Consider the following 55,475-nt stretch of genomic DNA (forward strand, 5'->3'; position numbering starts at 1 on the left):
CTCTCGGGCAGCTCGGCGCTGCGCGCCTGCCGCACCAGCGCGACATGGTTCACATAGGCCGAACCGTCGGCCCATTGGTAGGCGCGCGGCAGCGGCGCGGCGGCGTCATGCTCGTGGAAGCGCGCGCGCGGGATCGCCTCGTTGCGCAAGTCGGTGGCGAGCAGCTCGAGCGTGGGGGCGACGCGCTCCCAGTCGTCGAGCGCGGCCTGGAGCGTGGGACAGAGGTGCGCCGCGTCGGCGTACCAGGCGAGGTCGTCCGAGACCACGACGAGGCGACCGTCGCGCCCCTCTTTCAGGCTGGCGAGTTTCATGCGCTGCTCCTCTCCGCATCAGGCGTATCGCGGAAGCGCGCGGCGCGCCACCCTCGCGCCCGCGCCGATCACCCCGCCAGCAGCGCGCGCACCTTGCCCGCCAGTGCCTCCATCGCGAACGGCTTGGTGAGCAGCCCCATGTTGGGCGCGAGCTGCCCGCCGCCGATCACCGCATTCTCGGCGTAGCCGGTGATGAACAGCACCTTCAGCGCGGGCATCAGCGCCAGCGCGGCGTCGGCGACCTGGCGGCCGTTCATCTGGCCGGGCAGGCCGACGTCGGTCACCAGCAGGTCGGGCCGCGCGCCCGCGCCGAGCAGCCGCAGCGCCGCGGCGCCGTCGCCCGCCTCCAGCGTGGCATAGCCCAGCCCGGCAAGCACCTCGACCACCAGCATGCGGATCGTCGGCTCGTCGTCGACCACCAGCACCACCGGCGTGCCCTGCGCCGCCGGCGCCTGGTCGAGCGGCAGCGCCGCCTCCTCCTCGCCGCCGGCGTCGCCGTAATACCGCGGCAGATAGATGCACAGGGTCGTCCCCTGCCCGACCTCGCTGTAGATCCGCGCCTGCCCGCCCGACTGGCGCGCGAAGCCGTAGATCATCGACAGGCCCAGCCCGGTGCCCTCGCCCAGCGGCTTGGTGGTGTAGAAGGGGTCGAAGGCGCGCGCCTGCACCTCGGGCGTCATGCCCGTGCCGGTGTCGCTGACGCAGAGCGAGAGATACTGGCCGGGCGGCAGGTCGCGCTCACGTCCCCCTCTCTCGTCGAGCCAGCGGTTGGCGGTCTCGATCGTGATCCGCCCGCCCTCGGGCATCGCGTCGCGCGCGTTGATGCACAGGTTGAGCAGCGCGTTCTCGAGCTGGTTGGGGTCGACCAGCGCGTCCCACAGCCCGGCGGCGCCGACCACTTCCAGCGTGATCGCCGGCCCGACGGTGCGGCGGACCAGATCCTCCATGTCGCTGACCAGCCGGTTGACGTCGGTCGGGCGCGGGTCGAGCGTCTGGCGGCGCGAGAAAGCGAGCAGCCGGTGAGTCAGCGCCGCCGCGCGCCGCGTCGCGCCCTGCGCCGCGGTGACGTAGCGATCGAGCTCGGCGACGCGGCCCTGCGCCACGCGCACCTGGATCATCTCCAGCGCGCCCGAGATGCCGGTGAGCAGATTGTTGAAGTCGTGCGCCAGCCCGCCGGTGAGCTGGCCCACCGCCTCCATCTTCTGCGCCTGGCGCAGCTGCTCCTCGGCGCGCATCAGCTCGGAGGTGCGCGCCTCCACCTCCTGCTCGAGATGCGCGGTGAGATCGGCCAGCTCCCGCTCGGCGCGGCGGCGCTCGACCGCGTCGCGTGTGCGCTCGGCCACCTCGCGAACGAACGCCTGTTCCTCGTCGGTCCATCGACGCGGGTGCGCGTGGTTGAGGTACAACAGCGCGACGAAGCCGCCCTGCTCGGTCACCGGCATGTTGATGAACGACATGGCGGCGAGCTGGCGCAGCCCCTCCGCGGTGTCGCGCGTACGCGGGTCGAGCCGCACGTCCTCGATCGCGACGGTGACGCCGCGCTTCAGATCCTCGATGTACGAGCCATAGTCGCGGAAGTGCAGTACCGCGGGCAGCGGATCGATGCCCGGCCCGCAGAAGGCGCGTTCGGTGGTGATCGTCTCCGCCGCCGCGTCGACGACGCCATAGCCGGCGCGGCTGACGTCGAGGGCGCGGCCCAGCACCTTGGCGGCGGCGAGCGCGAGGTCGCCGGCGTCGCCGGGCTCGCGCAGCCGGTCGCCCAGCTCGACCAGCGCGGCGAGGCGCAGCTCGGCGCGCTTGCGCTGGTCGATGTCGAAGCTGACGCCGGGGAAGTGGACCGGCGCGCCCTCGGCATCGCGGTCGACTCGCCCCTGCGCCGCGACCCAGCGCGTCCGTCCGTCCGCGTCGACGAGGCGGTACTCGGCCTCGAACGGCGCACCGCTGGCGATGCTGTGATCGATCGCCTCACGCACGCGCGGCAGGTCGTCGGGATGGATGCCGCCGAAGAAGTCGGCGATCGGCGCGCCGTCGCGCGCCAGCTCGGGGGCGACGCCGTACAGCGCGGCGAAGCCGATATCGGAGGTGACGCGATCGGCGCGGATGTCCCAGTCCCAGCGCCCGATGCTGGGCGCCTCGGCGGGCGCGCGTGGGCGCGGCGTCGATACGGGTGGTTGGGTCATGTCAGAGAGGCTGCTCGGGGAAGGTCACCCCCGTCCAAACACCATCATGGGCCAGGGGTTCAACGCCGCGACCTTGACTTTTTGCTGCACCTGCGCCATCTGCGCCGCATCGAGACGTATGCAGCGTGATCGGGCCCTCGCGGGTTCAGGCTCCGTCCCGGTTGTTGTTTCAGGGCTTCCCAAGTCACGCGGGGCGTCATTCTCCCCCCGCCACCCGTGCGTCCCCGTGGCGCGCGGTGGGCCTGTTTCGCAGGATTCTCACATGTCATTCTCCCATCTCGGCCTGGCCGAGCCGCTCGTCCGCGCGCTCGAGGCCAAGGGCTATAGCGAGCCCACCCCCATTCAGCGCGACAGCATCCCGCTGCTGCTCGAGGGCAAGGACCTGCTCGGCATCGCGCAGACCGGCACCGGCAAGACCGCGGCGTTCGTGCTGCCGTCGATCCAGCGCCTGTCCGAGGCGAACAAGCGCGTGCTGCCGACGCACTGCCGCATGCTGGTGCTGGCGCCGACGCGCGAGCTCGCCAGCCAGATCGCCGAGTCGGCGCGCGGCTACGGCCAGTTCTCCAAGATGTCGGTGGCGACCGTGTTCGGCGGCACCAGCATCGCCAAGAACCGCAACGACGTCGCGCGCGGCGTCGATATCCTTGTCGCCACGCCGGGTCGCCTGATCGACGTGATCGAGCAGGGCTTCCTCAACCTGTCGATGCTCGAGATCCTGGTGCTCGACGAGGCCGACCAGATGCTCGACCTCGGCTTCATCCACGCGCTCAAGAAGATCGTGCGCATGCTGCCGCGCAAGCGCCAGTCGCTGTTCTTCTCGGCGACGATGCCGCCGTCGATCCGCCAGCTCGCCGACCAGTTCCTGACCGATCCGGCGACCGTCTCGGTGGTGCCGCAGTCGACCACCGCGGAGCGCGTCGACCAGTCGGTGATCTTCTGCAACCAGACCGAGAAGCAGGCGCTGCTCACCATCCTGTTGCGCGAGACCAAGATCGACCGCGCGCTGGTGTTCACGCGCACCAAGCACGGCGCCGACCGCGTCGTGAAGTTGCTCGCGGGCAACGGCATCGCCGCCAACGCGATCCACGGCAACAAGTCGCAGCCGCAGCGCGAGCGCGCTTTGGCGGCGTTCAAGGCGGGCGAGGTGCCGATCCTGGTCGCCACCGACATCGCCGCGCGCGGCATCGACGTCTCGGGGGTGAGCCATGTGTTCAACTTCGAGCTGCCCAACGTGCCCGAGCAGTATGTCCATCGCATCGGCCGCACCGCGCGCGCCGGGCGCAGCGGCGAGGCGATCGCCTTCTGCGCGGACGACGAGCGGCCCTACCTCAAGGACATCGAGAAGCTGACCCGCCAGAAGGTCACCCAGGCCGCGCTGCCCGAGGACTTCCTGCGCCGCGCCGAGCAGCTCAAGAGCGAGCGCGTAAAGGCGATCGGCGCGGACCCCGCGCCGCGCGAGGACCGTCCGCGCGGCGGGCGCCCGCCGGCGCGCCCCAAGGCGACGCATGCGCCGCGCCCGACCGCGGGTTCGCCGCAGGGCCGCAACTACGCCAACGCGAGCGCCGGTCCGGCGGGTGGCAACGGCGGCGGCAACCGCCGTCGTCGCGGCGGCCGCGGCCGGGGTGCCGGCGGCGGTGCGGGAGCGCCCGCGGGCCGGTGAGGCGAAAGTGACGTTCTGAGAGGTGAGTCGATCATCCCCTGCGAGGGGAGTGCGGGCTTTGGCTTGCCCCTCAGCAAGCCAAGATCGTGTCCGGGGGACACGATCTCGCCCGCACTGGCAGGCCGAACGCCTGACGAAGGAGCGATCCGGCCGGTGAACGTCGACGGACTCACCAGCGGCGATACCCCTCCGTCGCGCTACGCGCGCCACCTCCCCTTGCAGGGGAGGATTCATGAAGGTGCCCGCTCCCGCTATTTCGCCGCTTTGCGCAGCGCCAGCCGCACCAGCGCGTCGAGCCCGGCGCTCGCGCCCAGCTCCTCTTCCGCTGCGGCGACCGCGGCGCTCGCCTCGGCGGGGCGGAAGCCGAGGTTGAGCAGCGCCGACACCGCGTCGGCGCTCGCCCCCGCGGGCACCACCTGCGCCGCCGCGGCGGGGCCGAGCGCCACGCCGCCGACCTTGTCCTTGAGCTCGCGCACGATCCGCTCGGCCAATTTCGGGCCGACGCCGTTGGCGCGCGCGACCGTCGCTTTGTCCTGCGCCATCACCGCGCGGCTGAGATCGTTGGGCTCGAGCGCCGAGAGGATCGCCAGCGCGACGCGCGCGCCCACCCCCTGCACGCCGGTGAGCAGCCGGAACCAGTCGCGCTCGGCCGCGCTGGCGAAGCCGACCAGCCGCAGGAAATCCTCGCCCACCAGCAGCTCGGTGTGGACGAGGCAGGCCTCGCCCGCGGGCGGCAGCGCCGCGAGCGTCCGCGCCGAGGCGCCGACGAGATAGCCGACCCCCGCGACCTCGATCACCGCGTGGTCGATCCCGGTCGACGCGACCAGCCCCTTGAGATGCGCGATCATGCGCGCGGCGTTAGGCGATGCCGGGCCAGCCGTCGATGGGGGTGACGATCGACCGCTCCCTCGGTCGGCTCCAAGGGGCCGATCGCGCCCCACGTTCTCCCACCACCGTCATCCCGGACTTGGTCCGGGATCCACTCGTCCGCATGAGCGACGCCTCTTGCGTATGCGGCACGGTGGATCCCGGAACAGGTCCGGGACGACGGAGCGAGAGAGACGGTCGCCCCCCTCAGAAGCCCGCGGTGATGGTGGCGAACACCTGACGCGGCGCGACCGGGAAGAAATTGTACGTCCCGCTCGCGGCGCCGATGCTGATCGTGCTGGCGCCGCGCTGGTCGGTGATGTTGGTGACGTTGAGGCTCACCCCCAGCTTCTTCGCCAGCCCCTCGCCCGACAGCGGCATGTCGAAGCCGACGCGGCCGGACAGCGTGAAATAGCCCTTCACGCTCAAATCGTTGGTATAAGTGGCGTAGCGCTTGCCGATATAGTCGCCGATCAGCTGCAGCTCGACGCCGTCGGTGCGCAGCGTGGCCACCGTCTTGTTGAGCCACTCGGGCGAGCCCGGCACCTTCTTACCCGCGGTCGGCACCACCGTCTGCGCCGCGCCGACGGTGTAATCATTGTCGTAGCGCGAGTTGTTGTACGAGACCGCGTTGTACAGCGAGACCGTGTCGCCGAAGCGCAGCGTGCCGGCGACGTCGACGCCATCGGTGGTCACGCTGCCGACGTTGGCGAGGATGGTCGCGCCGCTCGCCACCGCGCTGATCGTCTGGGTCGGGCTGACGCCCAGCAGCCGGTTCGAGAAATCGACGTGATAATAGCTGATCTGGCCCTCGAAGCCGGTGATCGGGCCGAGAGCGAGCGCGCGGCGGGTGCGCACGCCGCCCTCGTAGGTCCAGCTCGTCTCGGGCTTGGTCTGATCCTTGAACGCTTCGAACAGCGTCTGGCTGCCCAGCGCGAAGGGCGACAGGCCCGCCGCCGCGCTCGTCTGGAACTGGCGGATGTTCTTCTGCGCGTTGACGAACACCTGCTCGCTCGCGGTGACGTCCCAGAGCACGCCCGCCTGGGGCAGGAACCATTCGTCGGTGTTGAGGCGACCGACCGGCAGTTCGCGCGAGCCGGTGAACGAGCCCGGGATCGGCTGCACCGGCACCGCCTGGCGCGCCTTCTGGAAGGTGCTCTTGAAGCCCGCCTGCACCAGCAATGTCGGCACGACCTGCCACGCGTCCTGGATATGCGTCTGGATCTCCTCGACGCGCACCTCGCTGCCGTACTGCGTGATCAGCGGGTCGGCGTAGCTGTTGGGACGGCGGTAGACCGAGCTGGGGTCGTTGATGTCGAAGGCGTACCAGCGGCGATAGCTCGATGAGCTCTGCCGCTCGTACCAGCCGCCCAGCTCGATCTGATGGTTGCCGAGCTCGATCTTGAGCGTCGACAGGCCGCCGTAGCGATCGATGCGATATTCGGTGGTGCGCGTCGCCAGCCCTGAATTGCCGAAGATCGTCGACAGCCGCGCGAGGTTGGTCGGCGAGGTCGGGCTGCTGCCGGCCGCGCCCGGGTAATAATAAGAGAACAGCAGCGGCAGGCCGGCGGCGGTGATCGGGCCCGCGATGATGCCGACGCCGTCATTGTGGTGGAAATACACCTGGTTCGACCAGGTCACCCGGTCGGTGGCGCGCCAGTCGTATTTGGCGTAGCCGAGATAGTCGGTGCGCAGCGCGCCGCCGTAATAGTTGCTGTAGTTGCTGCCCGCCGCGGCATAGCTGGGCGCGCCGTTATAGGCATATTGATTGTTGAAATACTTCAGCGTGTTGGCCAGGTCCGAGTAGAGGAACGGCCGGATATAGGGCTGGAACGCCTGGTTGGCCGCGACCACGGTGGCGTCTTCGTTGGGCTCGGTCTTGTCCGAATAAGCGAAATAGGCGGTCAGCTTGCCGTGGCTGTCGTCGTGCACCAGCTTGGCATTGCCCTGCCAGCCGTTCTGGTAACCGTTGAAGTCCCACGCCCGCGCGCGCTGGCGCACGCCCGAGACATAGAGCCGCGTGTTCTGCCCGATGTCGCCGCTGTCGAGGCGGAGATAGGAGCGTGTCGCCTGGTAGCTGCCGACGGTCTGCGCCGCGGTGAGGCCGAAGTCGGCGCGCGGGTCGCTCGAGAAGGTGTCAATCGTGCCGCCGAGATTGCTGGTCGAGGCAGTGCCGAGGTCACCCGCGCCCGAGGCCAGCGTGACGCGGCCGACGTTCTCCGAGATGATCGCGCGCTGCGGGCTCAGCCCGTTGTAATTGCCGTATTGCTGATCGCCGAGCGGGACGCCGTCGAGCGTGTAGCCGAGCTGCTGCGCGTTGAAGCCGTGGATGAAGAGCGAGATGTTCTGCTCGTTGTTGCCCCACGGATCGGCGGTCAGATAGGTGACGCCGGGCAGCGTCTGCAGCGCCTTGAGCGGGCTGATGCCGGGCAGGATCTTCTGGATCTCGACGTTGCCGATCTGCGTGACCGAGCGGGTCACCGCGCCGGTGACGACGACGTCGGTGGCGGCGTCGGTCGCCGCCTGGTCCGCTTCGGTACCGGGCGCCGGGTCCGCGGGCGCGGCGGCGGTCGCGGGCGCGACGCCCGTGCCGTCGCGCACGATCTGCGAGTCCTGCGCCGCGGCAGGCGCCACCGGAAGGGCAAGCGCGGCCGCGCCTGCGAGCAGCATGGTACGGTTCATGTGATCGTTCCCCAGCAGGCGCTGATCCGCCCGTCTGTGGCGCGCTGTGGGAGCGTCATCTTGCGGCGCGATGACGTTACTGGGTCAGTTCAATGACATGCGGGGGGAGGTGAGTGGGGCAATGGCTCTCTCTCGTCCCTAGCTCTTGGAGACGGTACGAAAGTGCGGGCTGGCCGCATCAAGATCCTCCCCTGCAAGGGGCGGTGGCAGGCCGCAGGCCTGACGGAGGGGTGACCCGGCCGGCGAGGGTCGCTGGAGTCACTACCGGGGACGCCCCTCCGTCAGCGATGCGCGCTGCCACCTCCCCTTCCAGGGGAGGATTGAGCCTCCCTCACACCGAAGCGGTGATCGCCTTCAGGTCGACGATCGGGCGCGCGCCGAAATGCTGGATCACCTCGGCGGCGCAGATCGCGCCCAGCGTCAGCGATGCCTCGAGCGACTTGCCGCGCGCCTGGCCGAACAGGAAGCCCGCCGCGAAAAGGTCGCCCGCGCCGGTGGTGTCGACCACCTTGTCGATCGGCTGCGCCGGCACCGTCACGCGCTCGTCGCCCGCGATCGCGGTGGCGCCGCGCTCGCTCAGCGTGACGACGACCAACGGCACCTTCTCCCTCACCGCCGCGATCGCCGCCTCGACGTCGCCCGTCTCGGTCAGCGACATGATCTCCGCCTCGTTCGCGAACAGCAGGTCGATCAGCCCGGCGTCGATCAGCTCGTGGAAGGCGGCGCGGTGGCGGTCGATCACGAACTCGGCGGAAAGGGTGAAGGCCACCTTGCGCCCCGCCGCGCGCGCGACGTCGATCGCGGCGCGCATCGCCGCGCGCGGCTCCTCCGGATCCCACAGATAGCCCTCGAGATAGAGGTAGCGCGCGTCCGCGATCAGCGCGCGGTCCAGCGCCGCCTCGGGCAAATAGTGCGAGGCGCCGAGGAAGGTGTTCATCGTGCGCTGCCCGTCGGGCGTGACGAAGATCAGGCAGCGGCCGGTGGTCGGCGCGCCGGCGCGCGCGGCGGTGTCGAAGCGGATGCCCGCGGCGCGGATGTCGTGCGCGAAGACGTCGCCGAGCTGGTCGTCGGCGACCTGGCCGATGAAGGCGCAGGACGCGCCCAGCGCCGCCATGCCTGCGATCGTGTTCGCCGCCGAGCCGCCCGACACTTCCTGCCCCGGCCCCATCTTGGCGTACAGCGAGTCCGCTTCCTCGGGCGAGAAGACCAGTGCCATCGCTCCCTTGGTCATGCCGTTCTCGGCGACGAAGGTGTCGCTCGCGGGCGAGAGGATGTCGACGATGGCGTTGCCGATCGCGACGACGTCGTAACGGGGTTCGGTCAAGGGGAAGATCCTGCTGTCCGGGAAAGCGCCCGCCTATCCGCCGCCCGCGGCTTGCGCAACCGCGGCGCAGGGCGCATCGCTGCGCGACGATGCTGCGCGCGCTGCTGCTCTCGATCGGTCAGCTCGGCGACCCGCCGGTGCTGCGCGTGCTGGCGCAGTCGCTGGCGGTGACGCTCGCGCTGTTCGCGGCGCTGGCGCTCGGCCTGTGGTGGCTGGTCGACGCCGCCTTGGCGGGTTGGGCCTATCACGGCGCGATGGCGGGGCTGGCAGCGGCGGTGGTGACAGCGCTGGCCTTCTGGCTGCTGTTCCGCGCGATCGCGATCCTGGTGGTCGGGCTGTTCGCCGACCGCATCGTCGCGGCGGTCGAGCGGCGCCACTATCCCGCGGCGGCGACGGAAGCGCGCGACGTGCCCCTGGCACGCGGGCTGACGATGGGCCTCGGCTCGGCGACGCGCTTCGTCCTGGTCAACCTGCTGCTGCTGCCGGTCTATCTCGCGCTGCTGGTCACCGGGATCGGCACCGCGGCGCTGTTCTTCCTGGTCAACGCGTGGCTGCTCGGGCGCGACCTCGGCGACATGGTGGCGGCGCGCCACCTGCCGCGCGCGGCGATGCGAGACTGGCGCGCGGCGACCGGCGGACGGCGCCTCGTGCTGGGGCTTGCCGGCACCACGCTGTTCGTGGTTCCGCTGCTCAACGTCCTCGCCCCCGTGCTCGGCGCGGCGATGGCGACGCACCTGTACCACGGAGCCCGTCGATGATCCCGTCCCGCCGTGTCGCCGCGCTGCTCCCCGCGCTCGCGATCGCCGGTTGTACCGCGACGGCGCCCGCCACCGCGCCGCGGCCGCAGCCGGTCGCGGCGGCGCTGCCCAGCGTGGGGCTGGAGAGCGTCATCGGGCAGGACGCCACCGCGCTGGTGCGCAGCTTCGGCCCGCCCGACGCCGACGTCCGTGAGGGCACCGCCCGCAAGCTGCAATTCTCCAGCGCGATCTGCATCCTCGACGCCTATCTCTACCCGCCCAGCGGGGGCAGCGGCGAGGCCAAGGTGACCTGGGTCGACTCGCGCCAGCGCGACGGCCGCTCGATCGACCGCGCCAGTTGCGTGGCGGCACTGGCGCGACGCGACGGGGGGAAATAGCGCGGGTCGGTCGTAGAGCGCGAGAGCTAGGGCTTACCTCACCCTTGCGGCGCAAGCAGATCCTCCCCGGTACGGGGGGTGGATCAGCCGCAGGCTGGTGGAGGGGGGCTTCAGCAGGCGCTGCGCTGCGGGGAGAGCCCCCTCCACCCCCGACCTTCGGCCGGCGCCCCCCTCCCCGCCAAGCGGGGAGGATCGGTCTGGAGCACGCACGCGCGCGAGCAGCCATCCCTTCCCCGCTGGCCCTGGCGCGCGCGCTCGCCTAGGCTCGGCCGCGACAAGGGGGCGTCGGGTGGCGGATAACGGGATCGCGGTCAGTGCCGAGGCGCTGGTGAAACGCTACGGCGCGCGGCGCGTGGTCGACGGCGTCGATCTGGTGGTACCCGAAGGCGCGATCTACGGCGTGCTCGGCCCGAACGGCGCGGGCAAGACCACGACGCTGCGCATGCTGCTCGGCATCATCGAGCCCGACTCAGGCCGGCGCCGCCTCCTTGGCAGCGACGCCCCGCGCGACGTCGGCGACCGAGTCGGCTACCTGCCCGAAGAGCGCGGGCTGTATCCCTCGATGACCGCGCGCGAGGCGATCGCCTTCATGGGCGCACTGCGCGGGTTGGAGTGGCGCACCGGCCGCGCGCGCGCCGCCGAGCTGCTCGAGGCGGCCGGGCTGGGCCACGCGATCGACGGCAAGATCCGCAAGCTCTCCAAGGGCATGGCGCAGCTGGTCCAGCTGCTCGGCGCGGTCGTGCACCGCCCTGACCTGCTCGTGCTCGACGAACCCTTCTCCGGGCTCGACCCGGTCAACCAGGAGCGGCTGGAAGCGCTGATCCGCGCCGAGCAGGCGCGCGGCGCGACCATCCTCTTCTCCACCCATGTCATGCAGCACGCGCAGCGGCTGTGCGACCGGCTCGCGATCATCGCGCGCGGGCAGCGCCGCTTCGAGGGCACGGTCGACGAGGCGCGCGCTTTGCTGCCGCAGCACGTCCATTACGTGCCGCACCGCGCCGACGCGGCGATCGCCGCGCTGCTCCCCGCCGACGCGCGCGGCGACGGCGAGGGCTGGCGCTTCCAGCTGCCTCCCGACGGGATCGAGGCGGTGCTCACCCGGCTGATCGCGGCCGGGCACGGCATCGCCGGCCTGTCGATCGAGCGCCCGGGGCTGCACGAGGCGTTCGTGCGGGTCGTCGGCGAGCAGGAGGCGCGCGCGTGACCCAGCTTCGTCGCCAGCTCCGCCAGACGCTGACGATCGCGCGCCGCGACTTCGTCGCCACCGTCTTCACCCCGATCTTCCTGCTGTTCCTGTTCGCGCCGCTGATCATGGCGTCGTTCGGCGCGGTTGGCGGCATGGGGGCGGCGAGTGCGTCGGACAGTTCGGCCGCGCGCACCCGGCTGGTGGTGCTGCTGCCCGCGACGGCGGCGCGGCGCGTGCTCGACGCCGACGCGCGCTGGCGACCGCTGCTCGCCGGCGACTCGCGCCAGCCACAGATCGAGGCGCGCGTCCCCGCCGCCGACGCCGCGCGCCAGGCCGCCGCGACGCTCGCCGCGGGCGCGCACGGCCGCGATACGGTCGACGTCGCCGCGGTGCTCTACGGTTCGCTCGACCGCCCCGCGGTGCTCTACGCCGCGGGCAACCGCGGCGGCGCGCGCTATCTCGCCGGCCTCGCGCGCGACGCCGCGCTGGCCGAGCGCGCCGGCACCGCGCCCGCGGCGGCGACGCTCACCGCGGTGCGGACCAGCGCGCCGTCGCAGGGCGTGCGCAAGGCGACCGGCTTCTTCGCGGTCTTCGGCATCTTCTTCCTCACGCTGTTCCTGTCCGGTCAGGTCGCCGGCACGATGGCGGAGGAGCGCAACAACAAGGTGATCGAGGTGCTCGCCGCCGCGGTGCCGCTGGAGAGCGTGTTCCTGGGCAAGCTCGTCGGCATGTTCGGCGTGGCGGTGCTGTTCGTCACCTTCTGGGGCGTGGTGATCAGCCAGCTCGGCGCGCTGTTGCCCGGCGACATCGGCGATTCGCTGCGCACGCTCGCACCCGCGGTGGGCGGCGGCATGTTCGCTCTGCTGTTCGGCGGCTATTTCACCATGGCCTATCTGCTGCTCGGCTCGGTCTTCCTCGGCGTCGGCGCGCAGGCGGCGACGATGCGCGAGATCCAGATGCTGTCGCTGCCGATCACGATCATCCAGGTGGCGATGTTCGCGCTCTCCTCGGCGGCGGTGTCGCATCCGGGCAGCTGGGTGGCGACGATCGCCGAGCTGTTCCCGCTGTCCTCGCCGTTCGCGATGGCCGGCCGCGCGGCGAGCGACTCGGCGCTGTGGCCGCACGCCGCCGCGCTGGCCTGGCAGGCCTTGTGGGTGGCGATCTTCATCACCGTCGGTGCGCGGCTGTTCCGTCGCGGCGTGCTCCAGTCGGGCAGCCCGACGCCGGCGTGGAAGCGGCTACTGCGACGGCGCTGAAACGGCCCGGCGGGAACCGTATACGGCATCCTCGCTGTCGCATTTATGCAACGCTCGGCGACAGTGTTGCAGCGCCGGACGAAAGCACTTTCCGCTGTCATGTAAGAGACATAATCGGAGGTCATCGGCGCGCCCAACGACGACGAATTCCGTCGCGCACCAGGCCATGCGCCATAGGGGACATCATCCGATGCGAAACAACCTTCTCGTAGGCGCGGCGCTGGTCGCACTCGTCGCGCCCGCCGCCGCCATGGCGCAGGAAACCACCTCGACGATCCGCGGCACCGTGACGGGCGACGGCGCCCCGGTGGCCGGCGCGACCGTCGAGGTCGTCAACGTTCCCTCGGGCACGCGCTCGACCACCACCACCGATTCCAAGGGCAGCTTCAACGCCACCGGCCTGCGTCCGGGCGGCCCCTATTCGATCACGGTTCGCGCCACTGGCTATGCCGACACCACCGTCACCGACGTGACCACGATCGTCGCGCAGACCTTCGACCTTCCGATTGAGCTGACCGCCGAGGGCACCGACATCGTCGTCACCGCGGCCTCGATCCCGAGCGCGCGTACCGTCAGCCAGGGCCCGGCCACCGTTCTCAACGCGGAGAAGATCGGCACCATCGCCTCGGTCAACCGCGACATCCGCGACCTGATGCGCCGCGACCCGCTCGCCCGCCTCGATGACACGCCCAGCGGCGGCCGTGCGGTCAGCTTCGCGGGCCAGAACGCGCGCTTCAACCGCTTCACCGTCGACGGCGTGCCGATCACCGACAATTTCGGCCTCAACCCGGACGGCCTACCGAGCCGCCGCTCGCCGATCCCACTCGACGCGATCGGCCAGTTCCAGACCAAGGTCGCGCCCTATGACGTGCGCGAGGGCAACTTTCAGGGCGGCGTCGTCAACGTCATCCTGAAGTCGGGCACCAACGAGTTCCACGGCACCGGCTTCTACTCCTATTCGGCGGACGAGCTGAGCGGCACCAAGACCAAGGCGGGCCCGGGTGTGCCCTCCGGCGAGGTGATCCTGCCCAACTACAAGTATGAGAATTACGGCGCCGAGCTCTCCGGCCCGATCATCAAGGACCGGTTGTTCTTCATGGTCGCGGGCGAGCGCCTGCGCGCGCCGCGCCCGATCGCCGAGGGTCCCAGCGACGCCAACGCCGGCACCACCATCCCCAACCTGTCACTCGCCGACATCAACAACGTCTCGGCGATCGCGCAGTCACGCTACGGCTATGACACCGGCGGCGTCGTGAGCAGCAACCAGGACAAGGACGACCGCCTCGTCGCGCGGATCGACGCCAACCTCTCGGACACGCAGCGGCTGGCGCTGACCTACAGCTACGCCGAGGACTCGATCGTCCTCACCAACAACACCAGCGCCAATCCCAGCTCGCCCAGCCTCGGGCTCGCGTCGAACGCCTATCTCCAGGGCAACAAGCTGCACACCGGCGTGATCCAGCTGAACTCGGACTGGTCGGACAGTTTCTCCACGGAGGCGCGCGGCTTCTACAAGAAGTACACGCGTATCCAGGACCCGCTGCAGGGCCGCGGCTTCGCCGAGATGCGCGTCTGCACCGCACCCACGTCGGACCGCGCCAACCCGGGTGCCGCGGGCGCCGGCGCCTCGCTCAACTGCGCGCCGGGCTACGCCACGGTCTCGTTCGGTCCAGACGTATCGCGTCAATTCAACGCGCTCAGCACCGAGACCTGGGGCGGCACGCTCCAGGCCCGCGTGACCCGCGAGGGCCATGACCTGCGCATCTTCACCGACATCCAGCATGTCGACGTGTTCAACGCCTTCCTCAGCTCATCCAACCCGCGCGCCGGCACCACCGGCTCCTACTATTTCGATTCGCTGGCGGACTTCCAGGCGGGCAACGCGCAGCGCTTCGGCTACACCAACGCGGTGCCGTCGCTCGATCCGAACAACGCCGCGGCGCAGTTCAACTATTGGCAATATGCCTTCGGCGTGCAGGACGTCTGGAGCATCACCCCGACGCTGAACTTCGCCTATGGCATGCGCTACGACCTGTACGGCAGCCACAGCCGACCGCCGCTGAACGCCACCTTTACCCAGCGCTACGGCTTCACCAACCAGGAATTCCTGTCCGGCCGCGGGCTGTTCCAGCCGCGCTTCGGGTTCGACTGGAAGCCGGTGCGTGAGATCAGCCTTCGCGGCGGCATCGGCATCTTCGGCGGCGGCGCGCCCGACGTCTACACGTCGAACAGCTTCTCCAACACGGGCATCGCGTCCAACGTGATCGACGTGCGCCAGATCAACAACGGCACGTACGAAGGTACCGGCCTGCCGTCGCAGGCGGTCGGCCAGGCGATCCTGAGCAATGTCAACGGTGGGACGATCCCGACCGCGGCCAACACCTATCTGGCCGGCGGCGTCTCGGCGGCGGCGACCAACGCGGTGGCGCCGAACTTCCGCCTGCCGTCGCAGTGGCGCGGCACGCTGTCGCTCGACTATACGCCGCAGTTCCTCGGCGGCGGCTGGACCTTCGGCGGCGACTTCTTCTGGTCGGACGTGCGCGACCAGGTGTTCTGGACCGACATCCGCTCGGTTCCGACCGCGGCGCGTACCCCGGACGGTCGCGTCCGCTACGCCTCGCTGACCACGCCGACGGACACGTTCAACGACATCCTGCTCACCAACACCGGTCGCGGCCGCAGCTACGTCGGCGTCGCGCGAATCAACAAGCAGTTCGACTTCGGTCTCTACCTGGGCGCGAGCTACACCTATCAGAACATCAAGGATCGCACCCCGGCGACCTCGTCGACCGCCGGCTCGAACTATGCCAACGGCGCCTTCCTCGACGCCAATGGCGCGGCCTATGGCACGTCGAACGACGAGGTGCGTCACAACTTCAAATATGACGTGACGTTCGATCACGCCTTCGTGGGCGACTACAAGACCCGCCTGTCGCTGTTCGGCGAGACCCGCATCGGTCGCCCGTACAGCTACACGATGCAGGACACGTCGAGCGGGCGCAGCGCGATTTTCGGCACCACCGGTTCGAACTCGCGCTACCTGATGTACGTGCCGACCGGGATCGACGATCCGCTGGTCTCGTACGACAGCCCGGCCACCGCGGCGACGCTCAACCAGTTCTTCGAGGACTCGGGGCTGGCCAAGTACCGCGGCAAGATCGCGCCGCGCAACGCGTTCAACTCCAAGTGGTTCACCCGGATCGACCTGCACGTCGGCCAGGAGATCCCGACCTTCGTGGGCAACTCGCGCTTCGAGGTGTTCGCGGATATCGAGAACTTCACCAACCTGCTCAACAAGAACTGGGGTCAGATCCGCGAGTATCAGTTCCCCTATACCGCGGTGGCGGCGCGGGTGAGCTGCGTGACGGTGGGCAGCAACACCTGCGCCCAGTATCGCTACTCGCTGCCGAACGCGACGCCGAGCGACACGATCTATGCGTCGCAGTCGCTCTACACGATCCGCGTCGGCGCCCGCTTCACCTTCTAAACGAGCCGCCCGATCGACCTACTCAGGCCGCCGCCCCAGCCCGGGGCGGCGGCCTTCCTTTTGCGCCAAGCGGTTCGCGGGTGTAGAGGAGGCCGCGATGGCGACCTCCGCGACCCACGCGCCCCCCGCGCCCACCGCCCACGTCCCGACCGCGACCAGCGTCGCCTCCCCGGCGCGCCAGCTGTTCGTGCGCCCTTTCTTCGAGGACAAGGCCGCCGCCTTCTGGAAGCTCCAGGCGGCGGGCTGGACCGGCTACATGCTGCTGCGCTCGGTCTCGTCGCTGTCGGTCAGCTTCACGCTGAAATCGATCGTGCCGGTGATCATCGAGTCGATCGTGGGCTATTGCATCACGCTGCTGCTCTCGACGTTGTACGGCTTCTACCGCCGGCTGCCGCGCGTGACGGGCATCATGCTGTCGATCTTCACGCTCTCGGCCGCGACCTTCCTGTACGCCACGCTCGACGCTTTCTCGTTCAGCCTGATCAAGCTCGCCGCGCCCGGCATCGACCTGTCGGTGCTGCTCGCCACCCTGTTCCTCAACTTCACCGTGCTGGCGGGCTGGTCGGCGCTGTATTTCGGCATCAACTTCTACCTGATCGTCGAGGACCAGATCGATCAGATGGAGCATCTCGAGAACCAGGCCTCGAGCGCGCAGCTGGCGATGCTGCGCTACCAGCTCAACCCGCATTTCCTGTTCAACACGCTCAACTCGATCTCGACGCTGGTGCTGCTCAAGCAGACCGAGCGCGCCAACGCGATGCTGTCGCGGCTGAGCTCGTTCCTGCGCTACACGCTCGCCAACGAGCCGACCGCGCACGTCACCGTCGCGCAGGAGATCGAGACGCTCAAGCTGTACCTCGAAATCGAGAAGATGCGCTTCGAGGAGCGGCTGCGCCCGAAATTCGAGGTCGATCCGGGCGTGGAGAAGGCGCGGCTGCCGTCGCTGCTGCTCCAGCCGCTGGTCGAGAATGCGATCAAATATGCGGTCACGCCGCAGGAGGACGGCGCGGAAATCTGCGTCACCGCGCGGCTCGTCGGCGACAGGGTGCTGCTCGGCGTATCCGACACCGGTCCGGGCTTGATGCCGACCAAATCGCGGCCAAGCCTTTCCACCGGCGTCGGCATCGCCAATATCAGGGAGCGGCTGGCACAGGCCTACGGGCCTGACCACCGCTTCGATGTGCGGGCCATGCCGACGGGCGGGTTCGGGGTCGAGATCGAGATCCCGTACCAGCGCGACGTACCGAATAGAGAGGTGTGATGAGCATTCGTACCATTCTCGTCGACGACGAGCCGCTCGCGATCCAGGGGCTCGAGCTCCGCCTCGCGGCGCACGACGACGTCGAGATCATCGCTAAGTGCCAGAACGGGCGCGAGGCGATCAGCGCGATCAAGACCCACAAGCCCGATCTCGTCTTTCTCGACATCCAGATGCCGGGCTTCGACGGATTCTCGGTGGTGCAGGGGCTGATGGACGTCGAGCCGCCCCTCTTCGTGTTCGTCACCGCCTATTCCGATCACGCGATCCGCGCCTTCGAGGCGCAGGCGACCGATTATCTGATGAAGCCGGTGGAGGAGGCGCGCCTCGCCGACACGCTCGACCGCGTGCGCCAGCGGCTGTCCGAGCGGCAGAGCGTCGGCGAGGCGGAAAAGCTCAAGGAGGTGCTCGCCGAGCACGCGCCGCAGGCGGCCGCCGAGATGGGCGACGGTGGCGGCGACGCGGTCAACGCCAGCCGCTTCGAGAAGATGATCAACATCAAGGATCGCGGCCAGATCTTCCGCGTCGACGTCGACACGATCGAGCGGATCGACGCCGCGGGCGATTACATGTGCATCTACACCGGCGACAACACCTTGATCCTGCGCGAGACGATGAAGGACCTCGAGAAGCGCCTCGACCCGCGGCGGTTCCAGCGCATCCACCGCTCGACCATCGTCAATCTCGACCTCGTCAAGCAGGTCAAGCCGCACACCAACGGCGAGTGCTTCCTGGTGCTCGACTCGGGCGCGAGCGTGAAGGTGAGCCGCAGCTACCGCGACGTGGTGGCGCGCTTCGTCCATTGAGCGACGCGCCCGTCCGCGTCGACGCGCTCTACCGCTTCGCGCGGCTCGACGACCCGCACGCGCTGCGTGGCCCGCTGCTGGAGCTCGCGCGCGCGGGCGGCGTGCGCGGCACGCTGCTGCTCGCGAGCGAGGGGGTGAACGGCACGGTGGCGGGCGCGCCCGAGGCGCTCGACCGGCTGCTCGCGCCGATCCGCGCGCTGCCGGGCGGGGCGCTGTCGCTCAAGCACAGCTGGGCCGACGCCTCGCCGTTCCACCGGCTCAAGGTCAAGGTGAAGCGCGAGATCGTGACGATGGGCGAGCCCGTCGATCCGCTCACCGAGGCCGGCCATCATGTCGCGCCGGCCGAGTGGAACGCGCTGATCGATGATCCCGCCACGCTCGTGATCGACACGCGCAACGCCTATGAGGTGCGCGTCGGCAGCTTCGCCGGCGCGGTCGACCCAGGCACCGCGAGCTTCGCCGACTTCCCCGCCTGGTTCCGGGCGCACCGCGACACGTTGCTGGCGGGCAAGACGCGCGTGGCGATGTTCTGCACCGGCGGGATCCGCTGCGAGAAGTCGACCGCGCTGCTCCGGCGCGAGGGGGTCGAGCAGGTCCACCATCTCGACGGCGGCATCCTGCGCTATCTCGAGGAGGTGCCCGCCGCTGAGAGCCGCTGGTCGGGCGAATGTTTCGTGTTCGACCAGCGGGTCGCGGTCGGCCATGGCTTGGCACCGGGGACGCACCTGCTGTGCCACGCCTGCCGCATGCCGGTGAGCGCGGCGGATCACGCGTCGCCGCTGTACGTCGAGGGGGTGAGCTGTCCCGCCTGCCATGCGTCCCGCGACGACACGCAACGCGCCGGCTACGCCGAGCGCCACCGCCAGCAGCGGCTCGCCGAGTCGCGCGGCGAGGCGCATGTCGGGCGGCGATTCGAGGGGTGATGCCGGCGGGCGGTCTCTCCGGTTGGCGGCGGCGATGGCGCTTGATCGCGCTGCTGATCGGCACCCTGGCCTATTGGCTGCTCGTCTGCCGCATCGACGATGTCGCGGAGCCGTGGGATGGCAGGAACTACTGGCGGCTCTGGTATCCGGCGTCGGTCGCGGTGGCGGCGCTCGCCGGGTGCTGGTTGCGGCAGCGCGGCTGGAGCGCCGGAGTGATCGTCACCTTCGCGCAGTGGCCTGTCATGTGGCTGACGAGCCGCCAGCCGATGATCTCGCCCATCGCGCCGTTGATGCTCGCGGCGCTCGCGCTTGCTCCGATCGGTGCCGCCACGCTAGCCGGCGGGTGGCGCGGCCGGTCGCCTGCCGGATCGAACTAGTGCGGAGAAGGGTGAGGTCTGCCGCCGCCCCATCCAACCCACCTTTCCGCCCCGCCCGCGATGCGATAGACGCGCGCGCATGCTCAACCTCAACGGCATCACCGTGCGCCTCGGCGGGCGCACGATCCTCGACGGCGCGACCGCGGCACTGCCGCCCGGCAGCCGCGTCGGCCTGATCGGGCGCAACGGCGCGGGCAAGTCGACGTTGGTGCGCGTCATCGCCGGCCAGCTCGAGCCCGACGACGGCTCGGCCGACATGCCCAAGGGCGCGCGGCTCGGCTATATCGCGCAGGAGGCCCCCGCGGGCGACGCCACCCCCTTCGACACGGTGATCGCCGCCGACCTCGAACGCGCCGCGCTGATGCTCGAGAGCGAGAACTGCGAGGATCCCGACCGGCTCGGCGACGTCTACGAGCGGCTGATCGCGATCGACGCTTACACCGCCCCCGCCCGCGCCGCGCAGATCCTGATCGGGCTCGGCTTCGACGAGGAAATGCAGCAGCGCCCGCTCGACAGCTTCTCGGGCGGGTGGAAGATGCGCGTCGCGCTCGCCGCCCTGCTCTTCTCCCAGCCCGACCTGCTGCTGCTCGACGAGCCCTCGAACCACCTCGACCTCGAGGCGGTGATGTGGCTGGAGGATTTCCTCAAGGGCTATCCCGCGACGATCGTCGTGGTCAGCCACGAGCGCGACTTCCTCAACAACGTCGTCGACCATATCCTCCACCTCCAGGGCGGCAAGATCACGCTCTATCCCGGCGGCTATGACGCGTTCGAGCGCCAGCGCGCCGAGCGCATGGCGCAGCTCGAGGCGGCGCGCGCCAACCAGGCGGCGCAGCGCGAGAAGCTGCAGGCCTATATCGCCAAGAACTCCGCCCGCGCCTCCACCGCCAAACAGGCGCAGAGCCGGCAGAAGATGCTCGCCAAGATGCAGCCGATCGCGGAGATGGCGAACGACCCGACCTTGTCGTTCGGCTTCCCCGACCCGAGCGAGCTGCGCCCGCCGCTGATCACGCTCGATCTCGCCAGCGTCGGCTATAATGCGACGCCCATCCTCAAGCGGCTCAACCTGCGGCTCGACCCCGACGACCGCGTCGCTTTGCTCGGGCGCAACGGCAACGGCAAGACCACGCTGGCACGGCTGCTCGCGGCGCAGCTGACCCCGCTGGAGGGCGCGATGAACGCGACCCCGAAGATGAAGGTCGGCTACTTCACGCAATATCAGGTGGAGGAGCTCGACACCGACGACACGCCGCTCGAGCATATGACGCGCATCATGAGGGGCGCCACGCCCGCCGCGGTGCGCGCGCAGCTCGGGCGCTTCGGCTTCTCGGGCGACAAGGCGACCACCAAGGTCGGCAAGCTCTCCGGCGGTGAGCGCGCGCGATTGGCGCTGGCGCTGATCACGCGCGAGGCGCCGCACCTGCTGATCCTCGACGAGCCGACCAACCACCTCGACGTCGACGCGCGCGAGGCTTTGGTGCAGGCGCTCAACGCTTACTCGGGCGCGGTGGTGCTGGTCAGCCACGATCGCCACATGCTGGAGCTCACCGCCGACCGGCTGGTGCTGGTCGACGAGGGCACCGCGCGCGAGTTCGACGGCAGCCTCGACGATTACATCGCCTTCGTGCTGAAGGGCGATCCCGCCAAGCCGGGGATGAGCAAGGCCGAGCGCAAGGCCGACAAGAAAGCCGCGGCGGAGCGGCGCGACCGCGACGCCGCGCTGCGCAAGACGGTGCGCGAGCTGGAGGCGGAGATCGCGCGGCTCACCGCGGAGCGCTCGGGCATCGAGCGCGCGATGGCGGACCCGAGCGGCGCGGACCCGCGCTGGCGCGGCAAGGCGATGGGCGAGCTGAGCCGGATGCGCGGCGACGTGCAGGCGGTGCTCGACACGGTCGAGCTGCGCTGGATGGAGGCGAGCGAGACGCTGGAGAGCGCGAACTGAGGGGGCGTTGATCATTCCCTGCAAGGGGAGGGCTAGATCCTTCCCAGCAAGGGGAGCGCGGGCGAGGTCGTGCCCCCGGACGATCTTGGCCTGCCGGGGGCAGGCCAAAGCCCGCGCTGGCAGCGCGCAGCGCTGACGGAGGGGCGTCGCGGCCGGTGAGTGTCGCTCGGCTCACCGCGTGCGACACCCCTCCACCACGCCTTTCGGGCGCGGTCCCCTCCCCTTGTAGGGGAGGATTTAAGCGTACGTCACTCGCCCTCGCGCGTTTCCTCCGCGCCCTCCGCCTCACCGCCGCGCTCGAACCAGGCCTCGACCGGGCCGGTGAGCTTGATCGTCAGCGGCCGGCCGTGGCGATCGACCTTCTTGCCGAGCGCGACGCGGATCCAGCCCTCGGAGATGCTGTATTCCTCGACGTCGCGGCGCTCCACGCCCTTGAATCGGATGCCGACCCCGCGCTGGAGCGCGGCTTGGTCGAAGTGCGGGCTCGACGGATCGATCGAGAGATGGTCGGGAGGCGTGTCGGTCATGGCGCGGCGCCATGCCGCAATCCGCGCGCGCAGGCCAACAAAAAACGGCGCGGGATCGCTCCCGCGCCGCCCGGTGCGTCAGTAGCCGTAGCCGTAGTACCCGCGCGGCCGGTAATAGTCGCGGTAATAGCCGCGCGGTTCGTAGTAATAGGCCCGCGGCGGCGGGGCATATTCGCGGTAATAGACGCGCGGCGGCGGCGCCGGGTAATAGCCGCGGTCATAATAGCCTCGATCGGCGTAATAGCCGCGGTCATAGCGGTCGTAATAGCGGTCACGGTTGTTGCTCGACGCGATCGCCGCGCCCAGCCCCAGCCCGATCACGCCGCCGATCAGCGCGCCCGCAGCGGTGTCACCGCCGCGATCGCGATGGCGCCAGTAGCGCTGCGCCTCGGCGGGCGCGGCGCTGGTGAGCGCGGTCGCCGCCAGCACGGTGGCGAGCCCGGCCTTCTTCCACAGTCCCGACATCTCAAGACCTCCTCAACTCGGTTCGCATGATGGGTCCAACGCAGAGTGATGCGAGCCTGTTGCGGTCGTTAGACGAGTCGCGCTGAACCGTGCCGGAATGTGACATTCATCGCGCGTCTAGGTGGCGGCCGCGTTGGGGCAGACCGCACGCGATCGCTCAGCTCGCGCGCCGGGTCGAGAAGAAGCCCCGGAGCAGCGCCGCCGACTCACCCGCGCCGATGCCGGCGTAGACCTCCGGGCGATGATGACAGGTGGGCTGCGCGAAGAAGCGCGGCCCGTGCTCCACCGCGCCGCCCTTGGCGTCGTCCGCGCCATAATAGAGCCGCGCGATCCGCGCGTGCGCGATCGCGCCGGCGCACATGGCACAGGGTTCGAGCGTGACCCAGAGGTCGCAATCCTCCAGCCGGTCGCGGCCGAGCGCGCGCGCGGCGGCGCGGATCGCGAGCACCTCGGCGTGCGCCGTTGGGTCGCACAGCGCGCGCGGCGCGTTGGCCGCAACGGCGACGACCTCGTCGCCGCGTACCACCACGGCCCCCACCGGCACCTCGCCGCGCGCCGCGGCGTCGCGCGCGGCGTCGAGCGCCTGACGCATCGCGGGAGGCAGCGGGAACATGCCGGCGCGCCTAGCGCGCGGCGAGCGCCTCCGCCAGCCCGAGCGGCGCGGCGCGGCGACGCCTCAGCGCTGCTCGCCGGGCTTCTGGATGTCGACCTTGGGCACTTCGACGGTCTTGTTCTCGGTACCGACGCTGACCTTGGCGACGTCCGCCTCGAACTTGGGTGCCTGCCCGCCCTCGAGCCGCGGCAGCTGCGCGGTCTGCGTCTGATCGAACTTGACGAACCCCAGCATCATCGCGGCGAGCAGCACGAGGGCCGCGATCCCCACCAGAGCGAGCAGCATGCGCATGTGATATCCTCCCGATCGGTACGTTAGCGCAACAACGCTTGTGCCGCTACAACGCGCCGCCGGGAGCGAGGTTGCCGCTGGCCCGACTTGGCCGATCGCGTGATCGCTTGACCGATCGGCCGCCGCGGGCTATCGCGCCCCACTTTCCGGGCAACCGATATTCAGGATCGATCACATGTCGCGCATCTGCGAGCTGACCGGCAAGGGCCGGCAGGTGGGGCACAACGTCTCCCACGCCAACAACAAGACCAAGCGTACGTTCTTGCCCAACCTGCAGAACGTCACGCTGCTGTCGGACGCGCTGGAGCGTTCGGTGTCGCTGCGCGTCTCGACCCACGGGCTGCGCTCGGTCGAGCACAACGGCGGGCTGGACAACTGGCTGGTCAAGACCTCGGACGACAAGCTGTCGCTCAAGGCGCGCCGCCTCAAGCGCGACATCGTGAAGAAGCGCGCCGCCGCCGTCGCGGCCTGATCCGCTTCTCCGATCCGATCGATCGCGGCCCGCCGTCCCCGTGACGGTGGGCCGCTTCGCGTGCGCGGCTCAGCCGAGCCAACGGAACTTGGCGAGCACGGTCGGGCGCCAGCGTGACATGTCATTGTCGGTGACCACCCAGATCATCGTCGCGCCGCGCTCCATCGTCACCGCGATACCCTCGGCATTCTCCCGCGCCATGATCGGGCTGAGATCGGCCACCACCGGTCCGGCGAGCAGCGCGCCGGGACGGATCGAGTCGCGCGCGATCCGCACCAGCACCGATTCGAATCGCAGCGGTGGAAAGTGCCAGCGCCGGTTGAGCACCAGCACGTCGCCGTTGGGCAGCACCGCGGCGTCGCTCGGCGCGAAGCCCTCGGGCGGGCGATAGTGTAACGGTCTGCCATAGTCGCCGGACACGGTCGGATCGCCGTCGAACAATAACGCGTTGCGCGGCTCAACCATGCCGCGCCAGCCTTCCTGGATGACGAGGAAGCGGCCGTCATTGAGCCGTACCAGCGATTCGGGTCCGGTATTGGCGCCCCAGTAACGCATCGGTCGCGGCGCCACCGAGCCCAGAGCGTGTTGGAGATCTGCGGCATAGCGCCAGATCGCGTTCACACGCTCGTAGCCGATCCAGACGACGCCGCTGCTCCGATCGAGCACCAGTGACTCGGTGTCCCGATCCTCTTTCATCCAGCCGGTGCCGGGCCCGTCGCGCAGCGTGACGATCGCGCGCTTCCGAAGGTGCCGGCCCGCGATGCTGAGGCGGAGGAACTGGCCGCCATCGCTGAGCAGCACCGCCTCGTCACCGCTCAGCGCCAGCGCCGAATAGCCGCCGAAGGCGTGATCGTCCGAGCTGAGCGAGAGCGCGCCGACCGGTTCGAGCAGACCGATCCGTCGCGGCCACCCGCCCGACGGCGCGAGCCACCGCGCCCGCACCGTCGCGTCGGACGAGAGGACCGGCAGCCGCGCCTCGCCGGCCCAGCCCGGCACCAGCAGCAGCACCGCGAGCAGGGAGAGGAACCAGCGCATCGCGGCGCTCTACGGGAGGCGTGCCGCGGGGGAAAGGAGGATGAACCTTCGATAACGGGCGCATTCAGGGTCGGCTCAACGCGACTCGAGCATAACCGCAACATCGACGGGGAGCCCCGCCGACCGGAACAAGCAAACGGGAGATGACAGATGTTCAAGAATCTCGCTCTGGCTGGCGCCGCGCTCGCGATGGGTACCGCCGCGATCGCACCGACCGCCGCCGACGCGCAGCGTTACGGCCGCTATGACCGCGACTATCGTGACTATCGCTACGATCGCAGCAGCTACCGCGACTATGACCGCCGCGGCGACTCGCGCCGGTACAATTACAACCAGCGCTGCTCGGGCGGCACCACCGGCACGGTGGTCGGTGCGATCGCGGGCGGCCTACTCGGCCGGGTGATCGACTCGCGCGGCGACCGCACGCTCGGCACGGTGCTCGGCGGCGTCGGCGGCGCGGTGGCGGGCAACGCGATCGAGAAGTCGAACAACCCGCGGTACTGCCGTTAACTTCTTGCGGTTACAGGGGCGGGCGTGGCCGAGCGGCCTTGCCGTCCCGACCGCCACGAGTTCCCTCGCGTAGAGTAGGAGGGCGCGGGTCCGGTACCTTCGGGTGCCGGACCCGTAGTCTTGTCACGCGCGGCGGCTGCCTCACTGGTAATGGCCGAGTCGCTCGAACCCGGTGTTGGTCTTCGCCATCTTCATCAGCTTGCGGATCTGTCCGCGCGCGTGACGGTCGAACTTGCGATCGTCGTAAACGCCGCGCCAGATGAACTCGTCTTTGTCCTGCAACGCCTTGAGCGCGGCGATGAGCGAATCTTGGGCATCGCTGGCGCCGCCGCGCAGCAGTGCCGCGCACACCATCTCCTCGGCCGCGGCCTGGTCGCAATCGTCGTGACGGTCGCGGCCGTGGCGTTCGGCGGTGACCTGGTCGACGCGCGCCGCCTCGACCCGGCGCTCCAGCCAGGTCCGCACCGCCGCGCCGTCCCACGCCGCCGCCATCACGCCTCCTCCTCGGCCGCGGCGAGCACCCGCGCGATCTCGTCCTCACCCAGGCCGAACACCGCGGCGAGCCCGGCGACGCTCGCGCCGCGCGCCGCGAGCGTGCGGATCCGCTCGCCGTCGACCAGCGTGGCGTAGCCGCTGACGTCGCGGTCCTGGCGCACCACGTCGCGTCGCCCCGAGCCGCGCTTGCGCTCGGCGGCGGCGCGATGCGGGTCGCGCTCGGCCAACGCCGCCGCGGCCTCGCGGCGCGAGCGGCGCGCCGCCTCGCGCTCCTGCGCCTGCGCCTCGCGCGCGGCCGCGCGCGACTCGAGTCGCGCGGTCATCGCCTCGGCCCGTGCCGCGGCGCGCGCCTCGCTCGACCGGGCGCGCTCGTCGGCGCTTGTGGCGACCTCGCGGCGTTGGCCCGCCACTCCGCCGTGATTCCAGCTGCTGTCGACCAAGACTCGCTCCACCGACGCCCCGTGCGCCCTCGCCCGCTCCTACGGTGACGGCGGCATGGCCGGCAACCCGCGGCCACGACGCTGTCGCTTTAGCCGCCGCGACGCGGTACGGAGCGCGCCATGCATTTCCTCGATCAGGCAAAGATCTTCGTGCGCTCGGGCGCGGGCGGCCCCGGCGCGGTCAGCTTCCGGCGCGAGAAGTTCATCGAATATGGCGGCCCCGACGGCGGCGACGGCGGCAAGGGCGGCGACATCGTCTTCGAGGCGGTGGCCGGGCTGAATACGCTGATCGACTTCCGCTACACCCAGCATTTCCGCGCCCCGCGCGGCACCGGCGGCTCGGGCAGCAATCGCACCGGCGGCGGCGGCAAGGATCTCGTCATCAAGGTGCCCGTCGGCACGCAGATCCTCGCCGACGACGAGGAGCGCACGCTCTTGGCCGATCTCACCAAGGTGGGCGAGCGGATCGTGTTCCTGCGCGGCGGCGACGGCGGGCGCGGCAACGCCAGCTACAAGACCTCGACGAACCGCGCGCCGCACCAGCACGGCACCGGCTGGCCCAGCGAGGAGGCCTGGGTGTGGCTGCGGCTCAAGCTGCTCGCCGACGCGGGGCTGGTGGGCTTGCCCAACGCGGGCAAGTCGACCTTCATCAACCAGGTCACCAACGCCCAGGCCAAGGTGGGCGCCTATGCCTTCACCACGACCCGCCCGCAGCTCGGCGTGGTGCGCCACAAGATGCGCGAGTTCGTCGTCGCCGACATCCCCGGGCTGATCGAGGGCGCCGCCGAGGGCGCGGGCATCGGCGACCGCTTCCTCGGCCATATCGAGCGCTGCCGCGTGCTGCTCCACCTCATCGACGCCAACGACGAGGACGTGGCGGAGAGCTATCGCATCGTCCGCGACGAGCTGGCGGCCTATGGCGGCGGGCTCGAGGACAAGCCCGTGGTGGTCGCGCTCAACAAGATCGACACGCTCGACGACGAGCTGATCGCGGCGCTCTCGGCGGAGCTGGAGGAAGCGAGCGGCGCCGAGGTGATCCCGCTCTCGGGCGCGAGCGGCGTCGGCGTCGACTGGGCGCTCGACAAGTTGCTCGAGGCGATCCCGACGAGCGGGTCGCCGGTCGACGACGACGGCGAGGAGGAAGCGCTGGAATGGTCGCCGCTGCGAGGGTAGAATAAGGCGACGTCTATAAGGGAGTCATGGCCACGCAGATCACGCCCGACTACCCGCAGCTGACCGCCGACCGCTTCCTCGAAATGGACTTCGGGGAAGACAAGGCGGAGCTGGACAACGGCGTCGTGCGCATGATGGCCGGCGGGTCGGCGCGCCATGCCCGGGTAAGCGGGAACATCTTCCTGGCGCTCGGCTCGCGACTCCGTGGCAGCGGCTGCTCCCCCTACAATGCGGACATGGCGACGCGGACCCATGATCTGTCGGTCCGCTTCCCCGACGTGGCCGTCTTCTGCGGCAAGAACGATCCGGCGTTCGACGCTGCCAAGGCCTTCACCGACCCGCGCATCCTCTTCGAGGTGCTCTCCGGCAGCACCGATCTCACCGTCAAGCTGGAGGAGTACAAAGCCCTGCCCAGCGTCGACACGATCGTGTTCGTCGACATCGCGGCCGAGCGCCTGCGCGTGCTGCAGCGCACCGGGCCGCGCGCGTGGAGCGACGTCGCGCATGACGCGCCGGTCGACCTCCCCCTGCCCGCGCTGAGCCTCACCCTCCCCCACGCCGAGATCTTCGCGCGCGATTGAGCCCGGCGCACGCGCGCGCTACCGCTCGCCGCGCCATGTCTCTGTTCCCGCCCGCCGCCTGCCCGCGCCTGATCGTCAAGATCGGCTCGGCGCTGCTCGTCGACGACGCCGGGGGCGTGCGCCGCGCCTGGCTCGAGACGATCGCCGCCGCCATCGCCGAGCGAGTCGCCGCCGGGCAGCAGGTCGCCGTCGTCTCCTCGGGCGCGATCGCGCTCGGCGCGCGCCGGCTCAGGCTCGCCAAGGGCGGACGCGCCAGCCTGGAGGACGCGCAGGCCGCCGCGGCGACCGGGCAGATCGCACTTGCCGGCGTGTGGGCCGAGGTGCTCGGCGCACGCGGGCTGACCGCGGCGCAGATGCTCGTCACGCTCGGCGACCTGGAGGAGCGGCGTCGCTACCTCAACGCCGCCGCCACGCTCAACCGCCTGCTTCAGCTCGGCGTCGTGCCCGTGATCAACGAGAACGACTCGGTCGCCACCGAGGAGATCCGCTTCGGCGACAACGACCGGCTCGCCGCGCGCGTGGCGCAGGCCGCGGCGGCGCAGGGCGTGGTGCTGCTCTCCGACGTCGACGGCCTGTACGACCGCAACCCCGCGCTGCCCGGCGCGCGGCACATCGCACGCGTCGAGCGGATCGACGCCGCGATCGAGGCGATGGCCGACCGCGGCTCGGCCTCGGGGATGGGCTCGGGCGGGATGGTCTCCAAGATTGCGGCGGCGCGGATCGCCAACGCCGCCGGGGCGGCGCTGGCGATCGCCTCGGGGCGCGCCGAGGCGCCGCTGTCGGCCGCGGCGCGGCACACGCTCTTCGTCGCCGAGCGCGCCGCGCCGGCGCGCAAGGCGTGGCTCGCCGGCGGGCTGACGGCGCGCGGCGCGCTCCACGTCGACGCCGGCGCCGCGCGCGCGCTGACCGAGGGCCGCAGCCTGCTCGCCGCCGGAGTCACGCGGGTGGAGGGGGAGTTCGCGCGCGGCGATCTCGTCACCATCGAGGGGCCGGCGGGGACGATCGCGCGCGGCCTCGCCGAATATGACGCGGGCGAGGCGGCGAAGCTGCTCGGGAGGCGCAGCGACGAGCAGGCGGCGATCCTCGGCTATGCCCCGCGCGCCGCGCTGGTCCACCGCAACCATATGGCGCTGCTGTGATCCTGGCACTCACCGGGGCGACCGGCTTCGTCGGCGGCGCGCTAATGAAGCAGGCACTCGCCGCGGGACATCAGGTGCGCGCGCTGGCGCGGCGGGCGCAGACCGGGCGCGAGGGCGTGACTTGGGTGAGCGGCGCGCTGAACGACGCGGCGGCGCTCTCGGAGCTGGTGTCGACCGCGGACGCGGTGGTCCATGTCGCCGGCGCGGTGAACGCGCCCGACCGCGCCGGTTTCGCCGCCGCCAACATCGAGGGTACGCGCGCCGTGGTCGAGGCGGCCAAGGTGTGGGGCGTCGCCCCCTTCGTCCACGTCTCCTCGCTCGCCGCGCGCGAGCCGACGCTCTCCAATTATGGCTGGTCGAAGGCCGGTGCCGAGGCGATCGTGCACGAGAGCGGGCTCGACTGGACGATCGTCCGCCCGCCCGGCGTCTACGGCCCCGGCGACATGGAACAGCGCGACCTGTTCCGCGCGGCGCGGCGCGGCGTCGTGCCCTTGCCCCCCAACGGCCGGCTCTCGATCGTCCACGTCGATGACCTCGCGCGGTTGCTGCTCACCCTCGCCGAGCAGCCGGGAACGGGTGCGCACGCCACCTACGAGCCTGCCAGCCCGGACGGCGCGCTGCGCTACACCGAGTTCGCGCGCGCGATCGCCGCCGCGATCGGCCGCCGCGCGCTGCCGCTGCCGCTGCCCGCCGCCTTGCTCCGCCTCGCCGCGCGCGGTGACGCGCTGTTCCGCGGCGCCAATGCCAAGCTCACCGCCGACCGCGTCGCCTATATGGTTCACCCCGACTGGACCGCCGATCCCGCCAAGGCGCCCCCGCCCGAGCTGTGGCGCGCACGGATCGGCGCGGCGGAGGGGCTGGCCGGCACGGCGCGATGGTATCGCGCCCAGGGGCTGCTATAGCGCGGCCCGACATCCGCCGCATTTCAAGGCCACAGCCGAGCTTATGACCGACCGCAGCACGATCCTCGACACGCTCCGCGCGCAGATCGAACCCTTCAACAAGAAGGGCATCGAGATCACCGAGGCGACCACCTTCCAGGGCGACCTCGAGTGGGACTCGCTCACCGTGATGGACTTCGTCGCCGCGATCGAGGACGAGTTCGACATCATCATCACGATGAACATGCAGGCCGAGATCGAGACCGTGGGGCAGCTCGCCGACGCGGTCGAGAAGCTGCGGGGCTGACCGCGATGACCGAGACCGGCCTCCAGCCCGAGGCGCTGCCCGAGACCGTCGCGCCCGCGCCGACCGCGCGCGACCTGTTCGCCAAGTTCGACCCGCTGATCGCCGAGCGCGACAAGCTGATGTCCTCGGGCGTGCGCGACCCCTTCGGCATCGTCATGGAGGAGGTGCGCTCGCCCACCACCGCGGTGATCCGCGGGCAGGAGACGATCCTGCTCGGCACCTACAATTACATGGGCATGACCTTCGACCCCGACGTGATCGCGGCGGGTAAGCGCGCGCTGGAGCAGTTCGGCAGCGGCACCAACGGCAGCCGCATGCTCAACGGCACCTTCCGCGACCATGTCGACGCCGAGGACGCGCTGCGCGAGTTCTACGGTGCCGCGCACGCGATGGTCTTCTCCACGGGCTATCAGGCCAATCTCGGCGTGATCTCGACGATCGCCGGGCGCGGCGAATATGTCATCCTCGACGCCGACAGCCACGCCTCGATCTACGACGGCTGCAAGATGGGCGACGCCGAGATCGTCCGCTTCCGCCACAACTCGGTCGAGGACCTCGACAAGCGGCTCGGCCGCCTGCCCAAGGAGCCGGGCAAGCTGGTGGTGCTCGAGGGCGTCTACTCGATGCTGGGCGACATCGCGCCGCTGCGCGAGATGGTCGCGGTGGCGCGCAAGCACGGCTGCATGGTGCTGGTCGACGAGGCGCACTCGATGGGCTTCTTCGGCGAACACGGCCGCGGCGTCTACGAGGAGCTGGGCCTGGCGCTCGGCGACGACGTGGATTTCGTGATCGGCACCTTCTCCAAGTCGGTCGGGACCGTCGGCGGCTTCTGCATCTCCAACCATCCCAAGTTCGAGGCGCTGCGCCTGTCCTGCCGCCCCTATATCTTCACCGCCTCGCTGCCGCCGTCGGTGGTCGCGACCGCCGCGACCTCGGTGCGCAAGCTGATGCACGCGCACGAGAAGCGCGCGCGGCTGTGGGACAATGCGCGGCGGCTGCACGGCGGGCTCAAGGCGCTCGGCTTCCGGCTCGGCACCGACGCGCCCGACTCCGCGATCGTCGCGGTGATCCTGGAGGACCAGGAACAGGCGGTGGCGATGTGGCAGGGGCTGCTCGAGGCCGGGCTGTACGTCAACGTCGCGCGTCCGCCCGCGACGCCGACGGGCACATTCCTGCTGCGCTGCTCGATCTGCGCCGAGCACAGCGCCGAACAGATCGACCGCGTGGTCGCGATGTTCGCCGCGGCGGGTCAGCAGGTCGGGGCGATCGCGGCGACCTGAGCCGGGCGCTTTAACCTTTGGTAAGGTAAACGGCGGTAAACCGCCGCCGGTGACCGACGAGGACGCCGAGCGCGGAGGCCCGACCTCCACCTGGGGGACGATCGCCCTGTGGGTGATGGGCCTGCTGGGTGTCGCGGTGCTCGCCGCGCTGCTGCTGACATTGCGCGAGGCCAATCACCGCCGCGACGACGCGCTGGCGGCGCAACGCCACAGCTACGACGTGATGATCCTGGTCCGCACGCTGCAGGGCACGATCGCGCGTTCCGAGGCATCGCTGGGCCGCTACGTCATCTCGGGCGACCAGCAGCTCGGGCGGCTCTATTTCGAGGACTGGCGCCGCGCCGACGAGACGATCGACCGGATCGAGAAGCTGACGCACGACAATGCCATCCAGTCACGTCATCTCGCCGGAATCCGCGACGCCTTCCGCGAGCGCGGCGACGAGCTCGCGCTCACCGCGCTCAACACCAATTACCGCAAGAACAATCAGGCGCTGGCGCGCTTCTACCACAGCAGCAAGGCCGGCTCGCTGACGCGGATCAACGAGGGGCTCGATGCGCTGGTGGCCGAGGAGCGCGTGCTGCTCGAGGCGCGCACCAGCCATGCTCAGGCCTCGGTGCGGCGATCCAGCATCATCGCCAAGGTGCTCGCCGCCTTCGGGCTGCTGCTGGTAGTAGGGGTGATCTGGCTCGGCTGGGCGGTGGTGTCGGCCTTGTCCGAGCATGCCGTGGCGCGCGCGGAGGCCGACGCGCAGCGCGACCGTGCGGAGGAGCTCGCCAGCGCGGTGGCGCAGGCCACCGAGGAGCTGCGCGCACAGGAGGCGCGGCTGCGCCAGATCCAGAAGATGGAGGCAGTGGGCCAGCTGACCGGCGGCATCGCGCACGATTTCAACAATATGCTGGCGGTCGTGCTGGGCGGGATCGAGCTGGCGCAGCGCGCCGTGACGATCGATCCGAAGACGGCCGCGCGCCATCTCTCCAGCGCGCACGACGGCGCACAGCGTGCCGCGGCGCTGACCCAGCAATTGCTCGCCTTCGCGCGCGAGACCGCGATCAACCCCGAGCCGATCGCCGCCGCGCCGCTGTTCGAGGGGCTCGCCGACCTGATCGGCCGGACGCTGGGCGACGGCGTCACGGTTCGCTTCGGCGACGAGAGCGACGGCTGGTGCACGCGCGCCGACCGGGTGCAATTGGAGAACTCGCTGGTCAACCTCGCGGTCAACGCGCGCGACGCGATGGAGGGGCGCGGCACGCTCACCGTCCGCGCGCTGCGCCGCACCGTTGCCGGCGAGGATTATGTCGCGCTCGCGGTGAGCGATACCGGCTGCGGCATGACGCCCGAGGTGGTCGAGCGCGTGTTCGAGCCCTTCTTCACCACCAAGCCGGTCGGCAAGGGCACGGGCCTGGGGCTGAGCCAGGTCTTCTCCTTCGCGCGCGGGCTGGGCGGCGACGTGTCGGTCGATTCGGTGGTGGGGCTCGGCACCACGGTGACGCTGCTGCTGCCGCGCGAGCGCGCGCGACCCGCTTCGTCCGCGCCGCCGATGCCCGTCGCCGCGGCGCCGGTCGCGCCCGTGCAGAACCCGGCGGGCCTGCACATCCTGGTGGTGGAGGACGACCCGCGCGTGTTGCCCGCGACGATGGATGCGCTCAGCGAGCTGGGGCATCATCCCCGCGCGTGCGACGACCCGACGCGCGCCGCCGCACTGCTGGCCGGGATGGACCGGGTCGACCTGATACTCTCCGACGTGCTGATGCCGACGCTGACCGGCCCCGAGATGGTCGCCGAGCTGGCCGCGACCCACGCGGGCGTGCCGGTGCTGTTCGTCACCGGCTTCGCGGGCGGCGCCGACGAGGCGATCGACCTCGGCGGCCGCCCGGTGCTGCGCAAGCCCTTCACGCTCGCGGGGCTGGAGCGCGCGGTGGCGCAGGCCGCGGCCGCACCGGCGGAAACGCGCGCGGCGGCGTGAGGAAGCGAAATCCTCCCCGGCACGGGAGGGAGACCAGCCGAAGCCTGGTGGAGGGGGCGGTCCGCAGACGCGACGCGCCGAGGTAGCAGCCTGAACGGAGTACGTACCGCGCGGAGGGCCCCCTCCACCACGTCCTCCGGGCGCGGGACCTCTCCCCTTGAAGGCGCGGAGCTGAGCCCATCACCGCCCCACATTCCCGTGCACCGCCACGCTTTTCGCTGCTGACGCGCGCGCCGCGGCCCCGTATAGCCGCAGCCTCACCAGGGCCTTCACCGCCCGACGCCACGGGGCAGCGCCGCACCTTGTTCACCTCGATCGACCGCTACATGGCCCGGCTGATCGCGCTGCCGCTGTTCGCCACCTTGCTGATCGCCTCGATGCTGCTGATCCTCGACCGGATCGGCCGCCTGTTCGACTTCGTCATCACCCAGGGTGGCCCGGTCAGCGTGGTGTGGAAGATGCTGGCCAACCTGCTCCCCGAATATCTCGGCCTGGGCATCCCGATCGGGCTGATGCTGGGCGTGCTGCTCGCCTTTCGCCGCATCGCGACCTCGAGCGAGCTCGACGTGATGCGCGGCGTCGGCATGAGCTACTCGCGGCTGCTGCGCGTGCCCTATATGTACGCGATCATCCTCGCCGCGCTGAACATCGCGATCGTCGGCTACGTCCAGCCACTGGCGCGCTACAATTACGAGAAGCTGCGCTTCGAGCTGCGCACCGGCGCGCTCGGCGCCTCGATCAAGGTGGGCGAGTTCACCCATCTGGGCGACCGCATCACGCTGCGGATCGAGCGCAGCCAGGACAGCGGACGGCGGCTCTCGGGCATCTTCCTCCACGCGTTGACGCCGCGCAACGACTGGGCCGGCGTCACCGCCGAGACCGGGCAATTCCTCGCCACCGACGATCCCAACGTGATCATCTTTCGCCTCACCGACGGCACGCTGATCCACAATCGCCCCGATTTCCCGACGCCGCGCGTGCTGACCTTCAGCTCGCACGACCTGCCGATCAACCTGCCGCGCTTCGAGAGCTTCCGCACGCGCGGCGGCAAGAACCTGGAATATACGCTGCCCCAGCTCGCCCAGCTCGGCCATGCGCGCAACGCCAGCGAGGCGCAGCGCGACGGCAGCCGCGCCGAGTTCCACTTCCGCGTCGTCGAGGTGGCGATGATGTTCCTGCTGCCACTGCTCGCGGTGTCGCTCGGCGTGCCGCCGAAGCGATCCAGCTCGGCGCTGGGCGTGTTCCTGTCGATCGTGATGGTGGTGACCTATCACAAGATCAACCAATATGCCGCGGCGGTGGGCGAGCGCGGCGCGGTCGACCCGCTGATCGCGCTGTGGGTGCCGTTCCTGCTGTTCGGCGCGCTGATCCTGTGGATGTATTACACGCTCGCCTATGTCCCCGGCGGCCAGCCGATCGGCGCGCTCGAGCGCTTCTTCGGCAAGGCGTGGCAGGCGATCGCGCGCTACCTGCCGGGTCGCCGGCGCAAGGAGGCGCGCGCGTGAGCGCCTTCTTCCCCTCACGCACCGTCGCCATCTACATGGCTCGGCTGTTCCTCACGCGCACCTTCGGCATCCTGTTCGGGCTGGTGCTGGTGCTGCAGACGCTCGACCTCTTGAGCGAGAGCGGGCGGATCCTGGGCACCGCGGGCAACGGTGACGCCGAGGTGTGGCGCTACGTCTCGCTGCGCGCGCCGCAGATCATCTCCACCTTCCTGCCCTTCTCGGTGCTGCTCGGCACCGTGCTGACGCTGATCACGATGAACGCCAACAGCGAGGTGGTGGCGCTCAAGGCCTCGGGGCTGTCGGCGCACCAGGTGCTGGCGCCGCTGGTGATCGCGAGCGTCGGCATCGCGCTCGTCACCTTCGCGTTCAACGACCGCATCGTCAGCCGCGCCACCGCCGAGCTGAGCGCGTGGCAGAAGGTCAATTACGGCGCGATGCCGCTCGACCGCGGCGACCGTGCCAACGTCTGGGTACGCGCCGACAACAACCTGATCTCGGCGGACCGGATCAGCGGGCGCGGCGAGGCGGCGCGGCTCGGCGGTATCACCGTGTACGAGCGCAACCCCGACGGCGGGCTGCGCGGACTGATCACCGCACCCAACGGCCTGCGCCAAGGCGACGGTTGGAAGGTATGGCCGGCCAAGCGCTTCGACGTCGCCTCGGGCGCGCTCACCTCGCTCGGCACGGTCGTGGTGGCGCGCGGCGTCACCCCCGACCAGTTCACGCTGGCCAACGTCGACGGCGACGCGCTGTCGTTCACCGGGCTGCGCGCCGCGATCTCCGACCTGGAGGAGGCGGGGCGGCCGACCAAGTCGCTCGAGGGCGTGCTGTGGCACAAGCTCTCCGGCCCGCTGTCCTCGGTGCTGATGCCGCTGCTCGGCGCGGTGGCGGCGTTCGGCATCGCACGATCGGGCGCGCTGTTCGTCCGCGCGGTGATCGGCATGGCGCTCGGTTTCGCCTATTTCATGGCGGACAAGTTCGCGTTGGCGATGGGCAATCTCGGCGCCTACCCGCCCTTCCTCGCCGCCTGGGCGCCCTTTCTGCTGTTCCTGCTGATCGGCGAGGCGGTGCTGCTGCGGACGGAGGAGTAAGAGGCGCGGTCGCTGCCCCGTGCTCCTGCGCACGCTGGAGTGGGGGGCGGCGGACGTTGACCTTCGTGGCGCTGGGTTCCTGCGTCCGCAGGAACACGATCGAGGGCGGCGAGGCCGTCATCTCACCACTGCCGTCATCCTGAACTTGCTTCAGGATCCACTGTCCCGGAGGCGCCGCGATCGGTGATGCTGGGGTCGGGTGGATCCTGAAACGAGTTCAGGATGACGCCAGGCGGACGATCGGGAAGGATGCGGTAGGCAGCGCTGCCGCCTCTCCCTCAGCGACCCCGCATCGTCGCGGCGGCGAGCTTGCCCACCAGCCCCGGCAGCCCGGCGTAGTTCGCCTTGTGATAGGGCGAGTCCTGCTCGAGCACCTTGGAGATGCGCCGGTGCGCCTCCGCCAGCGCGTGATACGGCAGGCCTGGCAGCAGATGGTGCAGCGCATGGTAGCGCAGCCCCACCGGCGCCCACAGCACCGGCAGCAGCGCGGGCGGTGGCACGTTCACCGTGTCGAGATACTGGGCGGTGACGCTCATCGGCTCGCCCTCATTCTCCCACAGATGCGCCACCAGCGTGCGCACCTGGTTGATCAGCGCTACGCCCGAGCCGACCGCCAGGAAGATAGCGAACGCCTTGAGCGATACCGCGCCCGTCGCCGTCAGCGCCAGCAGAGCGATCGCCCACAGCGAGGTGACGATCTCCCACCGCGTCCAGCGCGCCTTCTCCTCGCCCTGCGGCGCACGGCGACGGAAGTGCGGGTTGATCGACAGCGCCGAGTAGCGCGCCACCACCGCCTCGCGCAGCCGCGGCGACAGCGCCGACAGCGGCGCCAGCAGCGCATAGCGGATCAGCAGCCCGATCGGCGCCAGCGCCGACACCAGGATGAAGACCGGCAGGGTCCAGGGCCGCATCAACGCCAGCGGGAGATACTCGGGGTCCTCCGCCGTGCCGTAGCGTGTCTTGGCGTGGTGCAGGTTATGGACGCCCTCGTACATGAACGACGGGATCATCATCGGCACACCGATCAGCGCGTTCCAGCCGGCGCGGAAGCCCGGCACCGCGGCGTGCTTGATGTGGCTGATCTCGTGGATCATGCTCATGCCGCGATACAGAGCCAGCACCGCGACGACCCCGGCGAGCACCGCCCAGCCGGTCGAGGCGACGGTCACCGCGACCGCGAGCGCGGCGTAGCCGACCACCGCCGAGCCGACCAGATCGGCCCAGTAGAGCGTGGGGCGCGGCTGCACGAGGTCGCGGGTGAGCTCGGCGGCGGCGCGCAGCATCGCCTTGTCGTCCGCGATCGCCGCCCGGTTGGCGACGGGTGCGGCAGCCGCGTTCTCGCCCCGGCTCTCGAAGGTCATCGTGTTCATGGCGCTGTTCATTGGCCCAACATAGTGGCGACAGCGTGACCTTTACAGGACGCACGCACTCGCCGTTGCCAGTAAAAGCTCGCTCGCTATGATCGGTTTCTCCGTTTACGGGCGAGCGCCATGTCCGATCTCTCCATCACCCCGGTCACTACCAAGAGCGAGCGCAAGGCGTTCGTCGATCTGCCCTTCCGCCTCTATGCCGACGATCCCCACTGGGTGCCGCCGCTGAAGGGCGAGGCGCTGGGACTGATCACGCCGGAGAAGAACGGCTGGTTCAGCCATGCCAAGGCGCAGCTCTTCCTGGCACGGCGTGACGGCCGCGTGGTCGGGCGCATCTCGGCGCATATCGACACGCTCGCGCTCGAGATGCCCGCGGCGCAGGGCTTTGGCCCCGGTGTCGGGCAGTGGGGGCTGATGGACGCGGAGGACGAGGACATCTTCCGCACGCTGCTGGCGCGCGCCGAGGCGTGGCTGCGCGAGCAGGGCATGGTGCGCGCGCTCGGGCCGATCAGCATGTCGATCTGGGAAGAGCCGGGGCTGCTGATCCAGGGCTTCGATCAGGCGCCCACGGTGATGATGGGGCACCACAAGCCGGTCTATCGCGAGTGGATCGAGCGCGCTGGCTACCGACCCGTGAAGCAGCTGGTCACCTACGAGCTCGACATCACGCAGGAATTCCCGCCGATCGTGAAGCGGATCATCCGCTCGGGCGAGAACAACAAGAGCATCGTCGTGCGCGAGGTGAACAAGAAGCGCTTCGACGAGGAAGCCGCGATCATCCTCGAGATCCTCAACGACGCCTGGTCGGATAACTGGGGCTTCGTGCCGCTCACCCCGCCCGAGATCAAGGACGTGGGCGTCAAGCTCAAGCCGATCGTGTTCAACGACCTGATCCGCATCGCCGAGGTCGACGGCCGGCCGGTCGCGTTCATGATCACCTTGCCCGACCTCAACGAGGCGATCCGCCCGCTAAACGGCAGCCTGCTCCCGTTCGGCTGGGCAAAGCTGCTCCTGTGGCTGCGCAAGCCGCGCGTCCGCACGATGCGCGTGCCGCTGATGGGTGTGCGCAAGGAGCTTCAATCGTCGCGGCTGGCCAGCCAGCTCGCCTTCATGATGATCGAGGCGATCCGCAAGGCGTCGGTGGCGAACTATGGCGCCTCGCGCGGCGAGATCGGCTGGATCCTCGACGACAATCAGGGGATGAACTCGATCGCCACCGCGATCGAGAGCCAGGTCAACAAGGTCTATCAGGTCTACGAGCGGACGCTCTGATCCGGGGGAGCCGGCGGCGCCGCGCGCCTCGGCCGGCGCGGCGCCGCTCCCTCCCGTCCGCCCGCTGGCGGCCGTCACAGCTTCTCGGGAACCTTGACGCCCAGGTCCTTCCACTCGGCGCGCGTGTGGCAGACGCGTTGGATGATGTGCGAGCCGGTCGCCTCGGTGTTGTAGCAATAGCGCGTGTTGGGGGTGCGGGCCTTGACGCCGCCCTCGGCCGGGGTCGCGACGGCGGCGGCGCTCGTGGTGGTGGCGGCTGCCGCCGGGCTGGTCGGCTCGGCCTGCGCGGGCGCGACGAGGACCAGGCTGGTGAGCGCGGCGACGATGGTGGCGTTCATGGCAGTGTCTCCCTGCCCCGTTGATCGGGGACGCCAAGTGCTTTGCAGGCACCGTGCCAATCGACTATTTCACCCTATTTTGAGGGACTTACGGACTTCATCCATTCTGCGCAGCCAGGGCCGCCGCCGACATCCGGCGAATTTCGCCAGAAGATGGCGAGCCCTTGTGGATGGGCGCGACGACCCCATCTCGTAGGCACTGTCCAGATCTGACCACGCGAGCCTGGATAGCTGAGAGACCGAACGCGCTCCCGCTTGCACGCAGGGAGACCGACATGGACCTCAACGAACTCTACTCACGCCACCAGATATCGATCGCTCGCGCCTCGGATGCCGCCAGCGCGAGCGGCCGCGACGCTTACCGGATCTGCGCGAAGGGCTATGCCGCGCGGATCGCCGACGTGCAGTGGCTCGCCGGCGTCGTCCGCCCGACCGTGGTGGTTGGCGCGTGAGCGACGAGCCGCAACCCGCCCCGCGCCCGCCGCGCCGCCCCTATTTCCGCCCGGCCAGCAGCGTCCCCAAGCTGTCACCCGAAAGCGCGGCGCGCGAGAGCCAGGTGGTTCGCGCCGCGACCGAGCGGCTCGGCCTCGCGGGCGCGATGGCCTTTCTCAACGCCGATGTCGGGCTGGGGGCTCGCCCGCTCAAGCTCGCCGCGGCGAGCGACGAGGGCGCGCGGCAGGTGCTCGATCTGATCGCGCTGCAGCAGCCGGACGGCGCTGCCTAGCGACCGATCCACCGGAGCCGCAACGTGCTCCCGCGCACGCGGGAGGCCGAAGCGGCAAGTGGCTACGTTGATAACTCTGGGCTTCGGCGTTTACCGGAGCTCACCGTGGGTGCAGATCAGGCCGATCAGTTCCTCGGTTGAGCGCGCCGCTTCACTTCACAAGGCGACTTCCTGAATGCTCTAGGGGGCCAACGCGCCGATCCAACAGCGGCCGCGAGGTGTGCGGATCAGCGGATCCTGGGACAAGCTCAGGATGACGCCAGAGGAGGAGGAGCGGTCCGCCCCTTGTGCTCAGAACAGGAACGCGCCGCCCAACACCAGCCGTGCGTCGGGCGAGTCATGATTCAGACCCGCGACCGCGAGCAGGTCGATCTGCGTCCGCTTGGTCGGCTGCCACGCCAGCGACCCCGCCGCGAGCGTCTGCGTGACATGGCCTGCGGGATCGTCGTCGCGCTCGACCGAGAACTCCGCCACCGCGGTGAGGCTGTCGGTCAGCGCATAGCCGAGGCCGACGACGCCGCTCGCGTCGAAATGCCGCCCGCCGCCCTCCTCGTTGGCCGCCGCCGTGGCGCGACCGGTGAAGTCGAGGCTCCACTTGTCGTTCATCTGCCAATAGACCGGCGCGATCACCCCCGCCGACCAGTCGCCGTCGCCGATTCCGCTGCGGCCGGTCGGTAGAGTGACATAGGGCTGAATCGCGGACGACAGGGCGCGGCCGTCAGGGTGACTCAGCGCGTAGCGATAGCCGATCGTCGTGTCGCCAACTCCCCACTTTCGTGAGACGGCGCCGGTCACCTTGTCGCGCGTGCGCAGCGTGCCCAGCGGCGTGAACTCGACCTGCAGCTCGCTGTCCCGCGTCACGCCGAACCGCGCGGTGACGTCGCCGAACAATGTGAGGTCTTCGCGCGAGTCGCCGCTGTCGTCGCGCTGCCAGTCCACGCCCGAGAGTTCGACCTGCACCTGCCCCGGCATGGTGACGCAGCCGCTCGCACCGAGTGACGGCCGGTTAGGGCAGAACCGCTCGGTGACCGGATCGTCCTGCGCGATCGCGGGCGCGGCCACCAGCAGCAGCCCGGCGGCGAACAGGCCGGCGCGCATCATCGCAGCCGCACCCAGGTCGGCGCGTGGTCGCTCGCTTTCTCCCGGCCGCGATACTCCTTGTCGACGCCGGCCTCGACCAGCCGGTCGGCCACCGCCGGGCTGAGCAGCAGGTGATCGATGCGGAAGCCCGCGTCGCGCTGCCACGCACCTGCCTGATAGTCCCAGAAGGTCCAGACGCCGCCGCGCGGGTGGCGGGCGCGCAGCGCGTCGGTCCACCCCTGCGCGACCAGCGCGCGATAGCCCTGGCGGCTCTCGGGCTGCATCAGCGCGTCGCTCGCCATCGCGCGCACGGAGAAGACGTCATCGTCATTGGGAATGACATTATAGTCGCCCGCCAGCACCGCGGGCACTTCGCTGGCGAGAAGCTGCGCCGCGCGCGCACGCAGCCGCTCGATCCAGCGCAGCTTATAGTCGAACTTGGGGCCGGGCTGGGGATTGCCGTTGGGCAGATAGATCGACGCCACCGTCAGCCCGGCGACGTCGCACTCGAGGTAGCGGCTGTGCTCGTCGTCGGGCTCGCCTTCCAGCCCGCGCTGGCGCTCCACCGGATCGGCACCGCGCGCGAGCACCGCGACGCCGTTGAAGCCCTTCTGCCCGTGCCACACCGCGCCATAGCCTGCGGCGCGCACCTCCGCCTCGGGGAAGGTCTCGTCGCTCGACTTGAGCTCCTGGAGGCACACCACATCGGGCTGCGCCTCCTCGAGATACTCGAGCAGCCGCGGCAGCCGCGCCTTGATGCCGTTGACGTTGTAGGTGACGATCTTCACCCGCGACGGTCTATCGCGCCGCGTGGGCTTTGTCTCGCCCCGCGCGCGTCTTAGACCGAGAAGCTGGTGCCGCAGCCGCAGCCGCTGGCGGCCTGCGGGTTCTCCACCTTGAAGGAGGCGCCGCCGAGCGACTCGACATAGTCGACGCTGGCGCCGCGGACGAGATCGAGGCTGACGTCGTCGACCACCAGCCGCACGCCGTCGGTCTCCACCACGAGGTCGCTCGCCTCGGGCGCATCGGCGAAGCCGAAGCGGTACTGGAATCCCGAGCAGCCGCCGCCCTCGACGGCGAGGCGCAGGATCGCGGGCTTGTTCTGCCGCGCCGCGATCGCCGCGACGCGCGCGGCGGCGGCGGGGGTGAGCGCGATAGCGGGTGCGAGCGTGGCCATGCGGGTAAGATAGGCGTGGGGGGCGGCGGGGGAAAGGGGGCGGGCGTTGCCGCTCCCTCTCCTTCAGGGAGGGCCGGGGTGGGCCTCCCCGCGAGTGAGTCGCATGCGGAAGCGCCCCACCCCTACCCCTTTCCTCAGAGGAGGGATAAGCAGGCACTAACGAGAAAGGGCCGGCCCGCTCGGCGCGGCGCCGGCCCTCCCCTCCTAAAGCGAAGCGATCAGTCCTGCGGTGCGGGGCCCGAGGTCGACACCGGGATCTGGCCGACGGCGCGGTCCTGCGCGGCCATCAGATAGTCGGCGGTGGTCAGGAACGGCACCGGGTTGACCGCGTGCCCGTCGATCCGCACCTCATAGTGGAGGTGCGGGCCGGTCGAGCGCCCGGTCGACCCCATCAGCGCGATCAGCTGGCCGCGCTTCACGCGCGTGTTGTCGGAGACGAGGATCTTCGACAGGTGGCCGTAGCGCGTCGCGATGCCCTTGCCGTGGTTGATCTCGACCATGTTGCCGTAGCCGCCCTGGCGGCCGGCGTGGCTGATCACCCCGTCGGCGGTGGCGTAGATCGGCGTGCCGCTCGGACCGGGGATGTCGACGCCGGCGTGCATCGCCGCAGTACCGCGGAACGGGTCGCTGCGGATGCCGAAATTGCTGGTGAACTGCAGCTTCTGCACCGGCTGCACCGAGGGGATCGCGATCACGCCCTGCTCGAGCCGGTCGAGCTTCTTCCAGCTCATGAACAGCGAGCGGAACTGCTGGTCGGCGGCGAGATCGGCGCGCGCCTCGGCGCTGTTGGCCTCGACCAGCGGGCCGCCCATCGCGCTGCCACCCTTCGCCAGCCGCGCCGTGGAGATGCCCAGCTTGCGCACCGTCTTGGCGGTCGCGGCGTAGCGCTGGTCGAGCTCGCGCTGCGCCACCGCGGCGAGCTCGGCCTGGCGCGTCTCGACGCGCAGGAAGGGCTTGATCGTGTCGGCGGCGAGGCGGGTCGCGTCGGGATCGATCGCCAGCGTCGCGCGCGCCAGCTCGCGGCTCTCACCCTCGCCGGTCAGCGCGGCGGCGAGCAGCGCCTGGCGCTGCTCGATGCGGCTGGCGTGGAGCTCGGCGGTGCGGCGGATGGTGGCGACCCGCGTCTGGAGCTGAGTGACCTTCTGCTCCATCTTGGCCAGCTTGCGCTCGCTGGTCGGCGCCGGCTTGAGCCCGGTCGCGACCGCGACCTGCTGGCTGGCGGCGACCGCGCCATAGCCGGCGAGGCCGAGGACCATCGCGGCGCCGCCGCGTGCCATCAGGCGGCGCGTGCCATAAGCGGCGCGCAGACGATCGAGCGGGCGCGCGGCCGGCGTAAGAGCGGTGTCGTTCATCGAACCCCAGATCAAAGACTGCGACCGGGCGGCGGGCTGCCGCGCGGTCTTCCCCTTTTCTCGAACTGCCGCCCCGGAGACGAAGCCTCCCGGGCACAAAGGTTTGTGACCCGAGCAGGGTTAATCGGGCAAGAGCAGCGGCGCGGCAGCGCGCCCGATCGACGGAGAGACGCGGCGAGTCGTTGTAATTCGCCGAGTCGAGTAGCCAGTGCTCGCGTGATTTACGTGAGTTGCGAGCGATTCCTGGTGGCGGATCGGCGCGAGTGACTGGCACAGGACGAGGAGTTTGCTCCGATGTGGAGCGATGGAGCGAGTTCGATTTCTGAGACGATTGAACGCGGCAGACGCAAGATAGGCCTCCGTCATCCCGAACCAAGTTCTGGATGACGGTGGGGCTATGGACGACTTCGCCCTGCGCAGCGGCGCCCTGATCGCTCTAGCGACGTGCGGCCGCTCGGGCGCCCGCGTCAGCCCAGCGCACGCGCCGCCTCCAGCACCTCCTCGGCATGGCCCGGCACCTTCACCTTGCGCCACGCGCGCACCAGCCGACCGTCGGGGCCGTAGAGGAAGGTGGCGCGCTCGATCCCCATATAAGTGCGGCCGTACATCTGCCGCTCGCCCCACACGCCGAACGCCTCGGTGACGCTGCCGTCGAGGTCACTGCCGAGCGGGATGCCGAGCCCGTGGCGCGCAATGAACTTGTTGTGCTTGGCGACGGTGTCGCGCGAGATGCCGATGATCGACGCGCCCGCGGCGGCGAAGCGGCTCGCCAGCGCGGAGAAGTCGAGCGCCTCATGGGTGCAGCCGGGCGTGTCGTCCTTGGGATAGAAATAGACGATCAGCGGTCGCGGCAGGTCGCGCAGCCTCAGCGGCGCGCCGTCGGTGCCGGTCACGGTGACGTCGGGGATGGTGTCCACGCGATACTCTCCTGCCACTGGGCGGCGACGCTCTCGCGCACCCGGTCCAGCGTGGCAAGCAGCGTTTCCCAGTCGGGCAGCATCACCGCACGCGCGATCAGCGCGCGGGTCGCCGCCGCGCCGGGCTCCTGCGCGTCGGGCGCGACCAACCGTCCGGTCACCAGCAGCCGGGCGAGCAGCGCGTAAGCGTCGCGCATCGCCGGCGCGAGCGCGCCCTCGGCCACCAGCGCGTCGATCGCGACGCTCAGCCGCGGGTCGAAGCCGCACCGCCGCGTCAGTTGGGTGACGTGCACCGCGAACTCCAGGTCGACCAGCCCGCCCGGCAGCAGCTTGGCATCGAGCGGCCCCTGCGGCGGCTTGTGCCGCGCGATCTCGGCGCGCATCTCGGCCGCCTCGGCGGGCACGTCGCGCACCGGCCGCTCGCCCGCCAGCACCGCGGCGACGATCGCCGCCACCGCGGCGCGCGCGTCATCTGAGCCGAAGACGGCGCGCGCGCGGGTCAGCGCCATATGCTCCCAGGTCCACGCTTCCTCGCGCTGGTAGCGAGCGAAACTGTCGAGGCTGACCACCAGCGGACCCTGCGCGCCCGAGGGCCGCAGCCGCGTGTCGACCGGGTAGAGCGGCCCCGCCGCGGTCGGCACCGACAAAGCCGCGGTGACCCGCTGCGCCAGCCGCGTGAAATAGAGCGTCGCGCCGAGCGGCTTGGCGCCGTCAGACTCGGCGGTGAAGTCGCCGGTGAAGAGATAGATCAGGTCGAGGTCGGAGGCGTGGGTGAGCGCCATCCCGCCCATCCGGCCGAGCGCGAGGATGACGAGCTCGCCGCCGGGTACGCGACCGTGCGCGCGCTCGAACTCGGCCGCGGCGGCGCTCGCCAGCGTCTCGATCGCTGCCTCGGCGACGCGCGCATAGCCGGCCGCGACGTCGAGCGGGTCGGCCGCCCCGGCGACGATCTGCGCGCCGAGCGCGAACCTTTTGTCGCCGACGACCCGCCGCACGTGATCGAGGAGCGCCTCATAATCCGCCCCCTCCTCCACGGCGCGCATCTCCGCCGCCAGCGCGGCGATCTCGCCGACGGATGCGAAGGCGCTCGCGTCGATCAGGCCGTCGAGCAGGTCGGGGCGGCGCGCCAGCTCGTCGGCGAGGGTCGGTGCGTGGCTGAGCAACTCGGCCAGCAGCGAGGTGAGTGCCGGGCGCGCCTCGAGGAGGCGGAAGACGTTCACCGCGCTCGGCAATCGCTCGAACAGCCGGTCGAGGCGGTTGAGCGCGACCGCGGGCACCGGCGCTTGCGCCAGCGCGCCGACCAGCGCCGGCAGCACCGCCTCGAGCGCGCTCTGCGCCGCCGCCGAGCGCAGCGCGGGATAACGCCCCTCGCGCCAGGCCGCGACGCGACGCACCGCGTCCTCGGCATCGGCGAAACCGGCCTCGCTCAGCGTGTCGCCCAGCCGCGCCGGGTCGAACGGCAGACCCGCCGCGGAGACGGGGGCGAGCCGGTCGAACGCCGCCGCGACGCGCTCGACCTGTGGCGCGAGCAGCGCGAGCAGCGCCGCGCCGTCGTCGAGGCCGTGCAGCCGCGCGACCCGGTCGAGCGACTCGCCCGCGGGCAGCGCGTGGGTCTGGCGGTCGTCGATCATCTGGACGCGGTGCTCGATCGTGCGCAGCAGCGTGTAGGCGTCCGCCAGCGCGGCGGCGTCCGCGGCGTCGATCCGCCCCGCGCGGGCGAGGGCGGCGAGCGCGTCGCGGGTCGCCGGCGCGCGCAGCGACGGGTCGCGGCCGCCGTGGATCAGCTGGTGGATCTGCGCGAAGAACTCGATCTCGCGGATGCCGCCGCGGCCGCGCTTGAGGTCGAAGTTGGGGCCGAACGCCTGGCCCTGCGCGTGATGGTCGCGGATGCGGCGCGTGATGTCGAGGATCTCGCCGACCGCGCCGAAATCGAGGCTGCGCCGCCACACGAAGGGACGGATCGCCTCGACGAAGCGGGCGCCCAGCGCGCGGTCGCCCGCCGCCACGCGTGCGCGGATAAAGGCGGCGCGCTCCCACGGCAGCGCCTGCGACTCATAGTAACTGATCGCGGCGTCGATCGGGATCGCGATCGGTGTGACCTCGGGCGAGGGGCGCAGCCGCAGGTCGACGCGCAGCACATGGCCGTCGGCGTCACGCGCCTGGAGCAGCTCGAGCACCCGCCGGCCGACTCGCACTGCCGCGTCGGCGACGTCCTCGCGGGCGCGACACGGCAGGGTCGCGGGATCGTAGAGAAAGATCGGGTCGATGTCGGACGAGTAGTTGAGTTCGCGGCTGCCCTGTTTGCCCAGCGCGATCGCGACGAAGCCGCGCGGCGCGGCGTCCGGCGTGCGCTCGGCGATCGCGCCGGCGACGGCGCGATCCAGGGCTGAGTCCGCGAAGTCGGTGAGCCGCGCGGTGACGGCGGTGAGGTCGAGCGCGCCGGCGAGATCGCCCAGCGCCACATCGAGCGCGAGCGCACGCCGCTCGAGCCGCAGCTGCCGCGCGAGCGGCAGATCGGGGAGCGAGAGTGCGTCGGCGGTAGCGGTCTCGCGCTGGAGCAGGGTGTGCAGGAACGGCGCATATCGTTCCGCCCGCCGGCGCGCCTCGTCGAACCGGAGAGTCATCATGTCGAAACCTAAGCCGGGGTCGCACGTTGCCGCAACATGGTAGCAGACCTTCCTTCCTCATCCAGCGGCCCCCGCGGCGATTATGTCGTGCGCGCGCCGCAGGCCGGGGACGTGCTGGCGGGATCGCTGCGCGCGGCCTATCGCCGCGACAAGGCGCTGCCGAGCGACATGGCGCACCTGCTATCGAAGCTAGGTGGCGGCGCGCACTGACCGAGGCTTCATCGTTCGACGTGGCGGCGCGGTCAGGAAGAGACGTTTCGCCCTACATCGCGGCGTCATCCTGAACTCGTTCCAGGATCTACTTCTCCGTACGCGAGGCGTGGCATAGGATCCGCTAGCGATCGTGACGCGAGCCAACGCCGGTTGGAAGAATTTGTATCGGATGGCGCGTGGCGGGCGAGATCGAACTGTCTCGCCCGCGGCGCAGTGGATTCTGAGACAAGCCCAGGATGACGGCATCTTGAACAAGAGCGTCAGCTTCCCGCCCGAATACCCACCCTCAGGCGTCGCGGTCGCGGCTCAGCTCGTCCACCTCGTTCATGATCGAGTCCAGCGTGGTGCGGTCGCCGCTCACCTCATGGTCGCGGCGCGACGAGAGCGCGCCATCGGTCATCAGCGCCTCGAGCGCGACACGACCGCGCGCGACGCGGCTCTTGATCGTGCCGACCGCCACGCCGCAGATCTCAGCGGCTTCCTCATAGGCGAAGCCGCCCGCGCCGACGAGGATCAGCGCCTCGCGCTGTGGCTGCGGCAGATGCATCAGTGCGCGCTGCATGTCGGCGAGCTCGACGTGCTTGTCCTGGCTGGCAGGCGCGGCGAGCACGCGGTCGGCGACCAGATCGTCCCATTCGCCCTTGAAGCGCGCGCGGCGCATCTGGCTGAGGAAAAGGTTGCGCAGGATGATGAAGGTCCAGGCGCGCATGTTCGTGCCCGCCTGGAAGCGCTTGCGCGCCGCCCACGCCTTGAGCAGCGTTTCCTGCACCAGGTCATCGGCGAGATCGCGGTTGCCCGAGAGCGAGCGGCCGAACGCACGCAGATGCGGGATCACGAGCGCGAGCTGTTTCTTGAACTCGGGATCCGACAGCGCGACATATTCCGTCGGCGCCGGGGCCGACGCCTCGTTCCCATGCGAGGGTGATTGGGTCATGCCGCTCCGTCGTGCTGGCGCGGCGCCGTCCTGGCGCTCGTCCGAGGCTGGAAGATAGGTATCGGCCGGCCGGTTGGCCAGCCCATCACGCACCACTTGTTCGAGCATCGCGTCAGGACAGCAGGATGGCGGCGAAGACCACTACGATCAGCACCAGCGACGCCGCGAGGATGTAGCGAGTCATGCCCGGCGTGCTGCCGGCGCGGGCCTCGTCGGTCTCGAGATGAACTCGATCATTGTCGTCTGCCATGAGGCCTCAACGCGGTTCGACCGTTTTGGGTCCGTAAGGATGGGAACAAGTCGCGGGGGCGGTTGGCGTCTCTATACGGCACCGGCAACTGCGGGGCGGCGTCGTCATTCAGCCGGCCCGACAGCGCTTGAACTCATCGCGAGTCGCTGCTCCCGGCACCCCCCCGTCATTGCCGCGAAGGCGGGAATCCAGACGCGCCGAGGTCAGCGATGGAGTCGCGCCGGTCGCGCGTCTGGATCTCTGCCTCCGCAGGGATGACGTCTCGTGGGTGAGGAGGCGGCGCTCCCTCAACTCTTGCGATGGGTCGTGGCAGCCACCGGCGCGCAGACCGCGCGCGGCGAAGGGCGCGTCAGCGCCCCCGCCGCCCACTCCCTCACGCCGGGACGGTGGTCTCGTCGAAGAACAGCGCCTGGCTGATCGCCGCCTTCACCGTCGAGCGCTGGAACGGCTTGGTGATCAGGAAGGTCGGCTCGGGCCGCTCGCCGGTGAGCAGCCGCTCGGGGAAAGCGGTGATGAAGATCACCGGCACGTTGAACTCGGCGAGGATGTCCTTCACCGCGTCGATCCCGGAGCTGTCGTCGGCGAGCTGGATGTCGGCCAGCACCAGGCCGGGACGATCCTCCATCGCCAGCGCCACCGCTTCGTCGCGGGTCACCGCCACGCCGGTGACCTCATGGCCAAGGTCGCGCACGATCGACTCGATGTCCATCGCGATGATCGGCTCGTCCTCGATGATCAACACGCGCGCGCGCGTCTGCTTCTCGATCTCGGCGAGCGCCTCGGCCACCAGCGAGTCGACCTCGGACGGCTCGACCTCGATCAGGTAGGCCGCGTCCTCGGGCGTGAAGCCCTCCATGGCGGTGAGCAGCAGTGCCTGGCGCGACAGCGGCGTCATCCGCGACAGCCGCGCGCGTGCCACCGCCTCCTGCTCCTCGGCCGGCTCGCTGCTCTCGACCTCGTCGAAATTGGCCGAGTTCCAGATCGCCTGGAAGGTACGGTAGAGACCGAGCCGCGGATCGACGTCGCGCGGGAACTGATCCGGCGCCGCCACGATCGCCTCCAGCGTCGCGCGGACGTAGCGGTCGCCCTGCGCCTGGCTCCCGGTCAGCGCGCGGCCGTAGCGGCGCAGGAACGGAAGATGCGGCGCGAGTTGTTGTCCGAGCGACATGTGTAGAAAGCCCTCCCTCACGGCATGGCGCGATTGCGCCGCCGCGTGTCGTGATACCCGTCGTGGACGGTGCGCAACCGTGGCAATAAGTTCCCCCCGGCCGGCGATTTTCGTCGCACGGCGGGGGAACCATCGAGGGGCTATTTGGTTTCATCCGGCGAGCGCGGCCAACCGTGCCAGCAGCATATGGATGTTCCATCGTGTTCCGCTCGACCCGCCCAGCGGTCGCTGGGGCCGGGTTGTCTTGGGGGGTAAGCGTTGACGTCGGACAAGAAAGCGCCGGAGAAGCCGAAGAAGGGCACCGTCGCGCACTCGAAGAATCGGGACATGGGTTCGGCGTTGCGCTCCGTCTATCAGAAGACCGTCGAGGAAAGCGTGCCGGACGATCTCCTTTCCCTGCTCGGCAAGCTTGACTGACCGAGGTGGCGGCGACCGGAGCCGCTGACGCCCCGCTTCCGCCCGCGGGGCGGGGCGAGTTCGTCGGCCGCTGGCCGACGGGCGCCAAGCTCTTTCTGATCCTCAGCATCGCGCTGCTGCCGCTGGCGCTGATCGCGATCTTCGCCACGCTGCGCGTCACCCAGATTGCCGACACCGAACTGCGCTCGCACCTGCGCGTCGCCGCCGCCGAGTCGAGCCGCGCCATCGCGATCGAGCTGGTCGGCGACATGACAGCGCTGCGCGTCGCGGTCGACGCGCTCACCGCCGATCGCGGGGACGCGCCGAGCTGCGCACGCGCGCAGGGCGTGTTCGCGCAGCAGTCGGCGGCGGGCACCAGCTTCGTCATCCTCGATCGTCGCGGCCGGCCGATCTGCGGCGAGCCCTTCCCCGGCGCCGCCGCCTTCGCGCGCCAGTCCGATCCAGCGGTGGTCAGCGCGCGGCTGATCGACGGTGCGGCGGGCGGGCGGCGCGGGCTGATGCTGCGCATCGCGGGTCGTGCCAACGGGATCAGCGCGGCGGCCTATTTTCCCGCCGCCTTCCTCCAGCAGCTCAGCCGGCCGAGCGGCTTCGCGCTCGACTATGGCTCGACGCTGACGCTCGGCAACCAGCGGCTGGAGCTCGACCCGCTGGCGCGCGAGAGCGCGTTCGAGCGGCGCGAGGCGGCGCGCAACGATCTGGCCGTCGCCGGGCTGGCTCTAGAGATGCAGGTGCGCAGCGCACCGATCAGCTCACCGCTGCTGATCGCGCTGGCGCTACCGCTGCTGATGTGGGCGCTGGCGGCGGCGATCAGCTGGTTCGTGGTCGATCGCCTGCTGATCGCGCCGCTGCGCGCGTTGCGGGGCAGCATCGCGGCTTATGCTCCCGGCGACCAGCCCGACCCGGCGATGCTGCGCGCGCTGCCGGCGCAGGAGATCCGCGACCTTGGCGACACGTTCCGCGCGCTCAGCCGCACCGTCGCGCTGCACGAGGCCGGCCTCGCCGAGGGGTTGGTGCGCCAGACCAAGCTGACGCGCGAGGTGCACCATCGCGTCAAGAACAACCTGCAGGTGATCTCGAGCCTGATCAACTTCCACGCGCGCGGCGCGCGCAGCGCGGAGGCGACCCAGGCCTATGCCTCGATCCAGCGCCGTGTCGACGCGCTCGCGGTGGTCCACCGTTATCACTTCGCCGAGATGGAAGAGAATCGCGGCGTGGGTCTGCGCTCGGTGCTGGGCGAGCTGGCCTCAAGCATCCGCGCGACCGCGCCCGAGGGCACGCGCATCGGCATCGTGCTCGACATCGACCCCTTCTACGTCACCCAGGACGTGGCAGTGGCTGTTGCCTTCCTCGTGACCGAGCTGGTTGAGCTGGCGATGACCTGCGCGCCCGAGGCGCAGCTGCGCATCTCGCTGAAGCCCGTCGCGGGTACGGCGGAGAGGGCGATGCTGCGGCTGTCGTCGCGCGCGCTGGTCGACAGCGATGTGCTGCGCGACGGCCTCGGCCACCGCTACGGCCGCGTGATCGAGGGGCTGACCCGTCAGCTGCGCTCGTCGCTGCAACACGACCCGCTCTCGGGTGCCTATGAGATCGCGGTCGCGGTGACCGGCAGCGAGTGAGAGCGGCCCTTCGAAAGCTTTGGAAAATAATGCCGCGGCAGCGGAACCGATCGTAGGAAGGTCCGTTCAGCAAATCGGACAGCGACCTTATGCCCCCCCCCGCTCTCGCTGTCCGCGACATAGGCCCGGAAGCGTCCACCCCTCCCCCCCCCGGTGACGCTTCCGGGCCTTTATCATCTCGCCCACACCGTCGACCACGCACCGCAAGCTATTGCAGCGGCGGAACGATCGTGTCGGCCGCGCATTGTTGGCATGATCTTCTAGGAGGCGGTTCGATGCGTAAGGTGATGACGGTCGCGGCACTGGCCGGCGTGATGCTGGTGGCGGCGTGCAACACGGTCGGTGGCGTCGGCAAGGACGTCTCCTCCGCGGGTGACGCGGTCAGCACCGCGGCGGACAAGTCGAAGTAACGGGATCCCTTCGGGGTCGCACGGGAGGCGGGTCGCGGCGACGCGGCCCGCCTTTTGCTATGGGGTTGGGGTGGCGTGGCGTGGAGAGCGCGCTCAGATCTGCCCCTTGCAGGGGAGATCGAGCGCCATCCCCTACTCCGTTTCGAGCGCGGCCGCGGTCTCGCGCGCGCGCTTCCGCTCGGTGAACCAGATGCCGACGATCGCCAGCTCGTAGAGAATCACCAGCGGGATCGCGAGCAGCAGCTGCGAGCCGACATCCGGCGGGGTCAGCACCGCGGCGATGGCGAAGGCGCCGACGATGGCGTAGCGCCGCGCGCCGATCAGCTGCTTGCGGGTGACGATCCCGGCGCGCTCCAGCAGCATCAGCAACACCGGCAGCAGGAAGGCCGCGCCGAAGCCGAACAGGAACTGCATGACGAAGCTGAGATAATAGCCCATCGCCGGCAGTGCCTGCTGGTGCACGCCGCCGACCGTGCCGGAGAAGCCGAGCAGGAAGTGCAGCGCCATCGGGATCGCGACATAATAGGCCATCGACGCGCCGAGCAGGAACAGCACCGGCGTGGCCAGCAGGAACGGCAGCAGCGCGCGCTTCTCCTTGCGGTACAGGCCGGGCGCGACGAACTGCCACAGCTGCATCGCGATCACCGGGAAGGAGATCATCATCGCGGCGAAGAAGGCGACCTTCACCTGGACGAAGAAGGCCTCGAACAGTTGGGTGTAGATCAGCGTCTTCTGCCCCGCGCTCAGCAGCGGCTGGACGAGAAAGGCGAAGATATCCTCGGCGAAATACCAGCAAACGGCGAACGACAGCACCACCGCGGCGATGCAGTAGAGCAGGCGGCGGCGCAGCTCGAGCAGATGGTCGAGCAGCGGCGCGCGGCTGTCTTCCAGCTCGTCCACGACCTCGCTCACGACGGCGCCTTGCTGTCGGCGGGCGGAGTCTCGTGCGGCCCGCCCGGCACGACGCGCGGCTGCTCCACCATCACCGGCGGGTGCTCCTCCTGCGCGTGATCGTGCGACGGCGCCAGCGACGCATCCGAGGGCGTGTGATCGCCCGACGCGGGCTCGGACGGGGGCGGCGGGATCATCGGGTGCTCACGCATGATCCGCTCGTTCTCCGCCTTCCACTTCTTCTCCATCTCCTCCAGCTCGGCCTCGCGCACCATCTCGTCGAAGCCGGCACGGAACTGGCGCCCGACCGCGCGCGCGCGGCCGACCCAATAGCCGACCACCCGCATCGCCTTGGGCAGGTCCTTGGGGCCGATCACCACCAGCGCGACCAGCGCGACCAGCAGGAACTCGGACGAATCGATGTTGAACATTCAGCGTGCCGGCCGGGTGCGAGGGATCAGCGCCGCTCCTCGCGGACTCGGTCGGCGTCGCGATCGAACGCGGGCTCGGCGCTCGACTGCGCCTCGATGCGCGGCTTGGGCGCGCGATCCTCGGCGTCCTCCTCGGCCATGCCCTTCTTGAAGTTCTTCACGCCCTTGGCGACGTCCCCCATCAGGTTCGAGAAGCGCCCGCCACCGAGCAGCAGGACCGCGACGATCGCGAGGATGAGGATATGCGGAAGACTGAAGCTGCCCATCACGGAATCTCCTAATTGCGTGTCATCTAGTCGTCGTCGGCGTCTTTTTCCACCGCGAGTTGCTCGAAGGCGAGATCGACCGGATCGAGCAGTCCGGCGGCGCGCAGATCGTCGAGCCCCGGCAGGTCGCGCCGGCTCGCCAACCCGAAATGGGACAGGAACTCGGGCGTGGTCGCGTAGGTGAGCGGGCGCCCCGGCACCTCACGCCGCCCGGCGGGACGGACCCAGCCCGCCTCCATCAGCACGTCGAGCGTCCCCTTGGCGACCTGGACGCCGCGGATCGCCTCGATCTCGGCGCGGCTGACCGGCTCGTGATAGGCGATGATCGCGAGCGTCTCGATCCCGGCGCGGCTGAGCCGCCGCACCTCCTCGCGGTCGCGGCGCAGCAGGTGGGCGAGATCGGGCGCGGTCTGGAAGTGCCAGCGCCCGCCGCGCTCGACCAGCTCGACGCCGCCTCCGCGGTAGCGCTCGGCGACGGCGGCGATCGCGGTGCGGATGTCGCCGTCGCCGACATAGGCGCGCAGCGAGTCGATCGACAGCGGCTCGGCGCTGGCGAACAGCACCGCCTCCACCGCGCGCTCGATCGCGTGGCTCACGCCGCCGGTCGCCGCAGGTAGAGCGGCGCGAACGGCGCCTCCTGCCGCAGCTCGACCCGCCCCTGCCGCGCCAGCTCGAGCGCGGCGAGGAAGCTCGACGCCAGCGCCGAGCGACGCAGCGCGACGCTCGCCTGCTCGGGCAGGAAGGCCTCGATCACGCGCCAGTCGATCGCGCTGCCGACCAGCGCCGCGACGCGCGCGATCGCCGCCTCCAGCGTCATCACCTCTCGGTCGTGGACGACGTGCATCACCGGGCGCGAGCGCGCCGAGACGCGGCCGTAGGCCGTCATCAGCTCGTAGAGATCGGCGGTCCACTGCGCCTTGCGCACGGTGCGCAGCCCCTCGGGGGCAGCGCGGCGGAAGACGTCGCGCCCCAGCCGGTCGCGCGCCATCAGCCGCGCGCCGGCGTCGCGCATCGCGTCGAGCCGCTCGAGCCGCAGCTGCAGCCGCATCGCCAGCTCGTCGGCGTCGGGCTCGACCTCGGGGTCGCGCGGCAGCAGCAGCGCCGACTTGAGATAGGCCAGCCACGCCGCCATCACGAGATAATCGGCGGCGAGCTCGAGCTGGAGCACGCGCGCGCGCTCCACATAGCGGAGATATTGCTCGACCAGCGCGAGGATCGAGATCTCGCGCAGGTCGACCTTCTGCGCGCGCGCGAGCGACAGCAGCAGGTCGAGCGGACCTTCCCAGCCGTCGAGATCGAGTGTCAGCTGCTCGGGCGCGTCGCTCACCGGGTGGCGCCGGGGCGAGAGGGCAAGGCGCTGATGCGGCACATGCGCCGCACCGTGGCACGTGACTCGGGGCGGGGCTAGAGGGCGCGCTCTGTTGGGCCTGTGCCCTCCCCCACACTCCTGTTCCCCCGGCGGAAGCCGGGGCCCAGTTGGGGGACGATGGTGAGACCCGCGACGGCCTTCCCACCTGGACCCCGGCCTCCGCCGGGGAACGAGCAGCGAAGTGTCCGCCTACACCAGCGCCAGCAAGCGGTCGCGCGTGTCGAGCAGCGCCGCCATGGCGCCCGCGGGCGGGGTCAGCGTCGCCATGGCGCGCTCCAGCCGCGCCAGCGACACCGGCGCGATGTCGTCGAGCCGCGCGACGATCTCCTCCATCTCGGGCATCCGCGCCCAGCAGTCGAGCACCAGGTCGCAGCCCGCCGCGATCGCGCCAACCGCCTTCTCGCCCGCGGTGCCCGACAGCGCCTTCATGTCGATGTCGTCGGTCATCAGCAGCCCGTCGAAGCCGATCGCCCCGCGGATCACCTGCT

58 protein-coding genes (2 of these 58 only partly in view) are annotated in these 55,475 nt (G+C 70.3%); 29 read left to right on the forward strand and 29 right to left on the reverse strand.

The genetic code is table 11. The features are described from left to right. Positions 1-311: the beginning of a fumarylacetoacetate hydrolase family protein gene (locus KZ820_RS07755; protein ID WP_219747957.1), read on the reverse strand. It extends 691 nt beyond the left edge of the window; the window shows 311 of its 1,002 coding nt (coding positions 1-311); the start codon lies at positions 309-311; the stop codon falls past the left edge of the window. 68 nt (positions 312-379) lie between these two features. Further along, entirely contained in the window at positions 380-2,491 is a 2,112-nt protein-coding gene (locus KZ820_RS07760; protein ID WP_219747958.1) for an ATP-binding protein, read from the reverse strand. Positions 2,492-2,753: 262 nt separating this feature from the next. Between KZ820_RS07760 and KZ820_RS07765 the strand changes: the two genes are divergently transcribed. After that, positions 2,754-4,151: a DEAD/DEAH box helicase gene (locus KZ820_RS07765; protein WP_219747959.1), complete on the forward strand. Its 1,398-nt coding sequence runs from the start codon at positions 2,754-2,756 to the stop codon at positions 4,149-4,151. Between the two features lie 251 nt (positions 4,152-4,402). Here the strand turns inward: KZ820_RS07765 and ruvA are convergent, their stop codons facing one another. The 3 genes from ruvA to KZ820_RS07780 form a co-directional block, all read right to left on the reverse strand. Next, positions 4,403-4,999 carry a Holliday junction branch migration protein RuvA gene (gene ruvA, locus KZ820_RS07770; protein ID WP_219747960.1) on the reverse strand — a complete coding sequence of 199 codons (597 nt, stop codon included), beginning with the start codon at positions 4,997-4,999 and terminating at the stop codon, positions 4,403-4,405. A gap of 226 nt (positions 5,000-5,225) precedes the next feature. Next, a complete protein-coding gene (locus tag KZ820_RS07775) occupies positions 5,226-7,700 on the reverse strand; it encodes a TonB-dependent receptor (protein WP_219747961.1) in 2,475 nt (824 codons plus the stop codon). Between the two features lie 331 nt (positions 7,701-8,031). After that, complete coding sequence (locus KZ820_RS07780) at positions 8,032-9,024, reverse strand: adenosine kinase (RefSeq protein WP_219747962.1); 993 nt, start codon at positions 9,022-9,024, stop codon at positions 8,032-8,034. Between the two features lie 89 nt (positions 9,025-9,113). On the opposite strand from KZ820_RS07780, the gene KZ820_RS07785 reads away from it, so the two are divergent. The 10 genes from KZ820_RS07785 (at position 9,114) to KZ820_RS07830 (ending at position 21,394) form a co-directional block, all read left to right on the forward strand. Next, entirely contained in the window at positions 9,114-9,782 is a 669-nt protein-coding gene (locus KZ820_RS07785) for an EI24 domain-containing protein (RefSeq protein ID WP_219747963.1), read from the forward strand. Further along, the gene (locus KZ820_RS07790; protein ID WP_219747964.1) at positions 9,779-10,159 is read left to right on the forward strand and encodes a hypothetical protein; all 381 of its coding nucleotides are present in this window, start codon (positions 9,779-9,781) and stop codon (positions 10,157-10,159) included. Before KZ820_RS07785 ends, KZ820_RS07790 begins: the two co-directional genes overlap by 4 nt. A 289-nt stretch (positions 10,160-10,448) precedes the next feature. Continuing rightward, the gene (locus KZ820_RS07795) at positions 10,449-11,363 is read left to right on the forward strand and encodes an ABC transporter ATP-binding protein (RefSeq protein ID WP_219747965.1); all 915 of its coding nucleotides are present in this window, start codon (positions 10,449-10,451) and stop codon (positions 11,361-11,363) included. Next, positions 11,360-12,601 (forward strand): ABC transporter permease, encoded by a 1,242-nt coding sequence (locus KZ820_RS07800; RefSeq protein WP_219747966.1) that lies wholly within the window; start codon positions 11,360-11,362, stop codon positions 12,599-12,601. Before KZ820_RS07795 ends, KZ820_RS07800 begins: the two co-directional genes overlap by 4 nt. Positions 12,602-12,791: 190 nt before the next feature. Beyond that, on the forward strand, positions 12,792-16,088 hold the full coding sequence (locus KZ820_RS07805) for a TonB-dependent receptor (protein WP_219747967.1): 3,297 nt from the start codon (positions 12,792-12,794) through the stop codon (positions 16,086-16,088). A 97-nt stretch (positions 16,089-16,185) separates the two neighbouring features. Then, positions 16,186-17,349, forward strand: coding sequence for a sensor histidine kinase (locus KZ820_RS07810; protein WP_219747968.1), 1,164 nt, complete (start codon positions 16,186-16,188; stop codon positions 17,347-17,349). Continuing rightward, on the forward strand, positions 17,349-18,152 hold the full coding sequence (locus tag KZ820_RS07815) for a LytR/AlgR family response regulator transcription factor (protein WP_219747969.1): 804 nt from the start codon (positions 17,349-17,351) through the stop codon (positions 18,150-18,152). The genes KZ820_RS07810 and KZ820_RS07815 overlap by 1 nt, the downstream gene beginning before the upstream one ends. Then, positions 18,149-19,075, forward strand: coding sequence for an oxygen-dependent tRNA uridine(34) hydroxylase TrhO (trhO, locus tag KZ820_RS07820; protein WP_219747970.1), 927 nt, complete (start codon positions 18,149-18,151; stop codon positions 19,073-19,075). The genes KZ820_RS07815 and trhO overlap by 4 nt, the downstream gene beginning before the upstream one ends. A gap of 41 nt (positions 19,076-19,116) precedes the next feature. Beyond that, complete coding sequence (locus KZ820_RS07825) at positions 19,117-19,452, forward strand: hypothetical protein (RefSeq protein ID WP_219747971.1); 336 nt, start codon at positions 19,117-19,119, stop codon at positions 19,450-19,452. A gap of 79 nt (positions 19,453-19,531) precedes the next feature. Continuing rightward, positions 19,532-21,394 (forward strand): ABC-F family ATP-binding cassette domain-containing protein, encoded by a 1,863-nt coding sequence (locus KZ820_RS07830; protein ID WP_219747972.1) that lies wholly within the window; start codon positions 19,532-19,534, stop codon positions 21,392-21,394. 248 nt (positions 21,395-21,642) lie between these two features. On the opposite strand, the gene KZ820_RS07835 is transcribed toward KZ820_RS07830, so the two are convergent. The 4 genes from KZ820_RS07835 to KZ820_RS07850 form a co-directional block, all read right to left on the reverse strand. Continuing rightward, positions 21,643-21,921, reverse strand: a complete 279-nt coding sequence (locus tag KZ820_RS07835; protein ID WP_219747973.1) for a DUF3297 family protein — start codon at positions 21,919-21,921, stop codon at positions 21,643-21,645. Between the two features lie 78 nt (positions 21,922-21,999). After that, complete coding sequence (locus tag KZ820_RS07840; protein ID WP_219747974.1) at positions 22,000-22,386, reverse strand: hypothetical protein; 387 nt, start codon at positions 22,384-22,386, stop codon at positions 22,000-22,002. A 157-nt stretch (positions 22,387-22,543) separates the two neighbouring features. Continuing rightward, positions 22,544-22,978: a nucleoside deaminase gene (locus KZ820_RS07845; RefSeq protein ID WP_219748163.1), complete on the reverse strand. Its 435-nt coding sequence runs from the start codon at positions 22,976-22,978 to the stop codon at positions 22,544-22,546. Between the two features lie 84 nt (positions 22,979-23,062). Then, on the reverse strand, positions 23,063-23,290 hold the full coding sequence (locus KZ820_RS07850) for a hypothetical protein (RefSeq protein ID WP_183921703.1): 228 nt from the start codon (positions 23,288-23,290) through the stop codon (positions 23,063-23,065). A 175-nt stretch (positions 23,291-23,465) separates the two neighbouring features. On the opposite strand from KZ820_RS07850, the gene rpmB reads away from it, so the two are divergent. Next, complete coding sequence (gene rpmB / locus KZ820_RS07855; RefSeq protein ID WP_183921704.1) at positions 23,466-23,762, forward strand: 50S ribosomal protein L28; 297 nt, start codon at positions 23,466-23,468, stop codon at positions 23,760-23,762. A 69-nt stretch (positions 23,763-23,831) separates the two neighbouring features. On the opposite strand, the gene KZ820_RS07860 is transcribed toward rpmB, so the two are convergent. Continuing rightward, positions 23,832-24,797 carry an esterase-like activity of phytase family protein gene (locus KZ820_RS07860; RefSeq protein WP_219747975.1) on the reverse strand — a complete coding sequence of 322 codons (966 nt, stop codon included), beginning with the start codon at positions 24,795-24,797 and terminating at the stop codon, positions 23,832-23,834. 150 nt (positions 24,798-24,947) lie between these two features. Between KZ820_RS07860 and KZ820_RS07865 the strand changes: the two genes are divergently transcribed. Next, entirely contained in the window at positions 24,948-25,307 is a 360-nt protein-coding gene (locus KZ820_RS07865) for a glycine zipper 2TM domain-containing protein (protein WP_219747976.1), read from the forward strand. Positions 25,308-25,448: 141 nt separating this feature from the next. Here the strand turns inward: KZ820_RS07865 and KZ820_RS07870 are convergent, their stop codons facing one another. Both KZ820_RS07870 and KZ820_RS07875 read right to left on the reverse strand, forming a co-directional pair. Continuing rightward, on the reverse strand, positions 25,449-25,799 hold the full coding sequence (locus KZ820_RS07870; protein WP_219747977.1) for a hypothetical protein: 351 nt from the start codon (positions 25,797-25,799) through the stop codon (positions 25,449-25,451). Continuing rightward, a complete protein-coding gene (locus KZ820_RS07875) occupies positions 25,799-26,242 on the reverse strand; it encodes a hypothetical protein (protein WP_258047782.1) in 444 nt (147 codons plus the stop codon). The genes KZ820_RS07870 and KZ820_RS07875 overlap by 1 nt, the downstream gene beginning before the upstream one ends. 120 nt (positions 26,243-26,362) lie before the next feature. On the opposite strand from KZ820_RS07875, the gene obgE reads away from it, so the two are divergent. From obgE to lptG, 9 genes are all read left to right on the forward strand, one after another. Further along, positions 26,363-27,415, forward strand: a complete 1,053-nt coding sequence (gene obgE / locus KZ820_RS07880; protein WP_219747978.1) for a GTPase ObgE — start codon at positions 26,363-26,365, stop codon at positions 27,413-27,415. A 26-nt stretch (positions 27,416-27,441) separates the two neighbouring features. Further along, a complete protein-coding gene (locus tag KZ820_RS07885; protein ID WP_219747979.1) occupies positions 27,442-27,996 on the forward strand; it encodes a Uma2 family endonuclease in 555 nt (184 codons plus the stop codon). Between the two features lie 35 nt (positions 27,997-28,031). Continuing rightward, complete coding sequence (gene proB, locus KZ820_RS07890; RefSeq protein WP_219747980.1) at positions 28,032-29,135, forward strand: glutamate 5-kinase; 1,104 nt, start codon at positions 28,032-28,034, stop codon at positions 29,133-29,135. Next, positions 29,132-30,037 carry an NAD-dependent epimerase/dehydratase family protein gene (locus KZ820_RS07895; RefSeq protein ID WP_219747981.1) on the forward strand — a complete coding sequence of 302 codons (906 nt, stop codon included), beginning with the start codon at positions 29,132-29,134 and terminating at the stop codon, positions 30,035-30,037. Before proB ends, KZ820_RS07895 begins: the two co-directional genes overlap by 4 nt. 43 nt (positions 30,038-30,080) lie before the next feature. Then, on the forward strand, positions 30,081-30,323 hold the full coding sequence (locus KZ820_RS07900) for an acyl carrier protein (RefSeq protein ID WP_132910340.1): 243 nt from the start codon (positions 30,081-30,083) through the stop codon (positions 30,321-30,323). A gap of 5 nt (positions 30,324-30,328) precedes the next feature. Next, positions 30,329-31,603, forward strand: coding sequence for a serine palmitoyltransferase (gene spt / locus KZ820_RS07905; RefSeq protein ID WP_219747982.1), 1,275 nt, complete (start codon positions 30,329-30,331; stop codon positions 31,601-31,603). Positions 31,604-31,652: 49 nt separating this feature from the next. Then, entirely contained in the window at positions 31,653-33,569 is a 1,917-nt protein-coding gene (locus tag KZ820_RS07910) for an ATP-binding protein (RefSeq protein ID WP_308462157.1), read from the forward strand. A 326-nt stretch (positions 33,570-33,895) separates the two neighbouring features. Further along, positions 33,896-35,074, forward strand: coding sequence for an LPS export ABC transporter permease LptF (gene lptF, locus KZ820_RS07915; protein WP_219748166.1), 1,179 nt, complete (start codon positions 33,896-33,898; stop codon positions 35,072-35,074). A gap of 35 nt (positions 35,075-35,109) precedes the next feature. Further along, positions 35,110-36,165 carry an LPS export ABC transporter permease LptG gene (gene lptG / locus KZ820_RS07920; protein WP_219748167.1) on the forward strand — a complete coding sequence of 352 codons (1,056 nt, stop codon included), beginning with the start codon at positions 35,110-35,112 and terminating at the stop codon, positions 36,163-36,165. Positions 36,166-36,443: 278 nt separating this feature from the next. Here the strand turns inward: lptG and KZ820_RS07925 are convergent, their stop codons facing one another. Beyond that, positions 36,444-37,535 (reverse strand): fatty acid desaturase family protein, encoded by a 1,092-nt coding sequence (locus KZ820_RS07925; protein WP_219747983.1) that lies wholly within the window; start codon positions 37,533-37,535, stop codon positions 36,444-36,446. Between the two features lie 120 nt (positions 37,536-37,655). Between KZ820_RS07925 and KZ820_RS07930 the strand changes: the two genes are divergently transcribed. Then, positions 37,656-38,807, forward strand: coding sequence for an N-acetyltransferase (locus tag KZ820_RS07930; protein ID WP_219747984.1), 1,152 nt, complete (start codon positions 37,656-37,658; stop codon positions 38,805-38,807). A gap of 74 nt (positions 38,808-38,881) precedes the next feature. Here the strand turns inward: KZ820_RS07930 and KZ820_RS07935 are convergent, their stop codons facing one another. Then, positions 38,882-39,145: a hypothetical protein gene (locus tag KZ820_RS07935; protein WP_219747985.1), complete on the reverse strand. Its 264-nt coding sequence runs from the start codon at positions 39,143-39,145 to the stop codon at positions 38,882-38,884. Between the two features lie 275 nt (positions 39,146-39,420). Here KZ820_RS07935 and KZ820_RS07940 point away from each other — a divergent pair, with 275 nt between their 5' ends. Then, positions 39,421-39,597, forward strand: coding sequence for a hypothetical protein (locus KZ820_RS07940; protein WP_219747986.1), 177 nt, complete (start codon positions 39,421-39,423; stop codon positions 39,595-39,597). Next, on the forward strand, positions 39,594-39,869 hold the full coding sequence (locus KZ820_RS07945) for a hypothetical protein (protein ID WP_219747987.1): 276 nt from the start codon (positions 39,594-39,596) through the stop codon (positions 39,867-39,869). The genes KZ820_RS07940 and KZ820_RS07945 overlap by 4 nt, the downstream gene beginning before the upstream one ends. Positions 39,870-40,160: 291 nt before the next feature. On the opposite strand, the gene KZ820_RS07950 is transcribed toward KZ820_RS07945, so the two are convergent. The 6 genes from KZ820_RS07950 to KZ820_RS07975 all read right to left on the reverse strand — a co-directional run bounded on the left by KZ820_RS07950 (position 40,161) and on the right by KZ820_RS07975 (position 47,022). After that, positions 40,161-40,970 (reverse strand): transporter, encoded by an 810-nt coding sequence (locus KZ820_RS07950; protein ID WP_219747988.1) that lies wholly within the window; start codon positions 40,968-40,970, stop codon positions 40,161-40,163. Next, positions 40,967-41,737 carry an exodeoxyribonuclease III gene (gene xth, locus KZ820_RS07955; protein WP_219747989.1) on the reverse strand — a complete coding sequence of 257 codons (771 nt, stop codon included), beginning with the start codon at positions 41,735-41,737 and terminating at the stop codon, positions 40,967-40,969. Before xth ends, KZ820_RS07950 begins: the two co-directional genes overlap by 4 nt. A gap of 50 nt (positions 41,738-41,787) precedes the next feature. Further along, a complete protein-coding gene (gene erpA / locus KZ820_RS07960) occupies positions 41,788-42,126 on the reverse strand; it encodes an iron-sulfur cluster insertion protein ErpA (RefSeq protein WP_219747990.1) in 339 nt (112 codons plus the stop codon). Positions 42,127-42,344: 218 nt separating this feature from the next. Next, entirely contained in the window at positions 42,345-43,478 is a 1,134-nt protein-coding gene (locus KZ820_RS07965; RefSeq protein WP_219747991.1) for a M23 family metallopeptidase, read from the reverse strand. Positions 43,479-43,945: 467 nt separating this feature from the next. Then, the gene (locus KZ820_RS07970) at positions 43,946-44,395 is read right to left on the reverse strand and encodes a peroxiredoxin (RefSeq protein ID WP_308462158.1); all 450 of its coding nucleotides are present in this window, start codon (positions 44,393-44,395) and stop codon (positions 43,946-43,948) included. Then, positions 44,368-47,022, reverse strand: a complete 2,655-nt coding sequence (locus KZ820_RS07975; RefSeq protein ID WP_258047783.1) for a bifunctional [glutamine synthetase] adenylyltransferase/[glutamine synthetase]-adenylyl-L-tyrosine phosphorylase — start codon at positions 47,020-47,022, stop codon at positions 44,368-44,370. Before KZ820_RS07975 ends, KZ820_RS07970 begins: the two co-directional genes overlap by 28 nt. 87 nt (positions 47,023-47,109) lie before the next feature. On the opposite strand from KZ820_RS07975, the gene KZ820_RS21845 reads away from it, so the two are divergent. Further along, entirely contained in the window at positions 47,110-47,232 is a 123-nt protein-coding gene (locus tag KZ820_RS21845; protein ID WP_258047784.1) for a hypothetical protein, read from the forward strand. 289 nt (positions 47,233-47,521) lie between these two features. Here the strand turns inward: KZ820_RS21845 and KZ820_RS07980 are convergent, their stop codons facing one another. The 3 genes from KZ820_RS07980 to KZ820_RS07990 all read right to left on the reverse strand — a co-directional run bounded on the left by KZ820_RS07980 (position 47,522) and on the right by KZ820_RS07990 (position 49,587). Continuing rightward, a complete protein-coding gene (locus tag KZ820_RS07980; protein ID WP_219747993.1) occupies positions 47,522-48,169 on the reverse strand; it encodes a sigma-70 family RNA polymerase sigma factor in 648 nt (215 codons plus the stop codon). Between the two features lie 112 nt (positions 48,170-48,281). Further along, a complete protein-coding gene (locus KZ820_RS07985) occupies positions 48,282-48,419 on the reverse strand; it encodes a hypothetical protein (RefSeq protein ID WP_219747994.1) in 138 nt (45 codons plus the stop codon). Positions 48,420-48,792: 373 nt separating this feature from the next. Beyond that, positions 48,793-49,587, reverse strand: a complete 795-nt coding sequence (locus KZ820_RS07990; RefSeq protein ID WP_183924835.1) for a response regulator — start codon at positions 49,585-49,587, stop codon at positions 48,793-48,795. Between the two features lie 258 nt (positions 49,588-49,845). Between KZ820_RS07990 and KZ820_RS21850 the strand changes: the two genes are divergently transcribed. The 3 genes from KZ820_RS21850 to KZ820_RS08005 all read left to right on the forward strand — a co-directional run bounded on the left by KZ820_RS21850 (position 49,846) and on the right by KZ820_RS08005 (position 52,030). Continuing rightward, positions 49,846-50,004 (forward strand): NepR family anti-sigma factor, encoded by a 159-nt coding sequence (locus tag KZ820_RS21850; protein ID WP_258047785.1) that lies wholly within the window; start codon positions 49,846-49,848, stop codon positions 50,002-50,004. Next, positions 50,001-51,620: a sensor histidine kinase gene (locus tag KZ820_RS08000; protein ID WP_444547588.1), complete on the forward strand. Its 1,620-nt coding sequence runs from the start codon at positions 50,001-50,003 to the stop codon at positions 51,618-51,620. Before KZ820_RS21850 ends, KZ820_RS08000 begins: the two co-directional genes overlap by 4 nt. A 275-nt stretch (positions 51,621-51,895) precedes the next feature. Further along, on the forward strand, positions 51,896-52,030 hold the full coding sequence (locus tag KZ820_RS08005; protein WP_183924839.1) for an entericidin A/B family lipoprotein: 135 nt from the start codon (positions 51,896-51,898) through the stop codon (positions 52,028-52,030). 132 nt (positions 52,031-52,162) lie between these two features. Here the strand turns inward: KZ820_RS08005 and tatC are convergent, their stop codons facing one another. The 6 genes from tatC to KZ820_RS08035 all read right to left on the reverse strand — a co-directional run. Continuing rightward, positions 52,163-52,942 carry a twin-arginine translocase subunit TatC gene (gene tatC / locus KZ820_RS08010; RefSeq protein ID WP_219747996.1) on the reverse strand — a complete coding sequence of 260 codons (780 nt, stop codon included), beginning with the start codon at positions 52,940-52,942 and terminating at the stop codon, positions 52,163-52,165. Then, positions 52,939-53,352 (reverse strand): Sec-independent protein translocase protein TatB, encoded by a 414-nt coding sequence (gene tatB, locus KZ820_RS08015; protein ID WP_219747997.1) that lies wholly within the window; start codon positions 53,350-53,352, stop codon positions 52,939-52,941. Before tatB ends, tatC begins: the two co-directional genes overlap by 4 nt. Before the next feature lie 26 nt (positions 53,353-53,378). Next, complete coding sequence (locus tag KZ820_RS08020; RefSeq protein WP_132910323.1) at positions 53,379-53,618, reverse strand: twin-arginine translocase TatA/TatE family subunit; 240 nt, start codon at positions 53,616-53,618, stop codon at positions 53,379-53,381. Positions 53,619-53,644: 26 nt separating this feature from the next. Further along, the gene (gene scpB, locus KZ820_RS08025) at positions 53,645-54,214 is read right to left on the reverse strand and encodes an SMC-Scp complex subunit ScpB (protein ID WP_308462159.1); all 570 of its coding nucleotides are present in this window, start codon (positions 54,212-54,214) and stop codon (positions 53,645-53,647) included. Beyond that, positions 54,211-54,945, reverse strand: coding sequence for a segregation and condensation protein A (locus tag KZ820_RS08030; protein WP_219747998.1), 735 nt, complete (start codon positions 54,943-54,945; stop codon positions 54,211-54,213). The genes scpB and KZ820_RS08030 overlap by 4 nt, the downstream gene beginning before the upstream one ends. 231 nt (positions 54,946-55,176) lie before the next feature. Continuing rightward, positions 55,177-55,475, reverse strand: the 3' portion of a protein-coding gene (locus KZ820_RS08035) for a glycoside hydrolase family 3 N-terminal domain-containing protein (RefSeq protein ID WP_219747999.1). 703 nt of this gene lie beyond the right edge of the window; the window shows 299 of its 1,002 coding nt (coding positions 704-1,002); the start codon falls outside the window, past its right edge; its stop codon occupies positions 55,177-55,179.

Source organism: Sphingomonas citri (assembly GCF_019429485.1).
GTDB classification, from domain to species: Bacteria; Pseudomonadota; Alphaproteobacteria; order Sphingomonadales; family Sphingomonadaceae; genus Sphingomonas; species Sphingomonas citri.

Excerpts from the sequence above, each read along its gene's own strand:
- KZ820_RS07760 (WP_219747958.1), bottom strand. The coding sequence starts at position 2,491 with ATGACCCAACCACCCGTATCGACGCCGCGCCCACGCGCGCCCGCCGAG.
- KZ820_RS07765 (WP_219747959.1), top strand. The coding sequence starts at position 2,754 with ATGTCATTCTCCCATCTCGGCCTGGCCGAGCCGCTCGTCCGCGCGCTC.
- ruvA (WP_219747960.1), bottom strand. The coding sequence starts at position 4,999 with ATGATCGCGCATCTCAAGGGGCTGGTCGCGTCGACCGGGATCGACCAC.
- KZ820_RS07775 (WP_219747961.1), bottom strand. The coding sequence starts at position 7,700 with ATGAACCGTACCATGCTGCTCGCAGGCGCGGCCGCGCTTGCCCTTCCG.
- KZ820_RS07785 (WP_219747963.1), top strand. The coding sequence starts at position 9,114 with ATGCTGCGCGCGCTGCTGCTCTCGATCGGTCAGCTCGGCGACCCGCCG.
- KZ820_RS07790 (WP_219747964.1), top strand. The coding sequence starts at position 9,779 with ATGATCCCGTCCCGCCGTGTCGCCGCGCTGCTCCCCGCGCTCGCGATC.
- KZ820_RS07805 (WP_219747967.1), top strand. The coding sequence starts at position 12,792 with ATGCGAAACAACCTTCTCGTAGGCGCGGCGCTGGTCGCACTCGTCGCG.
- KZ820_RS07810 (WP_219747968.1), top strand. The coding sequence starts at position 16,186 with ATGGCGACCTCCGCGACCCACGCGCCCCCCGCGCCCACCGCCCACGTC.
- KZ820_RS07815 (WP_219747969.1), top strand. The coding sequence starts at position 17,349 with ATGAGCATTCGTACCATTCTCGTCGACGACGAGCCGCTCGCGATCCAG.
- KZ820_RS07830 (WP_219747972.1), top strand. The coding sequence starts at position 19,532 with ATGCTCAACCTCAACGGCATCACCGTGCGCCTCGGCGGGCGCACGATC.
- KZ820_RS07835 (WP_219747973.1), bottom strand. The coding sequence starts at position 21,921 with ATGACCGACACGCCTCCCGACCATCTCTCGATCGATCCGTCGAGCCCG.
- KZ820_RS07840 (WP_219747974.1), bottom strand. The coding sequence starts at position 22,386 with ATGTCGGGACTGTGGAAGAAGGCCGGGCTCGCCACCGTGCTGGCGGCG.
- KZ820_RS07845 (WP_219748163.1), bottom strand. The coding sequence starts at position 22,978 with ATGCGTCAGGCGCTCGACGCCGCGCGCGACGCCGCGGCGCGCGGCGAG.
- KZ820_RS07850 (WP_183921703.1), bottom strand. The coding sequence starts at position 23,290 with ATGCGCATGCTGCTCGCTCTGGTGGGGATCGCGGCCCTCGTGCTGCTC.
- rpmB (WP_183921704.1), top strand. The coding sequence starts at position 23,466 with ATGTCGCGCATCTGCGAGCTGACCGGCAAGGGCCGGCAGGTGGGGCAC.
- KZ820_RS07860 (WP_219747975.1), bottom strand. The coding sequence starts at position 24,797 with ATGCGCTGGTTCCTCTCCCTGCTCGCGGTGCTGCTGCTGGTGCCGGGC.
- KZ820_RS07865 (WP_219747976.1), top strand. The coding sequence starts at position 24,948 with ATGTTCAAGAATCTCGCTCTGGCTGGCGCCGCGCTCGCGATGGGTACC.
- KZ820_RS07870 (WP_219747977.1), bottom strand. The coding sequence starts at position 25,799 with ATGGCGGCGGCGTGGGACGGCGCGGCGGTGCGGACCTGGCTGGAGCGC.
- obgE (WP_219747978.1), top strand. The coding sequence starts at position 26,363 with ATGCATTTCCTCGATCAGGCAAAGATCTTCGTGCGCTCGGGCGCGGGC.
- KZ820_RS07885 (WP_219747979.1), top strand. The coding sequence starts at position 27,442 with ATGGCCACGCAGATCACGCCCGACTACCCGCAGCTGACCGCCGACCGC.
- proB (WP_219747980.1), top strand. The coding sequence starts at position 28,032 with ATGTCTCTGTTCCCGCCCGCCGCCTGCCCGCGCCTGATCGTCAAGATC.
- KZ820_RS07900 (WP_132910340.1), top strand. The coding sequence starts at position 30,081 with ATGACCGACCGCAGCACGATCCTCGACACGCTCCGCGCGCAGATCGAA.
- spt (WP_219747982.1), top strand. The coding sequence starts at position 30,329 with ATGACCGAGACCGGCCTCCAGCCCGAGGCGCTGCCCGAGACCGTCGCG.
- lptF (WP_219748166.1), top strand. The coding sequence starts at position 33,896 with ATGGCCCGGCTGATCGCGCTGCCGCTGTTCGCCACCTTGCTGATCGCC.
- lptG (WP_219748167.1), top strand. The coding sequence starts at position 35,110 with ATGGCTCGGCTGTTCCTCACGCGCACCTTCGGCATCCTGTTCGGGCTG.
- KZ820_RS07925 (WP_219747983.1), bottom strand. The coding sequence starts at position 37,535 with ATGAACACGATGACCTTCGAGAGCCGGGGCGAGAACGCGGCTGCCGCA.
- KZ820_RS07930 (WP_219747984.1), top strand. The coding sequence starts at position 37,656 with ATGTCCGATCTCTCCATCACCCCGGTCACTACCAAGAGCGAGCGCAAG.
- KZ820_RS07935 (WP_219747985.1), bottom strand. The coding sequence starts at position 39,145 with ATGAACGCCACCATCGTCGCCGCGCTCACCAGCCTGGTCCTCGTCGCG.
- KZ820_RS07940 (WP_219747986.1), top strand. The coding sequence starts at position 39,421 with ATGGACCTCAACGAACTCTACTCACGCCACCAGATATCGATCGCTCGC.
- KZ820_RS07950 (WP_219747988.1), bottom strand. The coding sequence starts at position 40,970 with ATGATGCGCGCCGGCCTGTTCGCCGCCGGGCTGCTGCTGGTGGCCGCG.
- erpA (WP_219747990.1), bottom strand. The coding sequence starts at position 42,126 with ATGGCCACGCTCGCACCCGCTATCGCGCTCACCCCCGCCGCCGCCGCG.
- KZ820_RS07965 (WP_219747991.1), bottom strand. The coding sequence starts at position 43,478 with ATGAACGACACCGCTCTTACGCCGGCCGCGCGCCCGCTCGATCGTCTG.
- KZ820_RS07975 (WP_258047783.1), bottom strand. The coding sequence starts at position 47,022 with ATGATGACTCTCCGGTTCGACGAGGCGCGCCGGCGGGCGGAACGATAT.
- KZ820_RS07980 (WP_219747993.1), bottom strand. The coding sequence starts at position 48,169 with ATGACCCAATCACCCTCGCATGGGAACGAGGCGTCGGCCCCGGCGCCG.
- KZ820_RS07985 (WP_219747994.1), bottom strand. The coding sequence starts at position 48,419 with ATGGCAGACGACAATGATCGAGTTCATCTCGAGACCGACGAGGCCCGC.
- KZ820_RS07990 (WP_183924835.1), bottom strand. The coding sequence starts at position 49,587 with ATGTCGCTCGGACAACAACTCGCGCCGCATCTTCCGTTCCTGCGCCGC.
- KZ820_RS08005 (WP_183924839.1), top strand. The coding sequence starts at position 51,896 with ATGCGTAAGGTGATGACGGTCGCGGCACTGGCCGGCGTGATGCTGGTG.
- tatB (WP_219747997.1), bottom strand. The coding sequence starts at position 53,352 with ATGTTCAACATCGATTCGTCCGAGTTCCTGCTGGTCGCGCTGGTCGCG.
- KZ820_RS08020 (WP_132910323.1), bottom strand. The coding sequence starts at position 53,618 with ATGGGCAGCTTCAGTCTTCCGCATATCCTCATCCTCGCGATCGTCGCG.